This is a genomic window from uncultured Muribaculum sp. (assembly GCF_910583865.1).
Lineage (GTDB): Bacteria > Bacteroidota > Bacteroidia > Bacteroidales > Muribaculaceae > Muribaculum.
Window position 1 is genome coordinate 1 of sequence record NZ_CAJTYX010000004.1, and the last position, 57671, is coordinate 57671.

Genomic DNA, 57671 nt, shown 5'->3' on the forward strand with positions numbered 1-57671 from the left:
TGTAACCTTCTGATCCGTAGTCAGATGCTCTATTCAGTTGAGCTAGCGAACCGATTAGCTTGTCCGGCTTATACTCTGTCGGGCGGTAGTTCCGCCGCAGGCTTCAAGCCGAGGGGAAACTCTAATCCCCTTTTGCGATTGCAAAGGTAGGGGGTTTGCTTGAATTATCCAAATTTTTGCATTTATTTTTTCCTGAGCGGACACCGACAGGTGATTCAGACAGGTGATTCATTGGCGCGTATGTAATTGATGGTACACCATCTAAAAAACAGTCAGCTTCCGTGGTCGGAGCTGACTGTCGCGTTGTATGGTTGATGGTGCGGTTATTTGGTGGTGAAGTGGAATGTGGTGCTCGTTTCGTATTTCTCACCCGGGTTGAGGCGCACCGAGGGCCACTGAGGTTTGTTGGGACTGTCGGGATAGTGCTGCGTCTCGAGGCAGACTGCGGCGTTACGCTGATATACTATGCCTTTCTTTCCCTTTACGGTGCCGTCAAGGAAGTTGCCGGAGTAGACCTGTATGCCCGGTTCGACGGTGAGCACATCCATCGAAATGCCGGAGGCAGGGGAGTAGAGGTTGGCCACGACACCTTCGGTGGTGGTGTCGAACACGAAATTGTGGTCATACCCCTTGCCGTTGCGGATCTGCTCCGACTGCGATGTTATGCTGTCGCCGATGGCGCGGCCGCCGCGGAAGTCGAAGGGGGTGTTCTCGACGGTTGCGATCTCGCCCGTGGTCATGAATGTGCTGTCGACCGGTGTATAGCCGGAGGCGTTGAGGGTCAGGATATTGTCAAGGATTGATGCGGTCGGGTCACCTCCGAGGTTGAAGTAGCTGTGGTTGGTAAGGTTGATGACGGTAGGCTTGTCGGTGGTAGCCGTATAGTCGATTTTCAGACTGTTGTCGGCGGTCAGTGTGTAGGTTATCTGCGCGTTTACCGTTCCGGGGAATCCGTTGTTGCCGTCAGCATCTTCGAGCGATAGGATCAGTGTGCTGTCGTTGGGCTGCTGTGCATCATAAACCCTGTATTGCCATCCGAGAGTGCCCATATCTGTGCCGCCATGCAGGCAGTGGCCATAGTTGTTCTGAGGCAGCACGGCTGTATCTCCGTCAATGACAAAGCGTCCTTGGTTTATTCGGTTGGCATATCGGCCAATGGCAGCGCCAAAGTCCGTCTGGTTGTTTTCGGGCAGATAATCGTTGATATTGTCAAATCCGAGCACTATGTCGCGCATGTCCCCGTTACGGTCAGGCACCATAAGCGACACTATACGTCCGCCATAATTGGTGATACCGGCCTCAAGGCCGTTGGCGTTGGTCAGAGTGTAAAGGGCGGTTTGCTTGCCGTTTACGATTGTGTCGAATGCGGAGGGGTCGATGCCGGACAAAGTCCGGTTTGTGCTATTGTTACATGACACGATTGTCATCGCCATAGCAAAGGCGGGAATTAAAATCTGTTTCATAATTTATGGGTTCAATAAGGTTGTTTTTATCGATGTTTCCATCAACGAATACCATCTTTTATCGGTCGACAGCATCCGGTAGCGTGATGTGCGGGTGAACAATCATAGCGGATTTGACGGCCCGACATAGGTGGGTTTGAGTCCGCCCCAGTCTACAAGGATACGCTGTACGAGCAGACCCGGGGCACCGCATGTGACCGACAGGCGGTGGTTGCCTGATTTTCTGTCGACAGGGAATGTGGCTTCGCTGATCATCGAGTTGCGTATCACATTGTCTTTCCACTGTCTGGATTGCTCCAAGGGGATGTAGTTGAATATGGCAGGTGAAGCGCCGTCTACTGAAATCCCGAAAGATGTGTCGGCACCTTTGTAGAGCGGAAATCTTGGAACGGTATATAGAATTACCTTTACAGAGTCGGCATCAATGGCCGGAAGCTCGTAGTCGACCCGAAAATCGGTGAGGTCGGCGGCATCGGCGACAGGTTGGGTGACTTCGCCCATCTGAAGCACTTCCCAGTCGAAGCCGAGACCTTTCAGCAGACGTACCGTATGGCGATCGTCGGCTTTGAAGCCTGAAAAAGAGTTGACAGGCACATACAGACAGCTGTCAAGCTGATATTCGGTAATGTCCGGAGTCAGATCGATTTCTTCCGGGGCATCCTGCACAATAGCCACATGGGGCATATCCTGATACAGTGTGCACAAGGCTCGCGGAATACACATCATATGATTCCATTTGCCATCCAATAGGTTGTTGTACTGTCGGGTAAGTTCCTCCAGCCTTCTGAATGCCAGCCGTGATTCTTCACCGGCCCAGTTTGCTTTGCCGAATTAGCCCTCGATGCCGAGCTTGTGGTTGAGCTGGGCCATGAGGAATTTGCGGTTCATCTGTGCCGATCCCATCACAGGGTATCCTATCATCTCGAAAAATGCAGGTTTCAGGTTTTCGGGCAGTTCATCGAATATGCGTAGCGCCATGTCGTATATCGCCATGTAGTCGGCAAGGCGTGACTGTGCGTCGTTGTAGTTGTCAAAGGAATATTCCGTATCTTTCAGGCCGGTGAACTCTGGTGTGTCCCATTGACGTTCCCAACCCATATGCTCCGGTTTCCGGCTCCATGCAAGATGGTAATATTCGTCGAGCATATGCTGGAAATCGGTACGGTATTTCTCTCCGAATATCCCGGACAGGAATTTTGCCTGATAATGGTTGACGTTGTTGTAGTTGAAGCTCTTGAAATCCCATGCCATATCGAAGAAAAACTGGATTGACAGCTCCATAGGTTTGATGTCGCCGACATTGAGCAGCCAGTAACGGTCGGCTCCGGTGTCGTAGGCTTTTTTCATCTCCTCATACATAAGCATGGGGGGTGTGGTGCTTATCCACAGGTAATCGTGCGGGACACCGAGATATGAGATATGGTAATAGACCCCGGAACGTCCACTGCGTTTCTGCTCGTCGGGATTGCTCAGCATCTTCATGTAGCCGTAATTGTCGTCGGGCCATACGAGAGTGATATCCTCGGGCACTTTCATTCCATGCTCATAAATATGCTGCACTTCCTTGTAGGGTACAAGTATCTGGGGTATGGAGTCGATGGGCGAATTTATATGTTTTCCAAGTATCTGACGCTGATCGCTGACGGCATTCTCGAGGAGCTGTACCCTGCGCTCCATGGTGTAATTGCCACGCATCCCTTCATCATGGAGTCCGCGCAATCCCATTGTATATATATTCTCATAGGGTGAGGCTTCCTTGACACGTGCGTCGAGTTTGTTGTAAATAGTTTCCCTGTTTGTTCCGTAATCCCATTCGCCGTCTCTGTCGCCACGCCATTCATAGCTCGAAAGGTTGTTGAACAACAGCGGCTCGCAGTGGGACGTCGTGATAATGATTCCGTACTCGTCTGCCACGATTTTGTTTTCCGGATGGGAATAGAATGTGTGGGAGCAGAGATGCATTGCCGGGGCAAGCATGTTGCATTTGAGCCGGAGCAGAAGTTCGCATACCTTCCGGTAAGTTTTCGGGCCTATGCTTCCGGTCTCCGGCTCATAGTTCTTTGCCGACCATTCATACAGTCCCCAGTCCTCATCGTTGATGAATATGCCACGGTAGCGCACCGACGGGGCTGATGATACATAGTCGGCAGATACATATACTTCATCATGATGCTTTACCGGGACATCCGCCCACCAGTACCATGGCGACACTCCCATCTTTTCACTGAGCGACAATAGTCCATAGGCTGCACCTCTGCGGTCGCTCCCTACGACTACGATGGCTTCTTCACATCCCTTGAACGGTTTCCGTATGTTTTTTACCAGATACTGTTCTGTGCCGCCTGCTAAGGGCGACAGGTCTATCAGGCGTTTTCTGGCAAGTCCTTTGATATGGGCGCTTGCGGTAGTACCGAATATTATGAGTCGCTTCCCGTCCGGTTTTACGATTATAGGCAGCGAATCGCCGGAGACAAGTGTGAAGTCACGGGAGAACATTCCGGCGACTTTGCGTATGAGCTTGTTGTCGTTGTTGTCGATAAGGATTTTGGCATGAGACACAGGCATATGGTCTCCGGTGTTTTCAAATTTCACGCTATATCGGCCTCCGGCCATGATGCCGATTGCCGATGTAAACAGAAATGCAAGAGCAAAAAAACTTCGTTTCATGATAATTATTGAATCCGGGTGCGGATGATGTCATGGTTAAAAGTAAGAGTGTGTTCAACAGAGGCTATCAAACACACTCTTGATCAGTTGTGTTACCGCATGTTGTCTGACGGGGTGTCGTTTTCTGCCAACGATGCGGGTCTGACCGGTCGGGGGCCAACGCTCTCAAACGTTATTTTGACAGGATTGATAGTGCCGTCATCATTAAATGTCATGCGGTCGATACATGTGTGGCGATGGTCACGTCCGGTGTCACCTAAGGGACGACGATGATACACGATATAATATTCATCAGTGTCCGGAACCTGTATTACAGAATGATGGCCGGCGCTTGTGGCAACTGCCGGATCTTCCGAAAGTATCTTGCGTTCGCGCTTGAACGGCCCGACCGGAGTATCAGATATTGCGTAGGCCACCGAATAGTCGGGACCGCCCCAGCCGCCTTCGCTCCACATGAAGTAATATTTCCCGTTGCGTTTGAGCATGAACGGCCCTTCTGTGTAACCTTCGGGAGTGACTTCGCGATAGCATGATCCGTCCTCCCACGGAAGCAGCGCTGTGAAGCTGTCGTTGAGTTTGACCAGATTGCAGTGTCCCCATCCGCCATAGAACATGTACCATGTTCCGTTGTCATGGAACACAAACTGGTCGATTGGCTGTGCGCCGTTGACAATGTCGTTGATCAGCGGTTTGCCGAGCAGGTCTTTGAATGGTCCTTCCGGTTTGTCGGCGACAGCGACTCCGATACCGCCGATTTCACCCTCGTGCACGTCGTTGGCTGAAAAAAACAGATAATACTTACTGTCTTTTTCCACTATGGCAGGTGCCCACATGCACTTTTCCGCCCATTTTACTTCGGCAGTGTCTATTATGGCGTGATGACGGGTCCAGTCGGTCAGATTCTTTGACGAGAAGCAATCGATGAAAGTCTGTTTTTCATATTCATCGCTCCAAGTCGGGTAGATCCAGTATGTGTCACCGAACACCGCGCCTTCGGGATCGGCATACCACCCGGGGAAAACCGGATTCTCGCTCTCGGCATAGTATCCTATGCCGAGGCACAAGGCACATGCCAGCAATATTTTCTTCATATTCATACTTTTGAGTAAATCGAGAGGGCTATATTTAGAGGTGTTTTGAAACAACCTCTTATTGGAAATTCTGTCGTGACCGCAGTTCATCCGCAGCCACGACAGAATCAGTTACAATATGAGAGGTCAGGGTATCATGACCTTATGTGTGGTGCCATCGGCATCTTTAACTATGTTGATTCCGTGGAGAGGCTCTTTGATCCTCATGCCTTGGAGATTATAGTAGACGGGTTCTCCGATGACACCATCAACGAAAGGGACGTTGACGGATGAAAACTCATCGAATACGTTTGTCAGCTTTCCGGCGGCCTCGCGTATTGCAGGTTCGTCAAACTTTATAACCTCACGGTCGTAGGTCATGATGCCGTTTACCTCGGTCTCGACATCGGTGGTCTGGGTATATACCGCAGCTCCGTAGGCCATCTTGTTGCCGTTTTTCTCAAATCCTTTTGCAATCTGCTCGATCTGTCCGGCAAGTTTTACGTAAGCTTCTGTAATAGCCTTTTCGCTCGGATAGGTGTTGTAGGTCTGTGAGTTGCGCTCGAACCACCGATGACCCGGCATGTTGCGTCCAAGACCACCGTACTCACCGAGCACGTATGGACGAGAGGCATCGAATACACCCTCTTCGAGCACGATAGGCTGTCCGTAGGTGTGCTGGTCGACGAACGTGCCCTCTCCGAGGCGATAGTGGTTGCCACCGCTGGCGGGGTTGACGAGACGAGACCAGTCGAGACTCTGTGTGTAGCTTACGATATCGGCGGTCTTGAACTGTCCCCATGCTTCATTGAAGGGTGTCCATACCACGATACAAGGGTGGGAGTAGAACTGGTCGATGATCTCCTTCCATTCGTCGCGGAAGTTCTTTTCAAGAGTGGGATCCTGATTGCACTCGTGGTCGGCATACCATGTGTGGGCTATCCAGTCCTCATGGTTCCGGAAAGTCGAAGGCATGTCCTGCCATACGAGCAGGCCTATGCTGTCACAATGGAAGTACCAGCGGTAAGGTTCTGTTTTCATGTGCTTGCGGATCATGTTGAATCCCCAGTCTTTGGTTTTTTCGATGTCGTAGCGCAGAGCTTCGTCGGTGGGGGCTGTCATGAGACCGTCCGGCCAATACCCCTGGTCGAGCGGACCGAACTGGAACAGGTCCCGGTTGTTGAGTTGCAGACGCCAGAAGCCGTTCTCGTCCTTGCGCGATGAGATTTTGCGCATGGCTGCATAGCTGTCGACTTTATCGGTTACCTTGTCGCCGTCAGTGAGTGTGATTTCCACGCCGTAGAGGAAGGGGCTTTTGGGGCTCCAGAGTTTCGCATTATTTACGTCGAGCGATAGGGTAGTCCGTGGTGTGGCATCAGTTGATTTTGAAGTCACCACATTGTCGCCGTCTTTTAGTGTGACGGTAAGTTTGCCTGAGGGCGTGCTGCTTATTGCAAACTCGAAGTTGAGTTTGCCGTTGTCGATGTCGGGGGTGGTGCGGATCGATGTGATGTGGGCTTTTTCCACCGGCTCCATCCATACTGTCTGCCATATGCCGGATGTCGAGGTGTAGAATATGTCACCGCCGCCATTCGGGTAGCGCCGCTGTTTGCCGACAGGCTGCATGCGCTCGTCGGTGTTGTCGATTACTTGTACATATACTGTTGCCTTGCCATTCTTGATGCGGCTTGTGAGGTCGACTGAGAATGCAGAGTGTCCGCCGGTATGTTTTCCGACCAGGTAACGTCCTGTAGTACCGTTGACATATACGTTTGCCTGATAGTCGACCGCGCCGAAGTTGAGCATGATATTTTTGCCTTCCCATTCGGCGGGTATTGTAATCTCGCGCTTGTACCAAAGCGCTTTACCGGGTTCGAGGGGCCGCATTACGCCTGAGAGGCTTGATTCTATAGCAAAGGGAACGAGGATCTGACCTTCAAAATCCTTTGGGGTCTCGTTCTGACCTACGATAGCGTAGTCCCATAGACCGTTGAGGTTCTGCCAGTCGTCGCGCTTCATTATAGGACGGGGATATTCGGGGAGCACGTTTTCAGGGTCAACCTGTGCCGCCCAACGTGTCTTGATGTGGTTTCCCTTTGGCGCCCATCCGGTTTCAACCTTGTTCGGGGCAATCTTGTCCATAAGTACTTTCATCCATAGACCGCCGAGTACAGAGCGTGCGCTGAAGTTTACATCGCGGCCGGTGTTTGACCAGTAATAGTCGCTCAAGGGTATGCGTGAGGTGGTCTGGTCGGCGTAGTCGTACACGGGATCGGCGAATTTGAGGAATGTCTCTGTGTCGGGAGCCATAGCTGCCGTCCACATGATCCAGTCGGCTTTGGTCTGGAGGTCACGGCAGTCGAGCGGGAGCCCGTAGCGCTGCTGTTTTGTCAGATAGAATTTGATTTCACGGTCGAGGACTTCGGCGGGGAAGATATTGTATCCCCACATTTTGTCCCAGATGAGGTTGTATTTCTGGCTCCAAGTGCCTCTCTTATGGAATTCCATGCGGTAGTGGTCGCCGTCGCGTGCATCGGCCTCCCAAAGGAGAGCCATGTTGCGTGCATAGTTCTGGAAACGTTCTACATCGCGGGGGTTGCCTTGGATATATGGGATCAGTTCGGCATAAGCCGCTACAGCCAGAATGGCTTTTACAGAGAGGTTGGTGTTTTGTTCGCTGGGGCCCTTGAAGTCATCGGTACATAGCTGGTTGCCCGGGTTCTGTCCCTCCTGATAGCAGTAGTTTGCCCACTTGTTAAGTACGTTGCGGTAAGGCTTTAGCCATGTGCCGTCGCCGGTGATGCGGCAGATTGCGTTTGCGAGCAGGATTATGTTGGCTGATTCTTCAAGCGGCATGGTGTCGCCATATACCTGGCCGTTTGCGAGAGGATACTGGCCGAGGTCGTGTGCCGCACAGTTCTTGTCCTTGCGGGCGTCGCTCATCGCGTAGTCGAGGATTGAAAGGACCATGCCTTTCTGTAGCTCGAGGTTGTACATGAGGTAGAGAGGTGATTCCGGGTAAGTGAGGTCTACGGTGTTGACGCAACCGTTTGATTTGTTCTCTTTTGAGAAATACAGTGCCTGCCCCTTGTCGTCCTGGAAGAGTTTGTGGGCACCCATCACGAGACGATAGACACCTGAAAGCAGTTCGGCGTATTTTACATTGCCAGCGGCGAGGCCGTCGTCGTAGATGGTCTTGTCGAGAGCACGGCAGCGCGACATGATGTCGGAGTAGCCCTTGTCAAGCTCTCCGAACGCGTCGAATATGGTCTTGCCGTTGCGTGCGTAGTATGCCTTGTAGTTCTTCTTCATGTATTGCATGTCGTAGACCTCGTCGTAGCCGATCATCATGTAGCTGCGTGCATCCTTGACTTTGCCGAGATCATTGCAGAACGAGAGGGAGGGCATGTTGCTGCTGTTGGTGCTCTTGAACGATGTGCCGGCGGCAGTGTCGACGAGTTTACCTGTTGTGATGAAGCACTCTTCTGTCTCAGGTTGAGAAGCTATCGATATATTACCGTTGACGGCGGGGATATAGAGATAACCCCAGTCGATTGATATAAGGTCGCCGCTTCTGCCAAGCACTTTCTGTTCCTGCGAGCCGGATTTGATGTATCTTACACCGTTTGATGTGATGATGCTTGACTCCGTGGGCTGGTTCATCTCGTTGACGGTGAGCTGTGGGGTAGTACCGATGAAGAACTGTACATCATGCTTTTGCCCGTCGTTCGATTTGACCTGGTATGAGATGTAGTTGATCGGGGTCGAGATAAGGTCGAGGTCGTCGATCAGCAACGGGGCTGTGAATACGACATCGAGATTCACGGGACCGCATTCGAATGTATAGTACGAGCTTGTCGCCATAACGTCGACACCTGTCTGTTTAGCCTGCTTTATGGCATCGGTTTCTTTCAGAAGATTCTCGTAAAGGCCGAAATCGACATATGAACCGCCGTTTGTATTGTGGCAGTGTGCGGCGATCATGTTTTCACCGGCTTTCAGCAGCGCTTTCTGTTGGGCGGAGAGTTTGTGCTGTTCGCCCTGGAGCCAGGTCAATCCGGTGTTGATGACTTTTGTGCCATTGATGTATAGCTCAAAAACGTCGTCGTGCGAATATTTCAGCCAAAGATCCTTTTCGAGGTCGCCGGATGACAGGTTGACGGTGCGCCGTATATATATGTCTTTGTTGTCGCCTGTCCAAGGATTTTTCACGCTCGGATATTCTCCCGGTGTGCCCCAGGCAGCCTCTTCGACCGCCCATGAAGAATCGTTGAAATCGTTGCGGGTCCAGTCGGTGCCGTTTTGCACATCGTAGTTGACTTTTCCTGACCAACCGTCGCCGTCGATGGTCATCGGTGCGATCGGCGAGAGTATATTCTGTTTCTGATGGCCTAAGAATCGGTAGGTCGTGCCGTCGACACGCAGCAGACCGTCGATCGCTTTTTCCTGGAGGCTCCAGTGGGTGGTAGCACCGTCGTTAAGATTATCGTAGTTTGACCATATTGAAAAATAGGGATCATTAATGATAATAGGTACGGACGGCAATCTCAGATCCGATTGTCTGTAGGGAACGAAATCCTCGGCTGTCTGCCCCGAAGCCTGTAGCGACAATGCGCCGGCAACGGCTAAGGTAATGAATGATTTTCCGATTGGTTTCATGTTTTATGGTTAATGATATTAGTAATCTGCACAAATTTACATTTAAGATTTTTTTGGTTAAGAAATATACTGTTCAATTATTTGCAATAACCGTTCTAAGGTGTCGGGTGTGGGGCGGCATGCGGGCATTCTGGTAAGCTATTTCCATTTTTTGAACAGTAATTATCGTTTGTTTGAAAATTTGCGTAATAATTTTGTGGCTGTCAGTAAGACATTTTCTCACCTTAAATAAATTATTAACTAACCTTCTTAATTATGAAAAAAAGAGATTTACTCCTAAGCGCAGGAATCATCTCGGCTTTCACCATGCAGGCACAGTCTCCGTTTACCGGTTCCACTGCTCCCGCCGAAGGCAGTGCTGATTATTATCTCTATCAAGTAGAGAGCGGAAAATGGTTGCAGAGCAATCAGCGTGTTCCCGGTCAATGGACTACCCATGCCCAGCTTGACAAAAACGGTTTTGATGTAGAGGTCATCGCTATTGAAGGCGGTTTCCAGCTAAATCCCAAATTCGGACGTAACCGGAGCATCAACGCCGGTGCCGACCGATTCTATATGGATACCGACAGAAAAGTATCTGTGTGGGGGCTGGAGCCTGTCACTGTTGACGGCATAAGCAACGCTTATAACATCAAGGCTCTTTCGGCTGAAGAGCTTGGCGAACCGTATCTCATCGGAGAGGCCGACGGCGTGCTGAGTGATGCTCCCGTCAACACAACATGGCAGCTTGTGTCACGTCAGGACCGTATCGAATACATGAAGTCTGCTGTGGCTGCCGGTGAGGTTGATGCCACATGGCTTATACCCGGTCAGGATATGGGCAGAAATGACCCGCGCCTCGACCAATGGACTCTTGAATACATCAGCAACGGTTCGAATGCCGGTCTTGACGGTGTTCAGCATAACTCTGTGCGTGAGGTATGGCATAATGCTACAAACTATACCTATTATATAGTACTCTCGGGTCTGCCCAACGGTACGTATAAGATGAACGTCCAGGGTTACTACCGTGACACCGAGGTTGAGAGCCTTGACCTTCACGACCGTATGGCAAATGGCACCGAGGTACAGCGCGCCGAGTATTTCGCCGGGACTGCCACCAAGAAGCTCATGCCGATATCAAAGGATGCCGCCACGGCGCAGGGCGAGGGCTATTCATATAATGTGGAAGAAGCAGGTGTATGGGTTCCCAATAGCCTTAACGATGCCTCTCTTGCATTCCTTGCAGGTAAATATACGAATGATTGGGTTGAAACCGTCGTTACCGACGGCCGACTCATATTGGGTATCATCAAGCGCGAGGCCGATTTCCGAGACTGGCTCGTGTTTGACAACTTCCAGCTCATGTATGTAAGCGCAGAGACTCCTGATCCTGATGTCACCGAGATCAAGACACAGCTCTCCGGTTTGATAGACGAGGCTGAGAAACTCCCGGCAACATCTGCCCTCGTTGCCGCTATCGCCAACGCCAAAGAGCTTGTGGCAAGCACTAATGTCACCGATATCCGTCTCGCCATCTTCAACATGATAAAGTACATCAACGGTGTGAGCAGTGCAAAATCCATAATTGAGGATTTCAATGCCACAAAGGCTATAACCGACCGTGCAGGTGTCAATTCCGACAAGGCCGTCGAGATGTTCAACAATGCCATCACCCGTGATGAATTCGTTGCCGCTCTCCGCGAGCTTCGCTATCAGCGTCGTCTGGCTGTTGCCGAAAAGCAGGCTGATGTATTTGCCGGGAATCCCGTTGCCGCCGGACAGTTCTATCTCTACAACCTTGGCCGTCAGCAGTTCCTCTGCGGTGGTGCCGACTGGGGTGCACACGCGGCTCTCGGTATGCCCGGAACGCTCCTGACTCTTGAGGAGGAAAGTGCCGCCGATATGCTGTATCACATTGAGACCGGTCTTTACAATGGTGACAACAACCATTATCTGAACTCTCGCGGATATATGGATGCCGGCAAGGGTGGACCTTGGAAATTCATCCCCGTTGAAGGCAAGGAAAATGTCTACAATATCGTACAGGGTGATTGGCCCGACGCATATATGGTATGGGATCCCTATGCAAATACCGACGGTGGGAATGGCAATGAGACCACGGTGTCTACGGAGTGCCGTTCGCCCAAGTTTGAAGATGCGAAAGACAACCTAATCGCACAGTGGAAGCTTGTGTCGAAGGCCGACCGTGACGCTCTTATGGAGAAGGCTTCTCTCGAAAACCCTGTTGACGTGACCCACAAGATCGCATGCCCGGGCTTCAACCAGCGCGATAATCTTTCAGCATGGACTCTTACTAACGGCTCGGTATGGGGTCGTGGTGACAATCATAACGATTTCACACTTGAATCCTGGAATTCCGATAGTTTTGACGCAAGCCAGATGATAGAAGGGCTTCCTACCGGTGTATATACTCTCTGGGCTACAGGTTTCTATCGTGACGGACGTCATAATACCACTGATGCGGCTATAGGTCAGCCCGATCTCGAGCAGATCAGCAATGCATACATCTATGCCGGTGCTGAAGGCGAGACTTATCTCCCCAACATCCTTTCTGAGAGCGGTAAAGCTCCAGGTGAAGGCAATACGGTGACAAACAAGGACGGTGTCACATATCATTTCCCCGAAAATTGTGATCAGGCCGCCAACTTCTTCCGTGCAGGTCTTTATAAGACTCATTTCACCACTTCCAAGGGTGATGAAGATCTTGTGATCGGTGCCGGAAAAGAGCAAAAGGGCAATCCCGAGGATTGGGTTGTGGTAGACAACTTCCGCCTGACCTACTACGGTGCTGACACTACTCCCGAGGCAGTAGAGAAGATGCTCAACGAGACCTCTTCGATCGAGGATATCACAGACGCTCCTTCAATGAAGGTTGAGGATAACCGCATCTTTAACTTGCAGGGTATCGAGGTAGTCAACCCCACTGCTCCCGGTATCTACATCCGTAACGGAAAGAAATTTATGGTAAAATAATCATCACCTCTGACAGGAAGAGTGTCTATCTGAAGAGGATAGGCACTCTTCTTCGTTAAGAGGTGTTTTGTAACGACCTCTGAGTCGGGCTATGGCCGTATGTATATATTTTCAGTAACTTTACGCTGGCAAGCAATCGGTCATGATCAACATTTCAATCAGATTTCAAATGATTTGCAGTAGACTGAAAACTCTCTGTGCGATTCTAATAATTGGTTTGATATCCGGGAGCCTCAATACGGCTGTCGGCAGCACCATCACCGACTTCGGCGAGGTTATCAATACTAATCTTCCTTATGGCAAAAACAGTCTGTGTGCCCTTCGCGACAGATATGGCTTTCTGTGGGTCGGCACGACAACCGGGCTGTGTTGCTATGACGGAAACTCGCGGTCGGTGTTTTCGACATGGTCGGGTGCTCTGGAGAATACCGAGGTGTTGAACATCACAGCTCTGTACGAGCATGATGATGATATATGGTTCGGTGGTCTGTCGGGGCTGTTTGTTTTCGACCGTAAATCGAATACCGTATCAAAATTTCCTCACAAGACCAGATACGGGGTACCGATAAGTTCCGAAGTCCAGAAGATAATGGATGATGGCAATGGCCGGATATGGATCCTGACACGCGGACAGGGATTCTTCATATTCAACGAATCAGATAAAACCCTCTCTCAGAACAGCCGCAACGGAGTGTTCTACTTCGATATGGCAATTGGCAGCGACGGCAGAATGTATGCGGTCGGCATGGGCGGTATAATCAATATATTCAATTCAACCGGCGGTTTTATCAATTCGCTCCATCTGCCCGGATATATAAGCGATAAAAACGCTATGAAAGTGACAGCCGTCGGCGATGACATATGGGTGGCTGTTCACTCCAATCTCTATAAATTCGATATCAATACCCAGAATATAAGTCTGGAATATATAGGCACTGATCATGGTGACATCAATGCCATTGTGCCTGGACGGGACAATGTGTTGTTGCTCGGCACAGACAATGGAGTATGGAGCTATGATGCCGTGGCAGGAACGGCAATAAGGCATCCCGCCGACGGAGATACTAACCTTCGTGACAATACCGTGACATATCTCTGCTATGATAGCGACAGCAGCCTGATAGTGGTGACTCATTCATGCGGTATCAGCCATATGCTTTGGAAACCTACCGATTTTGTCAAGGTTGAGCTTTCGAATAATTCAAAGAGCAATGAACAGATTTCGGTGTTGCGCCCTTCTGCCGATGGCAAAGGCGTGTGGATCGGCACAGAGACCGGACTTAGCTATTATGACCTTGATGCAAAGACTCTAAAACGCAACCTGTTGCCTAAGAAAGTATCGGTGACGGATATCGACATCGACAGTATGCGCATGTGCATTGCCACGCGAAATAACGGTATTATCATGTGTAACCCCGCTCTTGATTCCATCCGTGAATATACCTACGATGAGAATACTCCTTATGCTGTGTTGAGCAACAATGTCAGGAGGGTGTACAAGACGAGCCGTGATGAATATTTCATCCTTACCAACTGGGGTTTGTGCAAATATCTTCCCGGAAGGGACAATTTTACCACAGTGGGTGATATCGACAACCATATCCCCTTTGTGGCGATTCAGGAGGACAATGCCGGACGTCTGTGGCTGGCCACTTCCGGCAAGAATATCTATATGAGGGGACATACTGACAATTATTTCAGTTTTTACGAAGGCAAGGAGATCACATTCAATGTTTCCGACTTTTTCCTTGGCAGCAACGGAGTGCTATGGCTTGTGACCCAGGACAACGAGATATACTTTTATGACGAAAACGAGTCATGTTTCAAGAAACTAAATGTAGTCATGTCGAAGGATTCGCCGATACAGTTCTTGCAGGATGACCTTGACGGCAATCTCTGGATAGGTGCATCGGGAACTCTTGCCAAGGTCGATCTTGACAACCGGCTTACATACTACTCATATCCTTCCATTTCGGGTGAAAGCATGTCGAATGCGACATCCTGCCGGCTTGCCGACGGACATATCATGTTCAGCTGTGATAACGGATTCTGGATTTTCGATCCCAACAAGATGAATTCCGAGAGGCACATGGCAAATGTCTATGTCCATTCGATCATATTGCCGTATGCCGAAAACAACGAGGATGAACTTCGTGATCTGGGACTTGACATACTGCTTTATACCCGCGATGAGATCAGCCTGCCTTATAACGACAACACATTCACTCTGATGTTGTCGGCATCGCGAAGCAGCGACATGCCTGTCGTGCGCTATGACTATATGCTTGAGGGTGTGGACAAGGGATGGATCAGGGATGCCGGACCGGAGGTCACATATACCAATCTCAGTCCCGGCAAATATACATTCCTGCTGCATCCGAGCTTCGGGTCTGACCTCATAACACGCCGGTTGGTCATAAATATCCTTCCGCCGTGGTATAAGACATGGATGGCATATTGCATATATACTTTGCTGGCCTTGATCGCTATCGCAGTGATCGCCATTCTGTCAAGGCAGCGTATCCGCCGCCACTACCATCAGCGTATCGAGGCGATCCGTGTGCAGAAGGAGCGTGAGACATATGAGTCGAAGATGAAATTCTTCGTCGACCTCGTCCATGAGATCCGCACGCCGCTAACGCTTATAAGCCTTCCGCTTGAGCAGCTGTCGGAGAGTGTCAATGACGGCACGAGCACTCCCGGCGACAATAAGAAGCATATAGCCTCTATGAGGAGGAATGTGAATTATCTTCTCGGCATCATCAACCAGCTTCTCGACTTCAGGAAGGCCGAGAAGGACAGGGAGGTGCGTCTCGTCACCGAACCGGTCAACATCAATACTTTCCTCGCCGAGATCGGGCATCGTTTCGAACATCCGCTCGATACGGTCGGAAAGAAGCTCAATCTCATACTGCCTGACGAGGATATAATAGCCACGGTCGATAAATCGAAGCTCGACAGGGTGATTATGAATATTGTCGGCAATGCCATCAAATATTCGCGTCATGACGTGGTGATCGAGCTTGCGCGCCGGTCGAAGGATGAGTTTTCCATTTCCGTGTCGGATGACGGTCCCGGCATTCCCGAAAAGGAACGGCAGAAGATATTCGATACTTATTATCAGGTAGAGAGCGATAATGTAGCCGCATCGCTTGGAACAGGTCTCGGACTTGCCTATGCCAAACTGATCGCCAAGGCACACAAAGGTAATATAGAGGTCGAAGGCAATGATATGGGAGGCGCTACGTTCGTGCTTTCAATGCCGCTTGACAAGACGGCTGAGAATTTCATCGGTCATGATGTAGATATGCCTGATGGGAATGGACCGGATAAGGGGGTGGGCGAACCCTCTAAGGAGATGAATCTTATGATCATCGACGATAATGTCGAGCTGCTCCGCACCATGTCGGAAGTATTATCGAGGAAGTACAATGTCGTTACCGCCGAAAATGCCTCGGAAGCATGGGATATTCTCGAACAGCGGCCTGATATTGATTTTATTATCAGCGACTTTATGATGCCCGGCATGAGTGGCGCCGAACTTTGCAAGAAGGTGAAGTCGGATGTGCGCTTCTCACATATACCGTTTATCATCCTAACAGCCAAGACCAATATCGAAGCCAAGGAGGAGGGTATGGAATGTGGCGCCGATGTCTATATCGAAAAGCCGTTCACGATAAAGCAGCTCACACTACAGATCGCCAACATGATGCACATGCACGAGCTGTTCTACTCGCGCATGTCGTCCGGCAGTATCGACATCGATACTGCCACAAGTATCAGCGAGGCACCGTATATCAACCGTGTAGATACCGAATTTATCGAGACTCTAAATGATTACATACGTGATAACATCAGCGAGGAGGAATTTTCGATTGACGGTCTGGCATCGCAAATGAATATGAGCCGCTCAAGCTTCTACCGCAAGCTGAAGGCTGTCACGGGTATGGCACCTAATGATTATCTGAAGAATTTCCGTCTGGACTACGCCTGCCGCTTGCTTGTGGAGGGTGTACGTGTCACCGAAGCCGCCGAGCGTGCCGGATTTACCTCATCCTCATATTTTGCCAAATGCTTCAAGATCCGCTTCGGCATGAGCCCTAAAGAATATGTGTCATCCAAAAACGGTTAAACCCATATCAAATATCAGTCATATGATCAAGAAATTTCTTCTGTGTCTGCTTGCCGCTATTCCTCAGGCAATGCATTCGCAGGAAGCGGGGCTATGGTACAACATAGGCTCTGAATCAAAGGTCCTGTTTGTCGAGGACGCGAAGATTAAGAACAATACTCCCGTCGTGCTTTGGACCAGGACGGGTGTGCCTGCCGAAAACTGGCAGGTCGTGGATAACGGTGACGGCACCTACGCGTTACTCTCCGGATATATGGGCAAATATATCGTGACGAGCACATCTGTAAAGGAGGGGGCAAAGCTTTCGAGCAGCAGCATCAAACGCAATCACAAATGGAAGTTTGTCCCGGTCGAAGGGAAGGCGGATACCTATTTTATAACGTCGCAGAACGGCAACTATGCCATCTGTGCCGATCAGTTTGCCGATGGTGTACAGCTGTTGCTGCACAGCTACGGCGACGGCGCTCAGCCTACTGAGTGGAAGTTCACCCGGGTCGACGACTTTACGCCGGCGGGATTCGATACCAGGATACGCGATGCCATCATGACGGGGTTCATCGGGCACTATTACCGTCCTGCTTCCGATGGACACTTCCTTGGCAGCGACGGTTTCTGGAGCGATGCCGAGATGTTTGAGACTGTACTTGACGCCTTTGAGACTACCGGCAACACGAGGTATAAGAATTATTTCAACGAGCTGGTTGCCAATTTTCTCGTGCGCAAAGGGCGTGACTGGTCCTACAATCCTTTCAACGACGATATAGCGTGGATGGTGCTCGCCTGTGTGCGCGGCTACAAATATTTCAACAATCAAGACTACCTGCAGCTCGCTGTCGACAATTTCGAGCGCATGTATTCCCGGGCCATCGAGCCGAGCGGTACGTTGCGATGGAGTCAGGATGCGAGTGACCACGGCACAAACTCCTGCATCAACGGCCCTGCCATAGTTGCGCTGTGCTACCTATATGAGATGACGGGGGAAAGCACTTATCTGCAACGCGCCAAGAAGCTTTGGGATGCGCAGTACAACTCGTTATGCGACAAAAATGACGGACATATCTGGGACAGCGGCGAATGGAGCAGCGACTGGTCGTCGTTTAAAGTCGGCAATTATTGGGGCTCGACCTACAATCAAGGCACGATGCTCGGAGCCTCAGTCAAGCTTTATCTCCTGACCGGCGATACCCGCTACAGCGATTATGCCGACAAGATATATGGCTGGAGCTACAACAGCCTTACCGAAAGCGGTTCGCCGCGTATCATCAATGCCTGCCAGACTGCCACCGGCGATTTGAGCGGGTTCAAAGGTATTCTTGTAAGATATGTGCGACTGTATGCCGAGGTCAGCGGCAATGAAGAGCCTCTGGTCTGGCTTGGTGACAATGCGATGCATGCGTTCCAGAACAGGAACTCAAAGGGCGTGATATGGTCGAAATGGATGTCTAAGACCCCCGACGATTTCAAGAGCGTCGAGGGACAGGAAGTGAAAGATTTCAGGGATGATGCCTTCGGCGCGTCTACTGCCGTGTCAGTGGCATTCAACGCCCATGTCAACCGCCGCTTCGTGAAAGACGCCTACACGGACATCGAGGCAAAGTTTTTTGATGATATGAAGTGGACGCAGCTTTCGCCAAGGATGTCCGATGCGACCGACAAAGTGATTGACGGCGCGTGGATATGCTTCAGAAATGTCGATTTCGGCTTGACCTCTGCCAAATCCGTGAAACTTCGGGTGAAAGGCAATACCGAATTCGCGGTCTACGTCGATAAAATCGACGGGAACGCGCCTGTGGCAGTCGTAAAATCTGATTCCGAAGGTTGGACCGAATATGAGGCCGGCCTTGCGGAGCCTCTCTCGGGACGTCATGCTGTCTATGTGGCTGTTGGGGGCGACGGGGAGGGCGCTTTCCATCGGATCACGTTTTCAGGATCCGACTCCGGTATCGACAAGATAATGGACAACATGCCGGCTGCTGAAGATAATACCTGTCATGACCTATATGGACGCAAGGTCACAAACCCCGGGAAAGGGATATATATTGTAAATGGCAAGAAGGTAGTAATGAAATGACGAAATCAGCGCACACATCTTTCATGCAGGTTCATCAGGGCTTTCCGAACTCCGGGAAGCCCTGGTCGTTCCAATGCATTTCCTTTATGCGTACATCCGAGTGTTCATGCCCTTGGGTGTCCTTGTGCTTTGCCTGATACATAAGATAATAACTGTCGCTGTTGCAATCCGGGACTACAGATATGTTGGATGTGCCGTAGATTTCGGCATTTTCGTCAGGTATGAATTGGGGTTCCGGCATTTTCACCCACGATTTAGGATTGAGCAGATCGCTATTAGCCGACGCGTATAGTATGCCGAGTGAATTATAGACGGTCCATATTCCGCTCGCCGAATATGGCACGATTACATTGCTTCCATCGGGAGAGATCATCGGCTGTGGATTCTCATTTACAAAAATAGGGTAGGCGGTACGTGTGCCGTCGGGGTTTATCCACTGGCGTTCCCACTCGTATTCAGGCTCCGAGATTACCACGCGCTCCGATTTGAGCGTCCACGGATCAGACATTTCGGCGATATAAATGCATTGTGTCTCGTTCTCGATGCGCCGTTTCGGCCATCCCGACCAAAAGAGGTACAGCCGGTCGTTGACAACGAGCGGCGACGGATGCAGCCCGAAGTTCCACTCCTTGTTGGTGACAATCGGCCCGTGTTTTACCCATTCGCCCGTCATGGGGTCGTCCGAGGTGTTTTCAAATACATATAGCTCATGGTTGTCGGTGTTGCCGCCGTCATCAGCCTCGCAGTAGACGTACCAGCGGTTGTTTATGCGGTGTATCTCCGGTGAATAAATGTTGTGCATTCCACTGCCGGGTATCCTCATTATCATGCGTTTCTGTCCTCTGACGAGTGTCCTGATGTCGGGCGAGGCAAACAGAAACAACGTGTCACAGCGATCGATCTGCATCATATAGTAGTACATCCCCTTGTGGCATATTGCTGAGGGGTATGCTCCGCTTTCAAATATTATATTTGATTCTGATGGCTTATTGCCATAGCAACCGGATAGCAGGATGGTAATTAGAAGTATTATATAAGGTGGAATTTTCATGCCGGATGAAAAATACTGTTTATATAAGATGTATGAATAATACAAAGGTATTTATAAAAAATCATTAAAACAAATCTTTATGTCATGCAATTTGGCGATATGATGATACATGTAAAATATCGGCTTTGAAGATGCCACATACTGTGCATGAGGTGTAAAACGCTGTTCAAATACACCGTATGACCAAATTTTAATTGTATTTGAACAGCGTTTTATACCGTTTCCTATAAATTGTCGGTTAATTTGCGTTAAAGATGAGAGCCATCCTCCGGGTGGCTGTCTTAACCTTAATTATTAGAAATTCGAATCTAAAAGCCATCATTATTAATCAACAGTGCAAATGAAAAAATTGATGACATACGTCTGGTGTGCATGTGCGGCTTTATCTGCCGGGGCACAAAACGCCGGAGTATTTCAACCTTATCAGGAAACCGATCTTCGTCTGCCTTCCGTTCCCTTGGTCGTGTCTGATCCATATTTCTCTATCTGGTCACCATACGATCAGCTGACTGACGGCTCTACCCGCCATTGGACCGGGGCAGAGAAGCCGATGCAGGGTCTGCTGCGTGTCGACGGCACTACCTACAGATTCTTGGGTGAGCCTTTGTCCGTTCTAAAGACTATCGCTCCTATGGCGGATGAAGCCGAATGGAAAGCGGCATTCACCCGCGACAAGCAGAAATCCGGTTGGGAAAAAAACGATTTCGACGATTCAAAGTGGGAGACTGCGACAGGAGCTTTCGGTTCGCCGGGTCTTAATTTTGTCAGGACTCCGTGGAGCGCTGAAAACAGTGATATATATGTGCGCCGCACCATAGAACTTTCGCCCGAGGATCTCGACGAGGAGTTGCTCTTCAAATATTCTCATGACGATGTCTATGAGATGTATGTCAACGGCGTGCTCATCGCCAAGACCGGCGAGACGTGGCGCAACGATGTGGAAATCCCCGTGACACCCTCCATCAGAAAGCATTTCCGCGCAGGTAAGAACGTGATTGCCGCACATTGCCACAACACTACCGGCGGAGCGTTTACCGATTTCGGCCTTTACCGCAAGAAGATGGGTCTTGACAAGGATGTCAAGGTTGCCGTACAGAAAGATATCGATGTCATGGCGACATCGACATATTATACATTTGAGTGTGGTCCTGTTGAGCTTGATCTTGTGTTCACCGCTCCGATGATCATCGACAACTACGATCTGCTCTCATCTCCGATCAACTATATCTCTTATCAGGTGCGCTCTACCGACGGCAAAGCACATGATGTGCAGATGATGCTCACAGCGTCGCCGCGTATTGCCCAGAACCGCGACTTCCAGCATACCCGCACTTCGATCGAGGAGCACAACGGTGTCAGGTATGCCAAGACAGGCACGATCGAGCAGCCGATCCTCGCCAAGAGCGGTGACCATATCTGCATCGACTGGGGCTATCTCTACCTTCCCGCTATCAACGGAGAGATCGCCATCGGCTCGGACGACATGATCAAGAAGGCATTTATTTCGTCGGGCAGCGTGCCCGCCTCGGAAGGTGCTCCCGAGATTGTCGCCACAAGCGCTTCCGAAGCCCCCATGCTTGCCTACGTTCACGATTTCGGTTCGACCAAGCAGGCTGCAAGCTATACCCTTATCGGCTACGATGAGATAAAGGACATCGAATACATGTTTAAACAGTACAAGGCATATTGGGCGCATAACGGTGAAGTCACCATTTTCGATATGTTTGACAACCTCGCCGGCTCCTACGGCACTGTGATGAACCGTTGCCGCGCTACCGACAAGATGATCTACGATGACGCTGCTGAAGTCGGCGGTAAGAAATATGCCGAGCTTCTCTCCGGTTCATACCGTCACATGCTCGCCGCCCACAAGCTCTTCAATGACGACGAGGGCAACCTCCTATACTTCTCCAAGGAGAACGACTCAAACGGTTGCGTCAACACCGTCGACCTTACTTATCCCGAAGCACCCATCTTCCTCATCTATAACCCCGAGCTTCAGAAGGCTATGATGACCTCCATCCTTGACTACAGCAAGTCGGGCCGCTGGACCAAACCATTTGCCGCTCACGACCTCGGGCAGTATCCCCTCGCCAACGGCCAGGTGTATGGTGGTGACATGCCTCTCGAAGAGGCCGGCAACATGCTTACCCTCATCGCCATGTGCTGCAAGCTTGACGGCAACACCGCTTATGCCGAACCCTACTGGGATATCCTCCGCACATGGGCTGACTATCTATCTGAAAACGGTCAGGATCCCGAAAACCAGCTATGTACCGATGACTTCGCCGGCCATTGGGCACACAATGCCAACCTTGCCGTCAAGGCCATTATGGGTGTCGCCGGATTTGGCGAGCTTGCCGCCCTCAGAGGCGACACCGATGATGCCGCCAAGTACAACGGACGCGCCAAGGAGATGGCTGCCAAATGGCTTGCCGATGCCCGCGAAGGCTCTAAAGGCGACACCCACTACCGCCTCGCATTCGACCGTCCCGACACTTGGAGCCAGAAGTACAATATGGTATGGGATGTACTTTGGAACACCGGTATCTTCCCTGCCGAGGCAATCAACACCGAGATCAACTACTATCTGAAGAAACAGAACAAGTATGGTCTCCCTCTCGACTCACGCAAGGATTATACGAAGAGCGACTGGATCATGTGGACCGCCGCCATGTCGCCCGATACCGCTACCCTCGTCAAGTTCATCGACCCGCTCTACCGCTATGTCGACGAAACCCCCACGCGTGTTGCGATCAGCGACTGGTACGACACCAAGACAGGCGAGAAAACAGGCTTTATGGCCCGCTCCGTGATTGGCGGCCATTGGATGCCTCTGTTTGCCCACAAACTGAAAAAGCAATAACACACACAGTAGGTTGAAAAAGGTGATAACAGGTTCATTTCCCTCTATATTTTAGGTATTTTTTGAAGTAAAGAAGATTGTTTGATCCGTACGTTAGTTTTCAGGGTCCGATCCCGGCTATGTGATGGGATTCTGAAAACATACGGTACGGTTGCTTTAGAGAACCGAAACCAATAACCATAAGAATAAATTTATCATGAAATTTAGTACACTAAAGCACAAGTTCGGTATTCTCCTTTGCGGGACATGCCTTACTATGTCCATGGGACTGATGGTGAGCTGTGATGATGATGATACCGCGCAGGCGGTTGTTGTCACTGCCGACCCGTTCGACCCCTCGAAGCCGGTATTGATAACAGGCTTTACTCCTGAAAATGGAGGCTATCAGGACCAGATTATCATTAAAGGAAGCAATTTCGGCAATGACAAGACCATGGTCGACCTCAGGATCGGTGGAAAGAAAGCCGTCATTGTCAACGTGCTTTCCGACAAGTTGTATGCCTATGTGCCCTCCGGGGCATTTACCGGCGAGGTTGAACTTACGATCACAGACGCCAACGGCAACACCCATTATGTGAAGGCCGACAAGATTTTTAAGTACGACCCCAAGACTGTTGTGGGTTCGCTTTGCGGGTACCGCAATGAAAACGACGACCAAGGTGAAGTCTGGGGGTCGTTTGATATCTGCTGTGGATTCCGTGATGCCGGGTGTATGGCTTTCGACCCCTTGTATCCCGAGCGTCTATATATAGCTTATGACCGTGGCGAGGGCTTTGTAGCAGAGCTTGATCTCGATAAGCGTGAATACACACGTATCATGTCCGCAAACAAGTTCCAGAACCAGCGTCTGCGCAACATCGCGTTCTCCAAGGACAATAAATACATGCTTGTCTCGACCGACCGCGCTGATCATGAACTACATTCTACAAGCGTCTGGATTGTGACCAGAAATGCCGACGGCACATTCAGCGACCGCTCAAGCATCCAGCCTCTGGTGGCTTACAAGCAGTGCAACGGTGTGGCTGTCCATCCCGTCAACGGCGAGGTGTACTTCAACAGCTATGAGAACGGCCAGCTTTTCCGCATGGAACTTCAGGACTATTTCGATGCCATCAACGGTATCACACTTGATCCCGACGGTGAGCCGGTAAAATGGACCGGTTATAAGGAAGATGGTGCTTTCAAGGAGCTTTTCAGAATCATGGACCCTTCCTATGAGTTCCAGATCACCATCCACCCCACGGGCGACTATGCCTACATCACCGTGATAAACCGCAACTACATCCTGCGCACCGACTACGATTGGGATAAAGAGGAGTTTACCACTCCCTACGTGATTGCCGGCTACAATGAAGGTGGTAGCGGCTCATATGCCGACGGGGTAGGTACAAGCGCCCGTTTTGCCCATCCTTATCAGGGCGTTTTCGTCAAGAATCCGGACTATGTCGGTAAGAGGGCTGACGAGTACGACTATTATCTTGCCGACCGCTTGAATTTCTGTGTCCGTTACATCACCCCCGACGGACTTGTACGTACATATGCCGGACGTTCTACATCATCCAACGGCAACATCTGGGGTACTGAGGATGGCGACCTCCGTCAGGCTGCCCGATTCCGCGATGTTTCAGGTATCGCCTACGACGAGGCCGACGACAGATTCTACGTGCTCGACGATGTCAACCACCGTATCCGTACTATCGGAAAGGAAGATGCCGGCTCAAATACCGGTACCGATAAGCCTTCGCCCGATCCGGAACCCGAGTCCGGCAATTAATCACCAGGTCCTTAATCTAACAACAAATATAGTATGAATCAACGTATAGCAACTCTGTTGATGGGGTTGACACTATCGTCATCGCTCGCAATGGCTAAAGTCTACACCGGTACGGTCTACGCTACCGGCGAAGAAGAGCCGCTTATAGGGGCAACCGTGATGGTCAAAGGTACCCGGATCGGTACTACAAGTGATATCGACGGCAATTTCTCAATCGATGTCAATGGCAACAACAAGCTCCTTGTAATATCATACGTCGGTATGAAACCGCTTGAGGTGGCTGTGCGCACCCTCAAGGATGAAGGCAACATCATCTATCTCGAATCAAGCTCCAACAATCTTGAAGAGGTGGTCGTGACAGGTATGGGTGCCCGAAAGAAAATCACCGTGACCGGTGCTGTTACAAACGTCAATATGGAGGATGTGAAGCATTTCAGCACTTCCAACCTCTCCAATGCGCTCGCCGGTAACGTGGCCGGTGTGATGGCGATGCAGACCTCCGGCCAGCCCGGTAAGAACAAGTCCGAATTCTGGATCCGTGGTATCTCTACCTTCGGTGCCGGAAAATCGGCATATATCCTCGTCGACGGTTTCGAACGTGACAACATCGACGACCTCAACATCGAGGATATCGCCACATTCACCGTGCTCAAGGACGCATCCGCTACCGCGATCTACGGTTCGAAAGGTGCCAACGGTGTAGTGCTCATCACCACCAAGCGCGGTCAGGAAGGCAAAATGAAAGTCAATGTCAAGCTCGAGACTTCCTACAACACGCGTACAAAAACACCCGAGTTTGTCGACGGTCTGACTTATGCGCGTCTGCTCAACGAGGCAAACATCACCCGCAGCAAGGGTGAGTACTTCAACCCCACCGAGCTTGAGCTTTTCAGCAACGGTCTTGATCCAGACCTCTATCCCAATGTCAATTGGAAAGACCTCGTGATGAAGGACGGTGCGATGAGCTATCGTGTCAACGCCAACATCAGCGGCGGCGGTTCTCTTGCCCGCTACTACGCATCTGTCTCGTATGTCACCGATGAGGGTATGTACAAGACAGACAAGGCACTGCGCGACAAGTACAACACCAATGCCAACTACCATCGCTATAACTATCGTCTGAATCTTGATATCAACATGACAAAGACGACCCTGTTGCGTCTCGGTACCGCAGGCGACCTCTCGATGCGTAACTCTCCCGGTATGGGCGACGATGATACCTGGAAGTCGCTGTTCGGCTACAATGCCATCCTCACTCCTATCATGTATAGCAACGGGTATGTGCCGATGATCAACATGGGCCGTGCCGACGACCGTACCAATCCGTGGGTAATGACTACCCAGACAGGTTATAAGCAGAACTGGGATAACAATATCCAGAACAGCGTCTCGCTTGAGCAGGATCTGGGATTCATCACCGAAGGTCTTAAGTTTATCGGCCGTTTCGGTTATGACACCTACAACCAGAACCATATCAACCATATCCAGAAGCCCGACCGCTGGTATGCCAACGGACGCGACAAGGATACCGGTGAGATCATCTATGACAAGATCATGGACAGAGAGCCTATGACCCAGACAGCGGGCAGCGACGGTTCGCGCCGCACATTCCTCGACCTGCTCCTTACCTACGACCGCGGGTTCGGCCCCCACAATGTCACTGCCAACTTCAAATATACCTACGACAGCGACATACATACGCAGAACATCGACAATGATCCCCGAAGCAGTGTGTCAAAGAAGAATATGGCTATCGCAGGCCAGCTCTCATACCGCTATAAATCGCGCTATTTCGCCGATATCAACTTCGGTTACAACGGCTCGGAGAACTTTGCCGACGGTCATCGTTTCGGTTTCTTCCCTGCCGGATCGGTAGCATGGAATATCGCCGGAGAGGATTTCATGGAGTCTGCGGCCGACTGGCTCGACATGTTCAAGATCCGTTTCTCCTACGGCAAGGTGGGTAACGACAAGATGAATATTGACAATAATGAAATCCGTTTCCCGTATCTCTATGATATAGGTTTCACCGACAATATCTGGAACTTCGGTACGGATAAGACTCCTACGCGTCCGGAATATGTAAAAGGTGTACACTATGCTTCGCTCGCTTCAAGGAATGTGACCTGGGAGGTGGCTACAAAGAAGGACCTCGGTGTCGACATCAACCTGTTCCACAACCGCTTCTCGCTGACTGTCGATTACTTCCACGAAAAGCGTACCGGTATCTACATGAAGCGCTCCTTCCTCCCCGCTATTCTCGGGCTCGCCCATTATCAGCCGTTTGCCAATGTGGGTGCTGTGAAGTCGGAGGGTGTCGACGGTTTCTTCCGCTATGAGGACCGCTTCGGCGACGTCACTCTTACCGTACGCGGTAACCTGACTTACAGCCGCAACACTATCCTCAACTACGACGTCGAAAACAATATATACCCCTACCAGTATCAGACGGGACACCGTGTAGATCAGGTGAGAGGTCTCGTAGCCCTCGGCCTGTTCAAGGATTATGACGATATCCGCAATTCGCCCAAGCAGATGTTTGGCGACGTTCAGCCCGGCGATATCAAGTATAAGGATGTCAACGGCGACGGCATTGTTAATGACGATGACCGCGTGGCTATTGGCGCCACACGCCGCCCCAATCTTATCTACGGTCTCGGTTTCTCGGTGCAGTGGCGTGGATTTGATCTCAACGCACATTTCCAGGGTGCGGGCAAGTCGAGCGTGATGCTCAACGGCAAGACCGTATGGGCGTTCAGTCAGGACCGTTACGGCCAGATCCTGTCAGACCTCGTCGATGACCGTTATGTCGACCGCGAGACTGCCGATAAGCTCGGGATTCCAGCCAACGAGAACCCCAATGCTTCATATCCGCGTCTGGTGCTCTGCCCGACAGGAACTTCCCACAACAATTATCGCGAATCATCATATTGGCTTCGCGACATGAGTTATGTCCGCCTGAAAAATTTCGAGATCGGCTACAGCCTTCCCAAGACATTCATCGGCAAGCTCCATATGTCAGATGCCCGTATCTTCATGCAAGGCACAAACCTCCTCACTTTCTCAAGCTTCAAGCTCTGGGATCCCGAAATGGGTATCGGCGACGGTGAGGCATACCCTCTTTCGAAGGCTATCACATTGGGTCTGCAAATCAATATGTAATCTGAATACAACATGAAAAGATATATTTCATATACGATGTCGGCAATGGTCGGGGCTGCTTTGTCTGCCGCCCTGGTTTCCTGCGAGGATACTTTGGACGCCGACAAATATTTCGACGAACGGGAGACGATAGAGACCGTCTTTACCGATGTCAACGAGACCAACGGATGGTTGGCCGAGGCATATTCCTATCTCAAGCATGAGCTGGCAGATGTCATGACCAAAGAGTGGAACGGAGTGGGATTCCACGTGTTTGCCGATGATATCTACTTCGGCGACCGTGACCCGAAGTACGACAACATGTATCCCTACATGCAGTCATACAACTGTTTCAAGCAGGGCGATTACGATGAAAACTTCGGCAGCGATGCGTGGACCAACGCCTACAAGGGTATATACCAGGCGTCGGTATTCATCCACAATGTCGATCGTAATTATAAGATTAAGGAAGTTGACCGTATAGACATGAAAGGACAGGCACGCTTCGTGAGGGCTTACTATTATTGGCTTCTTCTGCGCCGCTACGGTCCGGTGCCTATCCTTCCTGACGAGGGTGCTGACTATTCACTTGATTACAAAGAACTGTCATTCCCCAGAAGCACCTACGAGCAGTGTGCCGAATATATTGCTTCGGAAATGGTCAAGGCTGCCAACGAACTTCAGTCATGGAGTCGTTTTACGGGTAATACAAGTGCCGAGAATATAACTCGTCCGACCCGAGGCGCTGCATTGGCTACCCGTGCTCTCGCATACCTGTATGCCGCAAGCCCTCTTGCCAACGGTCAGCTTGCCAACGGTCAGCATCCCGGCGGCGTGACCGACGGTTTTGCCCGTTCGTTCGTAAACAAGGATGGCACCCCGCTTCTTGGACTTACCTACGATGAGTCGAAATGGGCGCGTGCCGCCGCTGCATGCCGCGACGTAATGGAGTGCGAGGCTCACTATGAACTGTATCATTCCGGTGTTTATGTGACCGACAATAAGGAGGCCGGTTATCCCAAGACCATCAAGCCATTTGATGATGGTGACTTCTCTACCAAGGGTTGGCCCGAGGGATATGCCGATATAGACCCTTATATCTCATATCGCGACCTTTTTAACGGCGCTGTCGGCCTCGATAATACTGAGATTATTTTCTCTCGTGGATACAATGCCAACTCTCCCCATGCAAGTATGAACGGTTTTGTAACTCATGCTTTGCCAATCACCCTCAACGGGTTCAACTGCCACGGTCTTACCCAGAAGATGGTCGATGCATATTATCTGAACGACGGCCGTGACTGTCAGGGTAAAGACAGCGAGATGAACGGTACGGGTGAGGCACGCCGTCAGGGATGGACTTCGAGCCGAGGTGAGAATGCCTACACCAAATATCCCCCTCTCGGCAATGGCGTATCTATGCAGTACGCGGAACGTGAGCCGCGTTTCTACGCATGTGTTGCGTTCAACGGTTCTTGCTGGTGGAATCCGGATCCTAATTCAAAGTCCACCAAACTGCCGCAGATATTCTATTGGCGTGGTACCACCAGCTCTTCTTCAGATTCGGATTCAGATAAGGGTACTCAAAACAACGGTTATACCAATACCGCATATCATCTCCGCACCGGTATAGGCTGCAAAAAATATGTCAATCCTTCCGATTACCGTGCGAAGAATGACGGTGAGGACTATGGTAATATCGTTCCCAAATGGGAGCCGGCTATCCGTTATGCCGATATCTTGTTGATGTATGCCGAGGCTATCAATGAGCTTTCGCCGGGTGCCAAATATACAATTGCTTCATGGGACGGATCTAAGACCTATAATGTAACGCGCGACGTGCAGGAGATCAAGCGTGGTATCCGCCCCGTACGTATCCGTGCAGGAGTGCCCGACTACTCTCCGGCCGAGTATGCCGACCAGGACGTTCTACGAGCCAAAATCAAGCGTGAGCGTATGATCGAGCTTCTTGCCGAAGGGAAACGTTATTACGACCTGCGCCGCTGGATGGATGCTCCTATCGAGGAATCAAAGCCTATATATGGCTGCAATGTGCTGATGACAAGCAAGCAGAAGGATGATTTCCAGCGTATCGTCCCCGTTTATGATCTGCCCACCGTGTTTAGCGACAAGATGTATTTCTGGCCGATCTCTTTCGAAGAGCTTAAGCGTAACAGGAATCTTGTGCAGAATCCGGGCTGGAAATATTACAATTAAACCGATTTAGATTTAAAATCATGATCAAGATAAATAAATTAGTATCTTCCGTGCTTCTTGTGGCGGCTGCCGTGTCGATGGTTTCCTGCAACAACGACTGGGAAGATGAGCAATATGCCAACTATATCGGTTTCAAGGCTCCTCTTGATACCGAGGGCAGCAGTGTAGGTGTCACTACAGTGTACATACCCTATACCCGCTTGGATGCCGATGGAAATCCGAAGTACGGTCAGGAGGGACTCTCGAGCTATCAGCTCCCGATCCTCGTGAGCGGATCTTCGTCAAATCCCTCCGATGTCAACGTGCATGTGGCAAAGTCCGATACTTTGCGTACCCTCAATGAGGCGCGTTTCAGCATCAACCGTCAGGAGTTGTGGTATATCGATATGTCGGATTACGCCACATATCCCGAGACTGTATTCATTCCCAAGGGTGAGAATATGGGTCTGCTCGATATCCGCTTTAACTTTGCCGGTATCGACCTTTCTGACCGCTATCTGCTCCCGCTTACCGTGGTCGAAAAGCCCGAATACGGGTATCTCCGCAATCCGCGTCTGAACTTTGCTACGGCTATGCTCCGCGTGCTCCCCTATACCGATTACACCGGTATATATGAGGCCGGCAATTATAAATTCTATCTCGTGTCTGACGGAGTTGTCGATACAGAACCGGGTGCGATGAAAAACGTCCAGCTTTATGTGGTCGACGAGAATACCGCGTTCTTCTATGCCGGTGCATTCGACGAGAGCAGTCTCAAACGCAAGTTCTTCAAGGTCTTTGCTCATTTCGAGCCGTATAATGCCGATGACACTCATCGCGGTACGGTGACATTCACCTGCCCTAACGAGGACATGAATTTCTCCGTCAATCCTGAGAAAACGGCTACCTATACCATTCTTGAGCAGCCTGACGATGTGCAGAACTATATCCTCCACCGTACGATTATCATCAATGATATCGATTATACATTTACCGATTATATTTCGGCTCAAGGCTCGGATATCGTTTACAATGTGAGAGGCACATTGACCATGCAGCGCGATCTCAATACTCAGATGCCGGAAGAGGACCAGGTAATTTTCTAATCATTAAGTCTATAGTCTGATAAATAGCCCGTGTCTGTACGAGGTATTCCATATATCGCGTCAGACACGGGTTTTACTCTAAGAGGTTGTTTTTAGATAACCTCTAAACATAACATACCGCTTATGAAAATATTGGATTTGGTTACAATCGTTTCGGCAATGCTGTTGGCTCCTTTTGCCGCTTCGGCGCAGAGTGACGAAGAAATCGGTTTGAGAAACATCGACAGGGCAATTGCAATTGCCGATGCCACATGGAGCAAGAATATGAAAGGCTCTGACACGAATCTTTATATGGCAGATGTTTATGACACTGTCGACGGATCTGTGTCGGGACCGTCCGATGTATGGCCGTTGACTGCCGCTATCGAGGCTCATTGCTCCATACTTGAGGCTATCGAGGCAGCCCGTAAGGTTGTCCCCGGTGTGTATGAGGAGGAGTCCGGCATTTACAGCCATCGCCTTGAGTTGCTCATTGACAATCTTGAATATTACAGGGGCACATATCGCCTGCAATCCTATGCAAGCAACCGCGAGTGGAGTCCTTATGCCGTGCCGCGTGCTTCGAAGCGTGGCGCGGCCAATGTGACCGGCATTCTAAATGTCTATGATGACCAAATGTGGCTGTCGCGTGAGCTGATACGTGCCTATCGTCTGACCGGCAAGAAGGAATATCTTGAACTTGCGACATATCTTGCCGATTACGTGATCGACGGATGGGACTGCTGGCGTGATGCCGACGGTAATGAGTATGGCGGTATAACCTGGGGCCCCGGTTACAATTCAAAGCATTCCTGTAGCAACGGTCCTATCATCCAACCCCTTGTGTGGCTTGCCGAGATATATGCCGGCACAGGTGAGGAGATGGTGTACTATTATCGTGACGTTAATAATAATGCGAAAAAGGAGATGAGAGATCGCTCGGAGTTGTATCTTGAGTTTGCAAAGAAGGTCTATGATTGGCAGAAGGCAAAACTCGGCGACGGCACCGGTGTGTATTGGGACATGATGGGTGCGGTCAAAGGGGAGATTGAAGTGTATCGCGGCTACCGTCAGCATGTCGATTGCCATGGCCCCGGCGGTACATTCTACAGCTACAACACCGGTACTATGCTCGGCGGGGGCGCGTCGCTGTTCAAGGCCACGGGCGACGCGGGTGTGAAAGCGGATGTCGAAAAGACCTCCAAGGTGGCGCTGAGCAAATTTGCCCGGTATGTCAGAAAGCATGGGGTATATGAATTCTCGACCGATAAGGATGCGCTCAACGGCTTCAACACTTGGTTTAACAATGTGCTGATGCGCGCATATGTTGATGCCGAATCTGTGATTGAAAACAGCAGCGCTCTCAACACGTTCAAGGCTTTCCAGTATAATCTTGACTATGCATTTGACAATCACAACCGTGGCGACATGCTCCCTATACACCTGCTTGACGGCTGGGGTGACGAGACTAAGACAAAAGGCTTCCATCAGTTTACATTCGTGTCGCAGTATGCCCTCCTTGGCCGTAGGCTTTTCGAGCGGTCAATGTCCGGCATCGACTCCGTGGCGGCTGATAAGGCAGATTCCGATGATAAGGTCTATACCGTCGAAGGAATATACAAAGGGCGTTACGATGATATGAAGGATTCGCTTCCGTGTGGAATATACGTAGTGGGAAATCGGAAGATATTTGTTGACAAGTGATTTTATGTAACCTGATTGATTCAAAAAGTAAGATGATGTTGAAACATACAGCCATTTCCGTAATGATATATTCATGTCTGGCGATTACAGCCGTCGGACAGCATCGCGCCGACCGGCAGTCGCTTGAGGATCCCGGATCGTTTTCGATGATACTCCTCGGTGATCCGCAAGGATATATCAAGTATGATATAAACCAGCCGCTCTTTGAATTGCAGACTGCATGGATTGCCGACAATATCGACAATCTCAACATCAAGGCAGTGCTCTGTACCGGCGATCTTGTAGAGCAGAACGATAATATCGTGATGAACCGCAACATGCTCAACCAGACCTCGCGCGAGATGTGGGAAAACGTGTCACGGTCATTCGCTCGTCTTGACGGAAAAGTACCTTATATTATCTCGTGCGGCAATCATGACTATGGTTATCGTAGTTCCGAAAACGGAAAGACCCGCTTCCCGGAGTATTTCCCTGTCGAACGCAACAAGAAATGGTATGACTGCATCGTGGCGGCATACCCAAACCGCGAGGGGAATGAGTCGCTCGAAAATTCTGCATACGTGTTTGAGAGCCCGGAGTGGGGGAGGCTTCTGGTGGTATGCAACGAATTTGCTCCGCGCGATGAGGTGCTTGAATGGACCCGTTCGCTGATTGACCGCGACGAGTATCGCGACGCGAGAGTGATTTACATTACCCATTCGCTGCTCAATGAGCGTGATGCGGCGCGCACCGACAATGAAGGTTATCTCATCTCGCCACACAACTGGGGCCAGCAGGTGTGGGACAAGCTGATATATCCGTCGAGAAATATCGTGCTTGCCTTGTCAGGCCACGAGGGTGAGGTCGGTGACTTTGAAAACTCTATCGCCTATCGTGTGGATGAAAACAGTACGAAGCGCAAGGTGCATCAGATGATGTTCAATGTCCAGACGCTCGGTGGCGGATGGGAAGGCAACGGTGGTGACGGGTGGCTTCGTATTCTGGAATTCCTCCCCGACGGGAAAAACGTCTCGGTAAAGACCTATTCACCCCTGTTCGGTATCTCTCCTGCCACGAAGCATCTTGCCCACCGGAGCGCCCCATACGACCGATTCAAGATGACTTTGGAATAATCGTTCTCCTAAGACTTATCAATATGTTGTTTCTAAACACCCTATAGGCATTTAAGTAACTTCTGTTATGAGACACCCTCTTGGTCTTTCGGTTGCATTGGCAACCTCTGTAGCTTTGCAGGCTGCCGTTGCGACAGGCAATCCGGTCGCTGATGCTGCCGCAATGGTAAAATGCGGCAACGCAAGGTTTACGGTGCTCACCCCCGAGATGATAAGGATTGAATACAGCGACCGTGGCAGTTTCGAAGATCGAGCCACATTCGCGATAGTGAACCGCTGTCTCGATGTGCCCCGTTATAAGGTGCGTGAAGATGCCGGTTTTCTGTATATCGACACCGATAAGCTTTCGCTAAGATATCGTAAAGACACCGACCCGCGTGTTTCGCCCGACAATCTCGGCATCTCCATGGCACTGAACGGGGATTCTGTCAGATGGAATGTCGGCATGAGCGATCCGCTCAACCTTAAGGGCACTTGCCGCACACTTGACGGCAGTAATGGCGACAACAAGCGTCATGAGATGGAGGACGGCATAATTTCGCGATCGGGATGGGCGGTTATTGACGACTCATGGAGCGCGGTGCGTCCCGACGGGAGCCGGTCGTTTGCATTGGTGCCTGGCAGTTCGTTAGGTTTCGACTGGCACGCCCGGCGTGCCGATGACGATGCCTTGGATCTCTATTTTCTCGGTTATGGACACGATTATAAGAAAGCTCTGCATGATTTTACTAAAGTGGCGGGTAAGATTCCTATGCCTCCGGCATATGCTTTCGGATATTGGTACAGTAAGTATGACGCATACACATCCGACGATTTTCGCCTGATCATGAGCGATTTGAAAGCCAACAATATTCCTGCCGATGTGATGATCCTTGATATGGACTGGCATTGGAACGGTGATGATAATGCCGGATCGAAAGGGATCGGCGGATGGACCGGTTGGTCGTGGAACACATCTCTTATCCCTGATCCTGAGAATCTTCTGGAAGATATCCATGACTGCAATTTCCGTATAGGCTTGAATCTTCATCCTTGTGACGGTGTCAACAGTTTTGAGTCTCCGGAATATTTCAAGGGTATGGCGCGGGACCTTGGCGGAAAATATATGAATATATCCGAGCGCGACAGCACCATTGAGTGGGCGATTGATTATACTGATTTCACTTCTTCATTTTTCGGGAACATAATCCGCTCTCATGAAAAAGAGGGTGTCGATTTCTGGTGGCTTGACTGGCAGCAGCATCTCACAAGCGATTATACCGAATCGCTTGGTGAGACATTCTGGTGTAATCATGTTTTCTTCAACGAGATGGCCGCAAACCGTCCCGACCGCCGTCCTATGATATTTCATCGCTGGGGCGGTCTTGGCAGCCACAGGTACCAGATCGGCTTCTCCGGGGATGCATGCATTAATTTTGCCACTCTCGCGTTTCAGCCCTACTTTACTGTTACCGCATCCAATGTCGGATACGGATATTGGGGGCATGACCTGGGCGGCCATCAATATGGAGGATATGAACTTAATGATCCGGAATTGGTGCTCCGGTGGTTGCAGTTCGGCGTATTCACTCCGATATTTCGTACACATGCCACCAAAGATCCGCGCATTGAACGGCGCATATGGAAATACTCCAATTTCGATGATATACTCGAGACGGTGAGGTTGCGTTATTCTCTCTTCCCTTACATATATACTATGGCGCGCAAGGCATATGACACGGGTGTCTCGATATGCCGTCCGTTGTATTATGATTATCCTGAGACTGAAGAGGCATACAAGTATTGTGAGGATGAATATTTTTTCGGCGATGACATCCTCGTGGCTCCTGTCACAGAGGCGGCTGTTGATGGTGTGAATGAGGTGTCCGTATGGTTTCCGGAGGGTAACTGGTGGAGTGTCTCGACCAATGAGATTGTCACCGGTCCGTGTGTTAAGACATTCCGCCTCGGTCTTGCTCAGATACCATATTTCTTCAAGCAGGGCTCAGTTATCCCCTACAATCCACCTACGGTGATGAATGTAATGGATCCGGTTGACAGAATGATACTTAATGTCGCCGTCGGCGCCGATGGAAACGGGTCGCTATACGAGGACAAGAAAGATAACAGCGACTATGCGTCGGCATATGCTGTTACCTCTTTTGCTTTTAAGCATGGCAAGCGGGATTATACCCTGACCATAAATCCCCGGAAAGGTGATGCCGACGGTATTCCTCGGCAGCGTGCCTATACCGTGAATTTCTATAATACCACGGCTCCGGAAAGTGTGAGGGTTAACGGGAAGCGTACTGACAATTTTACATTCGACCCGGCTTCGGGATGTACGACGGTAAATGTTGATATCCGTTCCTGTGGGTCAAAAACAGTTATAAAAGTCAAGTAAAGTAACCGGCCCGTCGGTCGAGCCGGCATATAGATGTTATGAAAAATTTGAAATCGGCGTTTGTCGCCGCTTGTATCCTTTGTGGTATGGATGCGTCAGCGCATGATGCGTCGGACGTAAACAATCCCCGCGCGTGGATGTCGCGTATCAGCGATAGTGTATATCTTCATCAGCTCTCAATCCCCGGTACGCACGATTCGGCTACCGGTAATGGTGCTGTATCTGATTTTTTGGACAGCTTCGCCCGTACCCAAGATCTTGACCTGGCCGCTCAGTTTGACGCCGGTGTGCGTGCATTCGATCTTCGTCCCTCGGTTTCCGACGGTGTGTTGAAGATATATCATGGAATTGTCGAGACCAAACTTACATTTGACGAGGCTCTTTCCATATTATGTGACAGGCTCGATGCGTATCCTACCGAATTTGTGGTTGTGACGATGCGCCACGAGGATGACCATGAGAGCAATGAGGAAAAGGGACAATGGGCCGGATTGATGAATGATGTGCTCGGCAAAGAGAAATATTCCGGACGCTTTGTCGATTTTGAAAACCGTTTGACTCTCGGCGACATGAGGGGCAAAATCCTGCTTTTGTCACGCGACAGCTATGCCTCGAAACCTATCGGGGGATACATTACTGGATGGTCGCACAGTGCGGCTTTCGAAGATCAGAAAAACGGGCGCATCCAAGGCACGAGCTCGCGCAAGCAGGCACGTCTCTATATGCAGGATTTCTATCAGACCAAAGATGCGATTGATACAAAGCTTGCTTCGATTTCTACGTTGCTTGATTTTTCAATAACAATCAACACAATCACATCCGACATATGGGTGATAAACAGCACTTCCGGATATTCGGCGACATTTGCAAATTCCGACGCATATCGTGTCAATGCCCAGTCGACAAATATCTCTGTTGTCGATTATCTCTCAGGTCCAATCCATGCCGGTCCGACGGGTGTGGTCTATATGGATTTTGCCGGTATCGATAAATCCGGTGTCCGAGAAGTGAACGGACGGCGTCTTGTCGATGCCTTGATTGAAAACAATTTCCGCTATACAATGCGTGGAAGCACCTCAGCAATTTATAATATCCATGACTCTGCTCACTACATGGTCAAAGTCGAGAATGGTCATGTTACAGCACATGGCAGGATTGACATTTATACCATCGACGGCAGGCTCTGTGCTTCAGGTGTAGGAAGAGTATCAGTCACCCGCCCAGGCATATATATAGTACGGACTTCGTCATCCGCCCGGAAGATAGTTGTCGAATGAATTTTTTATGAATTAAATGGCGGAGAACGGGTCTTGTATGGCCATTCTCCGCCGATGTTTTATGCGGCAGACTCTATGCTGCGGCTGTCACAGTTCAGCGAAATTCGACCACGGTGATTCCGGCACCTCCGAATTGCACATGCTCGTCGTGGTAGCTGCTTATGCCCGGTATGGTGTCGAGGTAATGACGTATATATTGCCGCAAAGCCCCGGTGCCTGTGCCGTGGAGTATTCGTACACGTTCGGCGTTGAACCGGATGGCATCGTCGATATAATATGTCACAGCCTGCACTGCCTCATCGACGCGCATTCCTCTGACGTCGATCTCCTGCTTGAACTCGAGTTGGCGCTGACGCTGTGAGTCGGACACCGCTCCGACCAATGATGCGCCGGATCTTGCTCCCGAATCAGGGCGTGCGATTGTACGTTTAAGTCTGTCGACCGGAACTTCGGTCTGTAGCATGCCGAATGCCACAGTGGCTTTCCTGCCGTTTATGGCGAGCACTTTTCCTACCGTGCCTTGGCCATCAAGTCTTACATTGTCGTCGACTTTGACGGGTTCATTGTCTGACGGTGCTTTCGGTCTGTTCGCATCTTTGCGTCGTTTCGGAGCCTTCCTGAGTATGTTGTTCTCTTGCGCGCCGGCATTGAGAATACTTTCTTTTTCTTCCTGAAGCCTGCGCCGCGCTTCGAGCGTGCTCGCTTTCTCGGCTTGTGTGCGGCGTATCTCATGGATGGTCCTTTCGATCGCGGCGTTGCTGCCGTCGAGTATCTTGCGTGCTTCTTCTTTGGCTTCCGCAAGGATTTCACGCCGTTTTTCGCGCAACTGCTCGGCATCCTCCTCGTATTGGGCAAGACGGCTCTCGATCTTCTTTTCTTTCTGGCGTATGGACAGACGCTTGTTTTCCCAGTAACGCTTGTCGCGGGCTATGTCGAGGAGATATTTGTCGAGATTAATATAGTCGCTCCCCACGATTGCCTCCGCGTCGGCTATGATTGCTTCGGGAAGTCCGATCTTGCGTGCTATCTCCACTGCGAACGAACTCCCAGGGTTTCCTATCGACAGCTTGAACATAGGCTGCATGAGATGGCGGTCGTAGAGCATCGATCCGTTGACAAGTCCTTCCGTGTCCTCTGCGAAATGCTTCAGGTTCTGGTAATGGGTGGTGATCACTCCCCACATGTGGCGGTCGTTGAACTGGCGCAGTACGGCCTGGGCTATGGCGCCGCCGATCTGCGGCTCCGTGCCTCCACCGAATTCGTCGATAAGCACCAGGGTGGCCGCTCCTCCATGCTGAAGGAAGTACTTCATGTTCCGGAGGTGGGAGCTATAGGTCGAAAGGTCGTCCTCCAGCGACTGGTCATCGCCTATATCTATGAATATGTCGGAAAATATCCCCATGTGGGAATTCTCATAGACCGGCGGGAGCAGTCCGCATTGCATCATGTATTGGACGATGCCTACAGTCTTTAGGCACACCGACTTGCCTCCCGCATTAGGACCGGAAATTATAAGTATGCGTTGTTGGGGGGTTAGCGTTATGTCAAGCGGTACGATCTCTTTACCTTGGCGTCGTAAAGACATAAGAAGGACGGGATGTGAGGCATGGTACCATTCCATTTCCGGTTGTCTCGAAAGCGAAGGCATATGTGCGTCGATGTCGCGTGAAAGCAGTGCTTTGGCTCTGATGAAGTCGAGTTGGCCTACTATGTCAAGCGATTCGATTATCTGTGGTATTTCGGGACGAATCTCATCGGTGAGAACTGTAAGTATGCGGGCTATCTCCCGACGTTCCTCCATCTGGAGTTCACGCACACGGTTGTTCGCCTCGACGATTTCCGCAGGTTCGATATATACGGTCTTGCCGGATGCCGACTCGTCGTGGACTATGCCGGATATGCGGCGTTTGTGCATTGGGGACACCGGGATTACAAGACGCCCGTCGCGCATCGATGGTGTCACGTCACTTTCGATATATCCCGATTCGACGGCGCGGGCCATCACCCGCCGCATCATCGACGCTATTGCGCCGGAGGTGGAAGCGAGCTGGCTGCGTATTTCGCGCAGTTCGGGAGAAGCGTTGTCGCGTACGTTGCCGAAGCGGTCGATGATACGGTCGATGGCCTTTACTGTTGCTGGAAACGATGCGAGTTTTATTCCTGTTTCGTCAAGATATGGGTAGTCGGAGCTTCCATCCTCATGGCGATGATGCATGAAAAAATCAGAGAGTTCGGACATTACGGCAAGTGAGGCCCGCACATCGAGCAGGTCGGGGGCTGTGATGAAAGTTCCCGGAACGCGGGCATGGTTCATGACTCCGCTCACGTCATGAACCTCACCCAATGGGAAGTCCTCGTCGCCTTGCAATATGTCAAGCATTTCGGCTGTGGAACTCAGTTGCGACAGAACTGTGTCATAATCGGTACGGAATTCCATGTCGGAGACATGGCGACGGCCGAGCGGTGATGTGCATCGTTCGTCGACCCATTCGCGTAGGGTAGTGAATCCTATCTTGTTTTCGAAAGTATCAGGGTATGTCATAATCTGCTGCAAAATTAGCAAGAATTTACAAAACCAGCCGTCATTTGCATTTTTTAGGGAAAGTTACGGCATGTGAATGTGGCGGAATACTTATTTTTGTATTGAATAGTTCATAGCCGATCATACTGATGCTTGCCGATATGAAATCTGTCCGCTCACTTATATATATATGTATGGCTTTCGTATTGCTATCGCTTGCGGGATGCCGTTCGTCGCGCAAGGGTGTGCGTGCCTCCGGCCATGCCGCTACTTCCACCGTGGGCGGTTTTGACCGCAGCCGTCCCGACACCCACGATATGCATGGAGAGCAAAAGAAACTTGTCGATGAAGCCCTTACATGGCTCGGTACTCCGTACCGCTACGGAGGACAGGATTATAACGGCACTGACTGTTCGGGGCTGACGATGGAAGTGTACCGAAAGGCTCTCGGCATAAAAATACCTCGTTCATCACGTGAGCAGCAACAATATTGTGAGTCAATTGCTAAAGGCGCTCTTATGATAGGTGATCTTGTGTTTTTCAGTACCGGCAGGGATAAAAACCGAGTTTCGCACGTGGGGTTGTATGTGGGCGATGGCAAGATTGTGCATGCCTCCGGAAGCAAGGGTGTGATAATAAGCAATATAGGCGAAAGATACTATGCCAGCAATTATCATTCGTCGGGGCATGTGGCTCGCTCTTCCGATAAGCACCGGAAAAAAAGAAATACCCCTGCTCCGGCAGCGGTGCCACAACCGGATATCAAACCTTCGCAACCGGCTCCACCGCCTCTTGAGACAGATCCGCTCCGTTTCAACATGAATCGCGAGGTGGAGGCACGTATCGATTCAATATATTCAGCTTTCCTCGATTGAATCCTGATGGGGGTAACGAGGTCATGAATGACAGCACCTTTCCGTCCGGACATAAAAAGGGCGGTATGTCGAATTTTGACATACCGCCCTTCTTGTTGTCAGTGGCCGGTTCCGATGTGTATCGGTAGAGGCTTTGTTATATTATGCCTTGTCCCATCATTGCGTGGGCTACCTTCATGAATCCGGCTATGTTGGCTCCCTTCATGTAGTTGATATAGCCATCGGGTTGTGTGCCATACTTGACGCACTGCTCGTGGATGTTGTCCATGATGTAGTGTAGCTTTTCGTCGACTTCTGCGGCACTCCATTGGAGGTGCATGGCATTCTGGCTCATTTCAAGACCGGATGTGGCTACACCTCCGGCGTTGACAGCCTTGCCGGGCGCATAGATGGTATGCGTCTCGATGAAATGGTCGATGGCTTCGGGGGTACATCCCATGTTGCTGACCTCGGCCACCATTTCCACGCCGTTGTCAACGAGCATGCGCGCGTCGTCGCCGTCAAGTTCGTTCTGTGTGGCGCAGGGTAGGGCGATGTCGACTTTCTGCTCCCAAGGTTTGCGTCCGGGGAAGAATTTGGCTTCCGGGAATTTCTCTACGTATGGCTCTACAATGTCGTTGCCGGAGGCGCGGAGTTCAAGCATGTACTGGATCTTGTCTCCTGAAATGCCCTCCGGATCGTAGACATAGCCGTCCGGTCCTGAAATGGTGACTACTTTGGCTCCAAGCTCACTTGCCTTCAAGGCTGCTCCCCATGCCACATTGCCGAATCCGGAGATGGCGACTGTCTTTCCTTTGATAGTCTGATTGCGGAGGGCAAGCATGTTGTTGACGAAATAGATGGCGCCGAAGCCGGTGGCTTCCGGGCGTATGCGTGATCCGCCGAAGTCGAGACCCTTGCCGGTGAATGTGCCGTTGTGCTCCTCGACAAGTTTCTTGTACATGCCGTACATGTATCCGACCTCACGGCCGCCTACGCCGATATCGCCTGCGGGGACGTCGCGGTCGGGACCCACGTTTTTCCAGAGACCGAGCATGAAGGCCTGGCAGAAACGCATGATCTCGCGGTCGCTTTTGCCTCGTGGCGAGAAGTCGGAACCGCCCTTCGCACCTCCCATCGGAAGCGTGGTGAGAGCGTTCTTGAATGTCTGCTCGAAGCCGAGGAATTTAAGGATGGAAAGCGTGACTGATGCATGGAAACGTATTCCTCCCTTGTACGGGCCAATGGCGTTGTTGAACTGTACGCGGTATCCGATGTTGGTCTGAACTTCTCCTTTGTCGTCAATCCATGTGACACGGAAAGTGACTATGCGGTCAGGTTCGACCATGCGCTCTATTATTTTGGCTTTTTCGAATTCAGGATGCTGGTTGTAGACGTCGGCAACGCTGAGAAGCACTTCGCGGACTGCCTGGAGATACTCTTTCTCACCCGGGTGCTTGGCCTCGAGGGAACTGATGATATTGTTGATGTCCATATCAAAAATTGTTTTGATTGAAAAACTTGAATGCTGGGTTATTTAGAGTCTCGTGTCGTTATGCGACACACAAAAATAACATTTAATTCTGACATTTAGCTATGGAACAGGCATTAATTTTTTATGTTTTAGGACATGAAATAGCCGGGACTACGCTTGTCGGGGACGTTTGGATTGCAAAATGCTTATTGCTTCCGAGCATAATGTTGCATATTCGTCGGAAGTTGATTAATTTTGTTCTGATAATAATTTTCTTAACGAGACTGTTAATTGATATGGTAATACAACGTTGGCAGAGCGTGCTCCTTTTCCTGGGAGTTTTGGCCATGGGACTTTTTGCATTTCTCGGTACTGCATGTATCGGCGTGAGCGACGGATTTGTGTGTTGGCATTCGATTGATTGCATACCGCTGTTTGTGCTTAACTGTGTCACCGCTATTGTGGCTTTTATCGATATTTTCCTCTACAATAATCTGCGCGCACAGAAGCGTGTGGCTATGGTCGTAGCTTTAATGTCGCTCTTGTCGCTGGCTCTTACTGTGGCTGCCGTGCTGTCGCTTGACCAGGTGTCCGACAACGATTCGGTGGCTTGGCGCTGGACGATAGGGTTGCCTGTAGCTGCCGTCGTGTTTTTCATCTGGGCTCGTGCACGTATGTGTGCCGACGAGCGCTTGCTTAAAAGCTACGACCGTATCCGATAGCTGCAGTTTAGTCGAGCATCAACGATATGAAAGGGCGAGTCGCGGGGAATCCGAGCAGGCGAGCCGTCACGTCATTGCCGAATACTATCGAGGCGAGCACTTCTATGTCGATGTCATAGTCCAAAGTGCCTCTGAAGCCATCGTTGATCAGCACAGAGCCTCTTTCTATAATATAGGTATGGTTGTTGGGTGTGATGACGCTGTCATGCACCTTTATCGCGGCTTTGAGGCCGGGATATGGTTCGGCGAGCAGCCGTAGCAGGCGATAGGCATCAATGATACGCAAGCTTCCGCGCGGTGAGTCTATCCCGGCGGGTGCGTCGAAATAACCGTAGACCTCAATAGGGATGTTCCCATAGATTTCCCTTACGGCGGCGAGCGTCCCGAGGCGAGCGTCTGCATCACGGGCAAGCAGGTCTGTCACACGTACGCTATCCTCATCAGTGGGAACCGTAAAGGCGATAGCACATCCATTGCCATAGGCATCTGCAAGGAAAATCGGAATACCGCCGTCGACAGAGTTGTCCGCGATTATCTGATGCCACTGTGTGCGGTCGTGCTGTATGCAGCATGGGCGTTCCATCATCAGATTATTGAAAAGGGTGTAGGCTTCGTCGGTGTCGATGTCCGCTCTTTGTATATACTCTTTCGCCGGATAGAAAACATGGGCGGAGGAATAACGCTCAAGATTGATATAGAAGGCCGGGGAGAAGCCTGAATTTTGGTAAAACCGGAACAATGCTTCGTCGGCCGGAATAAGGGCGCATATTACGTCGCCGCGTTTATGGCTTTGATGGAGCGTGTCGCCAAGGAGTCCGGTCATATAACCTTTCTTCCGGTATTGTGGAAGAGTGGCGGCTCCGCAGATATAGCCGGTCGGGATGATGGATCCATGGAAATCCATGGCATATTGCTGAAGCATAAGGGCGCTTACGATCTGTCCTTCATGCGACAGAGTCACTGCATCTTCGTCGCGATAGGCCTCGGAGAAAAACATCTCGATCCATTGGGGAGTATCGTCAAAGCATTCAGCCCATATTTTCTTTACGCAATCTTTGGTATTCATCGGCAAACGGTGTTTTCTCTAAAACACCGTTGACAGGCACCCGGTTTGCCGTTTCTTGTTAAACAACCTCTTATTTATTCTCTGAAGTGTCATGAAGGGGGCGATGGGCTTCACGGCGAGCCTGACGTTCGGAGCGCAACGCTTTCATCACCGTGTCGGATGTCATGAACGACTGGCAGAATATATCGTATATGTAACCTACGGCTACCGGTGACGGATGGAGCATGTCGGCGGCATAGAAGCGGTAGTCGCGAAGATCGTCCATCATTATCTCATATGCCGGGAAATAGAGCGACGTGTCCTTGAATTCCGCAGTCAGCTGGTCGATGGCAAGGAGCAATGTGGATTTGCTCACCTGGTTGCCATGCGCTCCGTCGGCAAGATGACGTATGGGGCTTACGGTGAACACGGTTTTCAATTCGGGATAGCGTGCTTGTAGTTCGCGCAGCATTTTTTTCCAGAGCCCGTAGACTTTCTGTACATTCAGCATTTCACGCTGGAAAAGTGAGGCGGGTTTCTTATGGCAGTTTGCGACTACGCGCCCCTCTTCGGTGAGGCGGAATATCCAGGATGTGCCGAAGGTCACGAAAAGTGTCGAGGCTTGAGCCAGTATTGACGATGCTTCTGCCTGTGCCTGGTTTATGTGTTCGACTACCGCGTCTGGATCGGTGCCGGAAAACCTGGAATGGTGATTCCAGCTGTGCCACAATCCCTCATGTTGAAATAGGTCGTCGCGGGTATAGGGACGCTCATAGAGTATGTCAAGAAGCGAGGATGCTATGCTTGCCGGGTTGTATAGCGTGCCGCATGGATTCACGCTTGCCCGGAAACCGCCCCGCAACAGGCATGCGCCTATGTTGTCGGTAAAACATGAGCCGAGCAGCATTACCGGCTTTTCGTGGGTGACCAATCCCTGGCAGTCCTTCAGGGGTTGGACTATTGTGCGGAATTCTGATGTCATGTAGCTATAACAATTATGAAGCCAAAGATACGGATAAGTCGAGCGCAGAAGCAAATTTATTTGGTTTTGCCGAGCGTGAGTATCTAAGGCGATAGCCAAAGATATGGATAAAAGTCAACGGCAAAACCAAATTTTATTCGGTTTTGCCGAGGGGACATATTTTGGCTCCTGGTATTTTTATTTTGGAGTCGGACAGGTCAGACAGGTCATACGGGTCGGGCAGGGCAGGTCGGACATTTCTGACTTGGGCGGATCTGCCCGGCTTGTGGGGTTGCCTAAAATTCGTAGTCGACGCAGGCGCGGGCCTCTTTGTGGGCGGCAAGGAGTGAGGCTGCGGCCACGTGGGCGGGATGCTTCGCATAGGTATCGACGTCTGCCATGGTGGGAACCACGGCTGTGAGCACGACGTCCCACTGTTCGGCGGGGTTTTCGTTGATGCCGACTTCCATGCTTTGGAGCACGTCGATGCAGGCGGGGAGGGCCAGCAGGGCTTCCTTGAACTTCTCGGCTACCTCGCGGCGTTCATCGGGAGTGCCTGAGAGCTTGAATGTTACTATATGTTTTACCATGTTTGTATGTGGTTTCTTAATGATATGACGGGTATTGCGCGAGTGATTACCGGGCGGCATATAGACGCTCTCTGGCTGCGGCCACGCGCTCGTCGGTGATGTAGTCGTCGTAGTCCATCATCTTGTCGATGATGCCGCCGGGAGTAAGCTCGATGATACGGTTGGCGACGGTCTGTATGAATTCGTGGTCGTGCGATGCGAAAAGGATGTTGCCTTTGAATGCCCGCAGGGTGTTGTTGAACGCCTGTATCGATTCGAGGTCGAGATGGTTTGTCGGCGAGTCGAGCACGAGGGTGTTGGCGTCGGTCATCATCATGCGCGCTATCATGCATCGCATCTTCTCGCCTCCGGAGAGGACGGATGCCTTCTTGAGCACTTCCTCGCCGGAGAAGAGCATCTTGCCGAGGAAGCCCTTGAGGTAGATTTCGCTGGAGTCGTTGCTCCACTGGCAAAGCCAGTCGACGAGGTTGAGGTCGGTGTTGAAGAATGCCGAGTTGTCCAAGGGGAGGTAGGCGGTGGTGATGGTCTGTCCCCAGTCGAATGTGCCGGCGTCGGCTTCGCGCTTGCCATTGATTATCTCGAACAGGGCGGTCATGGCACGCGGGTCGCGGCTGAGGAACACCACCTTGTCATCTTTCTCGATCTGGAAGTTGACATCCTTGAACAGCAGCTCGCCATCGACCGATGCTGTCAGACCGTGCACTTCAAGAATCTTGTTGCCCGGTTCGCGGGAGGGGGTGAAGATGATTCCCGGGTAGCGGCGCGACGATGGCTGTATCTCTTCCACGTTGAGCTTTTCGAGCATCTTCTTGCGCGAGGTTGTCTGTTTGGACTTTGCCACGTTGGCCGAGAAGCGCTGGATGAATTCGAGAAGTTCCTTGCGCTTCTCCTCGGCTTTCTTGTTCTGCTGCTGCTGCTGGCGCAGGGCGAGCTGCGACGACTCGTACCAGAAGCTGTAGTTCCCGGCGAAGAGGGTCACCTTGTTGTAGTCGATGTCGAGGGTGTGGGTGCACACCGAGTCGAGGAAGTGGCGGTCGTGGGATACGACGAGCACCGTGTTCTCGAACTTCGACAGGTAGTCCTCAAGCCAGGCCACGGTGTCGAGGTCGAGGTCGTTGGTAGGCTCGTCGAGGAGCAGGTTGTCGGGGTTGCCGAAAAGGGCCTTTGCGAGGAGCACGCGCACTTTCTCGTTGCCGCTGAGGTCCTTCATGAGCATGTAGTGCTTGTCCTCCTTTATGCCGAGTCCGCTCAGGAGGGCCGCCGCGTCGCTTTCCGCGTTCCAGCCTTCGAGTTCGGCGAACTTCTCCTCAAGCTCTGCCGCACGCACTCCGTCGGCATCGGAGAAATCGGCTTTGGCGTAGATTGCATCCTTCTCCTTTATGATGTCCCATAACACGGTGTGTCCCTGGAGGACGGTGTCCATCACCGTGAAATCGTCGAACTTGAAGTGGTCCTGCTCAAGCACCGACATGCGCTCGCCGGGACCCTGGGTGACGTTGCCGTGTGTGGGTGTGAGCTGGTCGCTGAGTATGCGCATGAGCGTTGACTTGCCTGCGCCGTTTGCGCCGATTATGCCGTAGCAGTTGCCGGGTGTGAACTTTAGGTTGACGTCCTGGAACAGGACACGCTTGCCAAACTGTTGGCCGAGGTTGTTTACAGCTATCATATCGTATGATGGTAGTGCTTTATTTGAATTTCAAGGTGCAAAGTTACGCATTATTTCCCGAAAACCTGCATCCGATCGCACGTGTTAAAAAAGTATTCTGTATCTTTGCCAATTGAAATGATTTATCACATAAACACATGGAATATGAATAAAAGACTACTTGGCTTTGTTGCTGTCTCTATCGGATGCTGCGCTATGGTTTCGGCCCAGGAATGGAAATCGATAGGCAGCGGTGTGTATTACGAGGATCTTATGACGGCCCTCGACCCTACCATAGAGCCGGGGCAGCATTGGGCTGTCGACATCGAGGAGAGCACCGCCGTGAGCGGGCTTTACCGCTTCATCCCCTATCATCAGTATTCACCTATCGCCGAATATCTCGGCGGAGCCGACGCCACCTACATGGTGGTGCACGCCGAGAATCCCGACAAGGTATGGATAGAGGATTTCGAGCCTTATCCTGAATATGAGATTTATTCTTTCTCGCAGATGTGCGCCGAGTCAGGATGGGATACCTCGACCGCTTATAAGTACGGTACGCTCGCCGACGGAGTTATCAGCTTCCCCGACCGGTCGATAGCCACTGTCGATATAATGAGTGGGGATCAGCAGTGGATCAATGCCGCTACAAACGGGTTGTTCAAGATAATTCTCCCGGGCTCCGGAGAAGTCAAGGATGATTATTCGCTTTATCTCTCCTATGGATGGTGCGGGTCGGACAATCATGTGCCTGTGTTGTATAAGGCAGGCGGCGATGTAGCTTCCGTGAAGTACCTGCTCAAGAAAGGACTTGTGGAAGTCACCGACGAGTATGTGTCCCAGGTTGCTTCGGATGGCTTGACGGCTGCCGGAGGCGAGATCGTGGCTGCTCCCGCATCACGCGGGGTGCATACGCTTGTGGTGGCCACCCTTGATGCCTCCGGTGCTCCGCGCGATAAAAAGACGGCCTATGTCTACGGCTCTGATGATGAGGAGGGACAATGGGAATCGCTCGGCATGACATGGTACAACGAGTCGTTCGTGGCCGGATACTACGAGGATATACCTGAACTTGAACTTAACGTGGAGATTCAGAAGCATAAGTCGATAGCGGGTTTCTTCCGTCTGGTCAATCCCTATGCTTCACATCCATGGAATACGGCCGTGACCCATGCGGGGCATGCCCATTACATATACATCCATGCCGAAGATCCGGCCCATGTCTACATCGAGAATTCGCCAATAGGTACAGATTTCGGCTTTGGGGAGGGACGCGTGACCTCGACAGTGGCCAATCTGCTTGACAGCGGCTGGACTTTGGATGAGATAAAAGATGCCGGGGCAGAGTTCGGCACGCTTGTCGATGGCACTATTGAATTCCGCAACTGGGGACTTTGGTATGGCGAGCGTGATTATTTCGACGGCGGTTGGACCTCTACCGGTGAGCATTTCCGTGTGAAGATACCTGCAGGCGGACTTTCCGGTATTATATCGCCGTCAGACGATGGCGCTGCCGCCGGGATACCTGCCGAGTATTACAATCTACAGGGTGTAAGGCTTCCCTCCCGTCCGGCATCCGGAATCTATGTTGAGAAGCGCGGCGACAAGGTAAGCAAGGTATCGGCCCGCTGATCGGCTGAAGCCGGAATATAGGCGGAAGAAATGAATGAGACTGGGAGGTGTGCCGGATTTTTTCGGCACACCTCCGTTTTTTGTGGGGATTGCTGGGATTGCCGGGCTTGTGGGTCGGACGGGTCTGGCGGGCTTGTTTTGTTGCAGCCGGTTGTCCCGGCTGTCCTGTCCGGGACAGTTGCAGGACAACGCGGACACTGTCCGGATTGTCCGGGACAGTACGCGGACAGGACAGTACGTCGGGATTCCATTGAGAATCCTCAGGGATGGAGGCGGCTGTGCAGCGGATGCACCGGGGGTGCATCCCTACGGAACGCTGACGGGGAGGCGATGATATTGGATGAATAGGGGCGAAAATGCGATATGAGTTAAAATAATGTTAAAGATTGGTTTTTAGAGGGGGTGTATTGGAAAGGTTGTATACATTTGCAATGTAAAATAATAACATATCGCCTACCATGATGGAAAAATTGTGGTAAGGGGAGGTGTATAGCATATCCGCTATCGGTGGATTGGCAGCAGGTGGAGTGATTGATGGGGATTAGGGAGAATAAGGAGGTTAAGGAGAGTAGGGAGATTAGAGAGAATAGGGAGAATAAGATGTTAGGGAGAATATGGAGATTAGGGACTACAAACATGAGATTAAACAAATAGGAGATCAAGGTCAATATTTCCCTGATCTCCTTGTAGGCGTTAATAATGAAACGCGGTGTTGGCTTTGTGGTTACTGTTGCTACCGTTGTTATTGTTGTTACTGTGGTTACTGCTTTGTGTCGCGGACAGCGCGGAGCGACATTGCCTGGGAGCGCTTGTCCTTGTTGACCTTGAAGGTACGTTTGCCGTTGATGATGAACATGTACTGGCCGTAAAGGGTGGGGTAGGTGGCGAGGTCGGAGGACGCTTTACCCTTTGTGCCGAACCACATGGCACCGTAGGGGTTGTCATGGCCGAGGTCGCATCCACCCGAGGCATAGACACGTGTGCCGCAGGCGGGAAACCATTGTCCGTCCTGTATGGCGCCGAGATTTTCGTCGCTCCATGTCATTGAGGCGAATTTCATCCAGTCATATGGGGTGTTACCGTCGGTATCGCTTACGGGTACTTTCCATCCCGGAGGACACGGGTCGTAGATGGTCTTTTTCCCTGATTCTCCACCCCAGAGGTCGTCATCGCTCTGGTCGGTCCAATCGCCGGTGAGGGGGTCGTTGACCACTATCTCGTTTCCTTGCTCGTCGGTCTCGCCGGTGTTGCGGTAGGTCATCGCATAGAATGTCATGGGATTGGTCACTGACTTTGCTATAGTTCCGTGGTACTTCGTCAGCGTGCGTATGGCCGGTAGGGTGTTGCCTTCGATATCGTATAACACTGTCTCTCCGTCGCGCCCAGGGAGGTATTCGTATGAGTCCTCTTCCATCTTGGTGGAGTCGGATGGCGCGGGGAAAGGATCCTTGCGTCCCCACTGGTATAGCATGCCGTGGGTGCGGAACTTATCGGAAGGCTTGGCGCTCAATGCCCCGAGGTTGCGGTCCATGAATGTCCATGTGGTGCCGGAGGCGTTGGGTTGTGTGGTATAGGCAGAGGCGTCGGGGTCGTAGTCGGTAATCCACAGGTGCCAGCTCCAAAGTATGGTGCCTTTGGGGTCGGTGGCGGCTATAACGGCGTTGCCCTCAATACCATCTCCTGCATCTACGACGGCCATCTTTTCACCAGGCACATAATAGACGGTCTCGATCAGTTTCGGGGTGTCGCTCCAGAGCAGCCGGCATGCGGCTACGTCGCCTGTGGTCTCGGTGGTGGAGTTGCCTTTTAATGCTGTGGAGAAGGCCACCAATGAGCCTGGCTTCACTATGTAGCAATTTGCTGTCTCGTTGGCCGAGAGAATCACGGCATCTCCGGGGACTACTACGAAAGGCGGGTCGATGGTGAAGATTTTGTTGTCGTCATCGCTGTCGCCGAAACATGAGGTGAATGACAGCGCGGATGCTGTTGCAACAAGCAGTGTGAGCGATAGTTTTTTCATCTTTTATCAATTATTGATTGGGTCGGGATTAGGGAGAGTAGGGAGAATAAGAAGAATAGGGAGGTTATGGAGATTAAGGAGAGTAGGGAGGTTAGGGGGCTTCAGGGTTTTTGCCGGCCTTTGTCGGGCATTTTGCTGTCGAGCCAAGAGAAGATGGTGCGGTAGGCGGCTTCGCGGATGCCGGGGGCTGAACGGACGAGGTCGTGTGTGCCGCCTTTCACGGTGGCCTCGGTGACGGATGTGCCGAGCGGGCGACCGTAGCGGGAGATGTCGGCCACATCGAGCACGGTGTCGGAGCTGTCGCGCAGGGTGGGGCGGTCGCCCTTCCGGAAGGTGTGGTCGCTGTGCATGAGCAGCACCGGCACTTTTATCGCTCCGGGGTTTTGGCGGAGTTCGTCCTGGGCGCGGTCGATTGCACGAATCCATCCGGCGTTGATGCGCGGCCATTCCTCGGGTTTCCAGTCGTTGTCGATGTACCATGTGCCATGGTCGAGGCGCGTGCTTCCTGTAGGTACATAGTCCGACTTGGTACCGGGCATGACCGTGAGCCTTGGCCACCATCCTCCTACGCACTGCACGGCAGGGATGAGCAGGCGTTCCTGCACGGCGCTCTGGTTCCAGTCGAGGAACGGACTGTTGAGCACGAGGGCGCGTATGGCCGTGTCGGGGTGTTCGGACATGTAGAGCGAGGTGGTGAGGCCTCCGGTGGAGTGTCCCATGAGCACGATTGAATCGATGCCGTGGCGCTTCATGTCGGCGACGGCGGAGTCGATGTCGGGGAAGTACTCGTGCATGTCGCGTATGTCGAAGCGCGGATCGCCGGGGCGCAGCGACCGGCCATAGCGGCGCAGGTCGACAGCGTAGAAACTGTAGCATGAGTCGGCGAACCGGCGTCCCATCTCGGGCTGTAGGAAGTAGTCGTTGTAGCCGTGGATGTAGAGCACCCCCTTGCGTGAACCGGGGCAATCGGCCAAGCGGCGCACGATGGTGGAGCGCACATGCCCGTCGTAGTCTGTGCCCTGGTCGACGGTACGGGCCTCATAGCCCGGAAACAGTTTGTCGGGTTGCCATCCGGAGGCCAACGCGGATGCCGCCGCCAGAAGCGCGACGGGGATTATGCGCCATTGTTTCATATCGAGATGGTGGGGGATGCTACTGTCCTGTCCGCGAACCGTCCCGGACAATCGGGACAGTTGTCCTGTCCGGGACAGTACGCGGACAGTCGGGACAGTGTCCGGAGTGTCCTGCAAATGTCCCGGACAGGACACTCAGAGACCGAGTGTCTGCTTTATTTTTTCGTAGGCGGCTGTGATGCCATCCTTGTTCTTGCCGCCTGCCTGGGCGAACGCAGGCTGTCCGCCGCCTCCGCCCTGTATCAGTTTGGCGGCCTCGCGCACGGTGGTCGAGGCGTTGAAGCCCTCCTTGACGAGATCTTCGGAGATCATCAGGGTGAGGAGCGGCTTGCCGGATGGATCGACCGTGGCGCCGATGAACACGGTGTGTTCGGGCGACTTGGCCCTCACGGCGAATGCCACACCCTTGGCCACCTCGGGGAGGCGCACTCCTGCCAGCTCGACGACCTTTATGCCCGATGTCTCGCGGGCAGAAGCGAGAAGTTTGTCGGCGAGGTTGTTGACGCGCTCGTTGAAGTATTCCTCGGCCTGGCGGCGCAGTTCGGCATTTTCGTCGATGGACTTACGCAGAGTCTGAAGAAGGTTGGGGGCGTTGTTGAACATCGCCGAAATCTCCTTCATGGTGGCGTTTACATTGTTGATTTCATCCTCTACGCGCTCACCGGTGATGGCCTCTATACGTCGGATGCCTGCGGCTATGCTGCTTTCGGAGATGATCTTGATCATGCCTATGTTGCCGGTGTTGTCGACATGTGTGCCGCCGCACAGCTCGACCGACGAGCCGTAGCGGATCACGCGCACCTCGTCGCCATACTTTTCGCCGAAGAGCGCCATCGCACCCATCTTGCGGGCCTCGTCGATGGGCACGCAGCGGTGCTCGTCGCGCGGTATGGCCCGGCGCACGGCTTTGTTGGCGAGTTTCTCCACCTTTTCGATCTCCTCGGGGGTGAGTTTCTGGAAGTGGGAGAAGTCGAAGCGCAGAAGTTCGGGCGACACGAAGGAGCCTCGCTGCTCGACATGTGTGCCGAGCACCTCGCGCAGAGCCTCGTGGAGCAGGTGGGTAGCGGTGTGGTTGCACGATGTGGCCTGACGGGCTTCGGCGTCGACCATGGCCTCGAATGTGGCTGTCGGGTCGGCAGGGAGGGTCTTTGTGAGGTGCACGCCCATGCCGTTCTCGCGTTTTGTGTCGTAGATATCTATGGCGTCATTGCCGTTGAAGAGCACACCTCGGTCGCCTGTCTGACCGCCCATTTCGGCGTAGAACGGTGTGGCCGACAGTACCACCTGGTAGTATTCCTTTCCTTTCTGCTTCACCTTGCGGTAGCGCAGTATGTGGGTGGGGCAGCGGAGGGTGTCGTAGCCCACGAATTCCTGCTCGCCCTCGCGGATTACCACCCAGTCGCCGGTCTCGACGGCGGCGGCATTGCGGGCACGTGCTTTCTGTGCGGCCATCTCGGTGTCGAAGCCTGCATGGTCGAGGGTCATACCGTTCTCCTTGAGGATAAGTTCGGTGAGGTCGAGAGGGAAGCCATAAGTGTCGTAGAGCACGAAGGCCTCTTTGCCTGAAATCTCGGTCGAGCCGTTTGCACGGGCCTGTGCTATGGCATTGTCGAGCAGGCGTATGCCGTTTTCAAGGGTGCGTAGGAATGCATCCTCCTCCTCCTTTATGACGCGCATGATCAGTTCGCGCTGCGCCGGCAGTTCGGGGTAGGCCTCACCCATGCTTTCGATGAGGGTGTCTACGAGACGGTACATGAACGCCTGCTTCTGGCCGAGGAACGTGTAGGCGTAGCGCACGGCACGGCGCAGGATGCGGCGTATGACGTAGCCCGCCTTGGCATTGCCCGGGAGCTGCGAGTCGGCGATGGAGAATGCTATGGTGCGCACATGGTCGGCGATTACCCGCATGGCTATGTCGACCTTGGGGTCCGCTCCGTACTCCTTGCCGGAGAGTTGCCCGATTTTGGCGATGAGGGGTGTGAACACATCGGTGTCGTAGTTGCTCTTCTTGCCCTGTAGTGCCATGCAGAGGCGTTCGAAGCCCATGCCGGTGTCGATAACTTTGGCAGGCAGGGGTTCAAGAGAACCGTCGGCCTTGCGGTTGTACTGCATAAACACGAGATTCCATATCTCGATCACTTGCGGATGGTCGTGGTTGACAAGGTCTCGTCCCGGCACGGCTGCCTTTTCCTCGTCGGAACGCAGGTCGATGTGTATCTCCGAGCATGGACCGCATGGGCCGGTGTCGCCCATCTCCCAGAAGTTGTCGTGCTTGTTGCCGTTGATGATGTGGTCGGCGGGGAGATGCTTTTCCCAGAAGGATGCGGCTTCGTCGTCGCGTCCCAACCCCTCCTCGGGAGAGCCTTCAAACACGGTGGCGTATAGGTTGGCGGGATCGAGGTGGAGCACGTCGACGAGGTATTCCCATGCCCAGTCGATGGCTTCTTTCTTGAAGTAGTCGCCGAACGACCAGTTGCCGAGCATCTCGAACATGGTGTGGTGGTAGGTGTCCATCCCGACCTCCTCAAGGTCGTTGTGCTTGCCGCTGACGCGCAGGCACTTCTGCGAGTCGGCCACGCGGGTGTGGCGGGGGGCCGTGTTGCCGAGGATGATGTCCTTGAACTGGTTCATCCCCGCGTTGGTGAACATCAATGTCGGGTCATCCTTGATGACCATAGGGGCCGAGGGCACAATGGTGTGTCCCTTGCTGCGGAAAAAGTCCTTGTAGGACTCGCGTATCTCTTTGGCGGTAAGCATCTTGATATGATGGTGTTTTGTTGTTGTGCAGATGTGGCTATTCAGTTATGCGGTAGATTTCGCTGAAATAGAGTGCAAAATTAGTTGATAATTGTTATTTTTGCAAAATTACTTCGTGATTATCACCAATCCACTTCCGGCCACGCAATGAGCAAGAAGGTATATTACCGCTATAATCCCGCCACCGACGGCTATGAACGCGTGTATCCCACACGCGGCCAGCGCTTGTGGGGACGGGCGAGGCATGTGCTTTTCGCTGCCGCGATGGGTACATTGATCGTGGGAGGCATATATTATATGTGGGAGACACCGCGTGAGAAGCTTCTGCGGGAGCAGAACGCCGACCTGCGCGATCGACTCGACCTGATAGGGCGCAGGCTCGACGCGTCGGCGGAGGTGATGGAGGATATCATCGCCCGCGATGATAATTTCTATCGTGTGATGATGGGTGCGCCACGCATGCTCCCGTCGGAGTATGAGGCGTTGCTTGATGCCTCCGAGGGTTATGCCCGGGTCGGTTCGCTTTCCGATGCCGAGCTGATAGGGTTGCTTTCGCGCAAGATGGATATGGTGGAGGAGCAGCTGGCCATGCAGTCGCAGTCGTTCGACGAGCTTCGCCGCCTGGCCTCTACCAACAGCGAGCGTCTGCTCCACATCCCTTCGATACAGCCTCTGCGCACGGAGTCGATGAAGCGGATGGCTTCCGGCTACGGCTACCGCAGCGATCCTATCTATGGCACGAGCCGCTTCCACGAGGGGCTTGATTTCGCATCGGACATCGGCACACCTGTCTATGCCACCGCGCGCGGGCGTGTGGCAAAGGCGGGATGGGAGAGCGGCTACGGCAACATGGTGGAGATCGACCACGGGTATGACTATGTGACGCGCTACGCCCACCTGAGCCGGATTGATGTGAAAGTGGGTGACACCGTGGGGCGTGGCGACATGGTGGGCGGCGTGGGCAACACCGGCAAGTCGACCGGGCCGCACCTGCATTATGAGGTGCGCTACAAGGACACTCCTCAGAACCCAATCAACTATTATTTCATGGACATCACTCCCGAGGAGTACAACGAGCTGATACGCCTGGCCGAGAACGCGGGCCACGTGATGGACTGATGCCTGTGGACTATTTACTTACTTCGCACACACACAGAAACATGGCTGATATCCGACCCAAGACCGACGCTACCGAGAAGAAGTACTATACCATACGTGAGGCCGCCGAACTTCTTGGCCTCCCTCTGCCCACGCTGCGCTACTGGGAGTCGCGGTTCACCATCATCAAGCCTCGGCGCACGTCGACCGGACGCCGCATCTACACGGCCTCCGACCTTGAGAAGATACGCATGGTCTATTATCTTGTGCGCGACAAGGGCCTCCACCTTGATGCCGCCCAGGAGCAGTTGCGCCACAACCACACCGGGGTAAGCCGCCGCTCGGCTGCCGTGGCCCGGTTGAAGGAGATCCGGTCGGAGCTGCAATCCATGCTCGATGCCCTTAACCGCCTGCGCTGAGCCTCCGCCACGTTTCCTGCTGTCTGTCGTCTTGGCTGATTATCGGCTGATTGTAGGGACGTACCTCCGGTACGTCCGCCTCCTTTCGCAAACCACCTCTTTAACGCCGGACGTACCGGGGGTACGTCCCTACGTTGTCACTCAGCAGATTACTATATTTTGTATGAGAAAGGATGTCGCATAATCAAGCATTTTAATAAATATTAACTAAAGCACAGGGGCTTATTGTCGGATATATCGTATATTTGCAGCGTTAATTTTGCTGAAAATTATTAAAATATAACCTAAATAAAGTTTTACTAACCAAATTATCGACATTATGAAAAAGGTACTTTTTGTCGCCGCTCTTCTCGTAGCCGGCGCATCTGTTGCCAGTGCAGAGGGTTACAACCGCGTAGCTGTGTCTTATGACCACACTAACTATGGATTCAACAAGGATCTTAAGGGTGAAGAGGATGGTATCAAGGGTTTTGGCCTTAACGGTTTCGGACTCAACTATATCCATGGATTCGGACTTTCAGAAAGTCTGCCTATGTTCCTTGAAGTCGGAGGTAACGTTAACTTCAACTTCGGAAGCAAGGATTGGGGTGACAAGGTTGAGAGCGAGGGTTTCTATGTATTGCCCCAGCGTAAGTTCCAGAACATCAATCTTCAGGTGCCCGTTAACTTCGTCTATCGTTTTGACATGGCTGATGGAGTCTCCATTGCTCCTTATGTGGGGCTTAACTTTAAACTTCATCTCACAGAAAAATTCAAGACTAAAATTGACACCAACATTCCCGAATCAGCTCTTGAAGCTGCCGGTTATAGCAAGGACGATCTTGAATCTGATTGGTTCAGTGTATTGAGTAAAGATGACATGGCTAAATGCTATGACGTTGAAAAAGACGAGGCAGATGACCTTACTTGGAATCGTTTTCAGATGGGCTGGCATGTTGGTGTAGGCTGCAATTACCAGAAGTATTATCTTGGTGTGCAGTTTGGTACTGATTTCATTCCTGCCTATAGCTATAGCGGCGACGGTTATAAACCTAAAGTTAACACAACAAACCTCAAGGTATCCCTCGGCTATACTTTCTAATCCGACCGATGCATAGCGGGATGTGCGGCGCTTTGCCCGTGCTCCCGATGATACATACTCATAGACCCCCGGAGCAGTTGTCCCTCAAGGTA

At 51.7% G+C, this 57671-nt stretch carries 33 protein-coding genes; 18 read left to right on the forward strand and 15 right to left on the reverse strand.

Going from position 1 to position 57671, the window contains the following annotated elements; all coding sequences use genetic code 11:
* Nucleotides 1–323: 323 nt before the first annotated feature.
* The 5 genes from QZ303_RS01645 to QZ303_RS01665 all read right to left on the reverse strand — a co-directional run bounded on the left by QZ303_RS01645 (nt 324) and on the right by QZ303_RS01665 (nt 9859).
* Nucleotides 324–1463 carry an aldose epimerase family protein gene (locus QZ303_RS01645; protein WP_295728202.1) on the reverse strand — a complete coding sequence of 380 codons (1140 nt, stop codon included), beginning with the start codon at nt 1461–1463 and terminating at the stop codon, nt 324–326.
* Between the two features lie 102 nt (nt 1464–1565).
* A complete protein-coding gene (locus tag QZ303_RS01650; RefSeq protein ID WP_295728205.1) occupies nt 1566–2189 on the reverse strand; it encodes a hypothetical protein in 624 nt (207 codons plus the stop codon).
* Between the two features lie 105 nt (nt 2190–2294).
* Nucleotides 2295–4130 (reverse strand): glycosyl hydrolase 115 family protein, encoded by a 1836-nt coding sequence (locus tag QZ303_RS01655; protein WP_295728208.1) that lies wholly within the window; start codon nt 4128–4130, stop codon nt 2295–2297.
* 92 nt (nt 4131–4222) lie between these two features.
* Nucleotides 4223–5221 carry a glycoside hydrolase family 43 protein gene (locus tag QZ303_RS01660; protein ID WP_295728211.1) on the reverse strand — a complete coding sequence of 333 codons (999 nt, stop codon included), beginning with the start codon at nt 5219–5221 and terminating at the stop codon, nt 4223–4225.
* 126 nt (nt 5222–5347) lie between these two features.
* A complete protein-coding gene (locus tag QZ303_RS01665; RefSeq protein ID WP_295728214.1) occupies nt 5348–9859 on the reverse strand; it encodes a DUF5127 domain-containing protein in 4512 nt (1503 codons plus the stop codon).
* Nucleotides 9860–10114: 255 nt separating this feature from the next.
* Between QZ303_RS01665 and QZ303_RS01670 the strand changes: the two genes are divergently transcribed.
* The 3 genes from QZ303_RS01670 (at nt 10115) to QZ303_RS01680 (ending at nt 19038) form a co-directional block, all read left to right on the forward strand.
* The gene (locus QZ303_RS01670) at nt 10115–12835 is read left to right on the forward strand and encodes a hypothetical protein (protein WP_295728216.1); all 2721 of its coding nucleotides are present in this window, start codon (nt 10115–10117) and stop codon (nt 12833–12835) included.
* Nucleotides 12836–13052: 217 nt separating this feature from the next.
* Complete coding sequence (locus QZ303_RS01675; protein WP_295728218.1) at nt 13053–16967, forward strand: ATP-binding protein; 3915 nt, start codon at nt 13053–13055, stop codon at nt 16965–16967.
* A 22-nt stretch (nt 16968–16989) separates the two neighbouring features.
* The gene (locus QZ303_RS01680) at nt 16990–19038 is read left to right on the forward strand and encodes a glycoside hydrolase family 76 protein (protein ID WP_295728220.1); all 2049 of its coding nucleotides are present in this window, start codon (nt 16990–16992) and stop codon (nt 19036–19038) included.
* A gap of 34 nt (nt 19039–19072) precedes the next feature.
* On the opposite strand, the gene QZ303_RS01685 is transcribed toward QZ303_RS01680, so the two are convergent.
* Nucleotides 19073–20089: a family 43 glycosylhydrolase gene (locus tag QZ303_RS01685; RefSeq protein ID WP_295728221.1), complete on the reverse strand. Its 1017-nt coding sequence runs from the start codon at nt 20087–20089 to the stop codon at nt 19073–19075.
* A 340-nt stretch (nt 20090–20429) separates the two neighbouring features.
* Here QZ303_RS01685 and QZ303_RS01690 point away from each other — a divergent pair, with 340 nt between their 5' ends.
* The 9 genes from QZ303_RS01690 (at nt 20430) to QZ303_RS01730 (ending at nt 37627) form a co-directional block, all read left to right on the forward strand.
* Nucleotides 20430–22955 (forward strand): glutaminase family protein, encoded by a 2526-nt coding sequence (locus tag QZ303_RS01690; RefSeq protein WP_295728223.1) that lies wholly within the window; start codon nt 20430–20432, stop codon nt 22953–22955.
* Nucleotides 22956–23151: 196 nt separating this feature from the next.
* On the forward strand, nt 23152–24729 hold the full coding sequence (locus tag QZ303_RS01695) for an IPT/TIG domain-containing protein (RefSeq protein WP_295728225.1): 1578 nt from the start codon (nt 23152–23154) through the stop codon (nt 24727–24729).
* A gap of 33 nt (nt 24730–24762) precedes the next feature.
* Nucleotides 24763–27891: a TonB-dependent receptor gene (locus QZ303_RS01700; RefSeq protein ID WP_295728228.1), complete on the forward strand. Its 3129-nt coding sequence runs from the start codon at nt 24763–24765 to the stop codon at nt 27889–27891.
* A gap of 12 nt (nt 27892–27903) precedes the next feature.
* Complete coding sequence (locus QZ303_RS01705) at nt 27904–30087, forward strand: RagB/SusD family nutrient uptake outer membrane protein (protein ID WP_295728231.1); 2184 nt, start codon at nt 27904–27906, stop codon at nt 30085–30087.
* 20 nt (nt 30088–30107) lie between these two features.
* Nucleotides 30108–31172 carry a DUF4973 domain-containing protein gene (locus tag QZ303_RS01710; protein WP_295728234.1) on the forward strand — a complete coding sequence of 355 codons (1065 nt, stop codon included), beginning with the start codon at nt 30108–30110 and terminating at the stop codon, nt 31170–31172.
* 123 nt (nt 31173–31295) lie between these two features.
* A complete protein-coding gene (locus tag QZ303_RS01715; protein WP_295728237.1) occupies nt 31296–32855 on the forward strand; it encodes a glycoside hydrolase family 76 protein in 1560 nt (519 codons plus the stop codon).
* Nucleotides 32856–32887: 32 nt separating this feature from the next.
* Nucleotides 32888–33967, forward strand: coding sequence for a metallophosphoesterase (locus QZ303_RS01720; RefSeq protein WP_295728240.1), 1080 nt, complete (start codon nt 32888–32890; stop codon nt 33965–33967).
* Nucleotides 33968–34034: 67 nt separating this feature from the next.
* The gene (locus QZ303_RS01725; RefSeq protein WP_295728242.1) at nt 34035–36350 is read left to right on the forward strand and encodes a glycoside hydrolase family 31 protein; all 2316 of its coding nucleotides are present in this window, start codon (nt 34035–34037) and stop codon (nt 36348–36350) included.
* A gap of 38 nt (nt 36351–36388) precedes the next feature.
* Nucleotides 36389–37627 carry a phosphatidylinositol-specific phospholipase C gene (locus QZ303_RS01730; RefSeq protein WP_295728245.1) on the forward strand — a complete coding sequence of 413 codons (1239 nt, stop codon included), beginning with the start codon at nt 36389–36391 and terminating at the stop codon, nt 37625–37627.
* A 94-nt stretch (nt 37628–37721) separates the two neighbouring features.
* On the opposite strand, the gene QZ303_RS01735 is transcribed toward QZ303_RS01730, so the two are convergent.
* Nucleotides 37722–40169, reverse strand: a complete 2448-nt coding sequence (locus QZ303_RS01735) for a Smr/MutS family protein (RefSeq protein WP_295728248.1) — start codon at nt 40167–40169, stop codon at nt 37722–37724.
* 173 nt (nt 40170–40342) lie between these two features.
* Between QZ303_RS01735 and QZ303_RS01740 the strand changes: the two genes are divergently transcribed.
* Complete coding sequence (locus QZ303_RS01740) at nt 40343–41023, forward strand: C40 family peptidase (protein ID WP_295728251.1); 681 nt, start codon at nt 40343–40345, stop codon at nt 41021–41023.
* A 136-nt stretch (nt 41024–41159) separates the two neighbouring features.
* Here the strand turns inward: QZ303_RS01740 and gdhA are convergent, their stop codons facing one another.
* Nucleotides 41160–42497 (reverse strand): NADP-specific glutamate dehydrogenase, encoded by a 1338-nt coding sequence (gdhA, locus tag QZ303_RS01745; RefSeq protein ID WP_295728252.1) that lies wholly within the window; start codon nt 42495–42497, stop codon nt 41160–41162.
* A gap of 275 nt (nt 42498–42772) precedes the next feature.
* Here gdhA and QZ303_RS01750 point away from each other — a divergent pair, with 275 nt between their 5' ends.
* Nucleotides 42773–43198 carry a DUF4293 domain-containing protein gene (locus tag QZ303_RS01750; RefSeq protein ID WP_295728254.1) on the forward strand — a complete coding sequence of 142 codons (426 nt, stop codon included), beginning with the start codon at nt 42773–42775 and terminating at the stop codon, nt 43196–43198.
* Between the two features lie 7 nt (nt 43199–43205).
* Here the strand turns inward: QZ303_RS01750 and QZ303_RS01755 are convergent, their stop codons facing one another.
* The 4 genes from QZ303_RS01755 to QZ303_RS01770 form a co-directional block, all read right to left on the reverse strand.
* Nucleotides 43206–44264 carry a GNAT family N-acetyltransferase gene (locus QZ303_RS01755; protein WP_295728256.1) on the reverse strand — a complete coding sequence of 353 codons (1059 nt, stop codon included), beginning with the start codon at nt 44262–44264 and terminating at the stop codon, nt 43206–43208.
* Nucleotides 44265–44334: 70 nt separating this feature from the next.
* A complete protein-coding gene (locus QZ303_RS01760) occupies nt 44335–45225 on the reverse strand; it encodes a GSCFA domain-containing protein (protein WP_295728258.1) in 891 nt (296 codons plus the stop codon).
* 275 nt (nt 45226–45500) lie between these two features.
* Nucleotides 45501–45794 (reverse strand): Dabb family protein, encoded by a 294-nt coding sequence (locus tag QZ303_RS01765; protein WP_295728261.1) that lies wholly within the window; start codon nt 45792–45794, stop codon nt 45501–45503.
* A gap of 46 nt (nt 45795–45840) precedes the next feature.
* The gene (locus QZ303_RS01770) at nt 45841–47460 is read right to left on the reverse strand and encodes an ABC-F family ATP-binding cassette domain-containing protein (protein ID WP_295728263.1); all 1620 of its coding nucleotides are present in this window, start codon (nt 47458–47460) and stop codon (nt 45841–45843) included.
* Between the two features lie 144 nt (nt 47461–47604).
* Here QZ303_RS01770 and QZ303_RS01775 point away from each other — a divergent pair, with 144 nt between their 5' ends.
* Entirely contained in the window at nt 47605–49071 is a 1467-nt protein-coding gene (locus QZ303_RS01775) for a hypothetical protein (protein ID WP_295728265.1), read from the forward strand.
* 760 nt (nt 49072–49831) lie between these two features.
* On the opposite strand, the gene QZ303_RS01780 is transcribed toward QZ303_RS01775, so the two are convergent.
* From QZ303_RS01780 to alaS, 3 genes are all read right to left on the reverse strand, one after another.
* Nucleotides 49832–51091: a hypothetical protein gene (locus QZ303_RS01780; RefSeq protein ID WP_295728269.1), complete on the reverse strand. Its 1260-nt coding sequence runs from the start codon at nt 51089–51091 to the stop codon at nt 49832–49834.
* A 101-nt stretch (nt 51092–51192) separates the two neighbouring features.
* Nucleotides 51193–52224, reverse strand: coding sequence for an alpha/beta hydrolase (locus QZ303_RS01785; protein ID WP_295728271.1), 1032 nt, complete (start codon nt 52222–52224; stop codon nt 51193–51195).
* Between the two features lie 135 nt (nt 52225–52359).
* Complete coding sequence (gene alaS, locus QZ303_RS01790) at nt 52360–54981, reverse strand: alanine--tRNA ligase (RefSeq protein WP_295728274.1); 2622 nt, start codon at nt 54979–54981, stop codon at nt 52360–52362.
* A 147-nt stretch (nt 54982–55128) separates the two neighbouring features.
* On the opposite strand from alaS, the gene QZ303_RS01795 reads away from it, so the two are divergent.
* The 3 genes from QZ303_RS01795 to QZ303_RS01805 all read left to right on the forward strand — a co-directional run bounded on the left by QZ303_RS01795 (nt 55129) and on the right by QZ303_RS01805 (nt 57579).
* Complete coding sequence (locus tag QZ303_RS01795; RefSeq protein ID WP_295728277.1) at nt 55129–56100, forward strand: M23 family metallopeptidase; 972 nt, start codon at nt 55129–55131, stop codon at nt 56098–56100.
* A gap of 41 nt (nt 56101–56141) precedes the next feature.
* On the forward strand, nt 56142–56498 hold the full coding sequence (locus QZ303_RS01800) for a MerR family transcriptional regulator (RefSeq protein WP_295728279.1): 357 nt from the start codon (nt 56142–56144) through the stop codon (nt 56496–56498).
* 319 nt (nt 56499–56817) lie between these two features.
* Nucleotides 56818–57579 (forward strand): outer membrane beta-barrel protein, encoded by a 762-nt coding sequence (locus tag QZ303_RS01805; RefSeq protein ID WP_295728281.1) that lies wholly within the window; start codon nt 56818–56820, stop codon nt 57577–57579.
* Nucleotides 57580–57671 lie beyond the last annotated feature (92 nt).

Coding starts and splice junctions, on each gene's coding strand:
- QZ303_RS01695 (WP_295728225.1), top strand. CDS start 23,152: ATGAAATTTAGTACACTAAAGCACAAGTTCGGTATTCTCCTTTGCGGG.
- QZ303_RS01800 (WP_295728279.1), top strand. CDS start 56,142: ATGGCTGATATCCGACCCAAGACCGACGCTACCGAGAAGAAGTACTAT.
- QZ303_RS01795 (WP_295728277.1), top strand. CDS start 55,129: ATGAGCAAGAAGGTATATTACCGCTATAATCCCGCCACCGACGGCTAT.
- QZ303_RS01805 (WP_295728281.1), top strand. CDS start 56,818: ATGAAAAAGGTACTTTTTGTCGCCGCTCTTCTCGTAGCCGGCGCATCT.
- QZ303_RS01645 (WP_295728202.1), bottom strand. CDS start 1,463: ATGAAACAGATTTTAATTCCCGCCTTTGCTATGGCGATGACAATCGTG.
- QZ303_RS01765 (WP_295728261.1), bottom strand. CDS start 45,794: ATGGTAAAACATATAGTAACATTCAAGCTCTCAGGCACTCCCGATGAA.
- QZ303_RS01775 (WP_295728265.1), top strand. CDS start 47,605: ATGAATAAAAGACTACTTGGCTTTGTTGCTGTCTCTATCGGATGCTGC.
- alaS (WP_295728274.1), bottom strand. CDS start 54,981: ATGCTTACCGCCAAAGAGATACGCGAGTCCTACAAGGACTTTTTCCGC.
- QZ303_RS01700 (WP_295728228.1), top strand. CDS start 24,763: ATGAATCAACGTATAGCAACTCTGTTGATGGGGTTGACACTATCGTCA.
- QZ303_RS01705 (WP_295728231.1), top strand. CDS start 27,904: ATGAAAAGATATATTTCATATACGATGTCGGCAATGGTCGGGGCTGCT.
- QZ303_RS01785 (WP_295728271.1), bottom strand. CDS start 52,224: ATGAAACAATGGCGCATAATCCCCGTCGCGCTTCTGGCGGCGGCATCC.
- QZ303_RS01720 (WP_295728240.1), top strand. CDS start 32,888: ATGATGTTGAAACATACAGCCATTTCCGTAATGATATATTCATGTCTG.
- QZ303_RS01650 (WP_295728205.1), bottom strand. CDS start 2,189: ATGATGTGTATTCCGCGAGCCTTGTGCACACTGTATCAGGATATGCCC.
- QZ303_RS01670 (WP_295728216.1), top strand. CDS start 10,115: ATGAAAAAAAGAGATTTACTCCTAAGCGCAGGAATCATCTCGGCTTTC.
- QZ303_RS01660 (WP_295728211.1), bottom strand. CDS start 5,221: ATGAAGAAAATATTGCTGGCATGTGCCTTGTGCCTCGGCATAGGATAC.
- QZ303_RS01725 (WP_295728242.1), top strand. CDS start 34,035: ATGAGACACCCTCTTGGTCTTTCGGTTGCATTGGCAACCTCTGTAGCT.
- QZ303_RS01690 (WP_295728223.1), top strand. CDS start 20,430: ATGAAAAAATTGATGACATACGTCTGGTGTGCATGTGCGGCTTTATCT.
- QZ303_RS01655 (WP_295728208.1), bottom strand. CDS start 4,130: ATGAAACGAAGTTTTTTTGCTCTTGCATTTCTGTTTACATCGGCAATC.
- QZ303_RS01760 (WP_295728258.1), bottom strand. CDS start 45,225: ATGACATCAGAATTCCGCACAATAGTCCAACCCCTGAAGGACTGCCAG.
- gdhA (WP_295728252.1), bottom strand. CDS start 42,497: ATGGACATCAACAATATCATCAGTTCCCTCGAGGCCAAGCACCCGGGT.
- QZ303_RS01685 (WP_295728221.1), bottom strand. CDS start 20,089: ATGAAAATTCCACCTTATATAATACTTCTAATTACCATCCTGCTATCC.
- QZ303_RS01740 (WP_295728251.1), top strand. CDS start 40,343: ATGGCTTTCGTATTGCTATCGCTTGCGGGATGCCGTTCGTCGCGCAAG.
- QZ303_RS01710 (WP_295728234.1), top strand. CDS start 30,108: ATGATCAAGATAAATAAATTAGTATCTTCCGTGCTTCTTGTGGCGGCT.
- QZ303_RS01750 (WP_295728254.1), top strand. CDS start 42,773: ATGGTAATACAACGTTGGCAGAGCGTGCTCCTTTTCCTGGGAGTTTTG.
- QZ303_RS01780 (WP_295728269.1), bottom strand. CDS start 51,091: ATGAAAAAACTATCGCTCACACTGCTTGTTGCAACAGCATCCGCGCTG.
- QZ303_RS01665 (WP_295728214.1), bottom strand. CDS start 9,859: ATGAAACCAATCGGAAAATCATTCATTACCTTAGCCGTTGCCGGCGCA.
- QZ303_RS01735 (WP_295728248.1), bottom strand. CDS start 40,169: ATGACATACCCTGATACTTTCGAAAACAAGATAGGATTCACTACCCTA.
- QZ303_RS01715 (WP_295728237.1), top strand. CDS start 31,296: ATGAAAATATTGGATTTGGTTACAATCGTTTCGGCAATGCTGTTGGCT.
- QZ303_RS01755 (WP_295728256.1), bottom strand. CDS start 44,264: ATGAATACCAAAGATTGCGTAAAGAAAATATGGGCTGAATGCTTTGAC.
- QZ303_RS01770 (WP_295728263.1), bottom strand. CDS start 47,460: ATGATAGCTGTAAACAACCTCGGCCAACAGTTTGGCAAGCGTGTCCTG.
- QZ303_RS01680 (WP_295728220.1), top strand. CDS start 16,990: ATGATCAAGAAATTTCTTCTGTGTCTGCTTGCCGCTATTCCTCAGGCA.
- QZ303_RS01730 (WP_295728245.1), top strand. CDS start 36,389: ATGAAAAATTTGAAATCGGCGTTTGTCGCCGCTTGTATCCTTTGTGGT.